Origin of the sequence: Xanthomonas hortorum (genome assembly GCF_024339125.1) — a bacterium.
GTDB classification, from domain to species: Bacteria; Pseudomonadota; Gammaproteobacteria; order Xanthomonadales; family Xanthomonadaceae; genus Xanthomonas; species Xanthomonas hortorum.
The window spans coordinates 2,568,786-2,624,666 of sequence record NZ_CP101417.1 but is presented as its reverse complement, the minus strand read 5'-3'; the positions used below and the strand labels follow the sequence as shown (position 1 = coordinate 2,624,666).

The 55,881-nt window shown below is 65.1% G+C and carries 56 protein-coding genes, 1 other RNA gene and 1 pseudogene (2 of these 58 running past the window's edge); 40 read left to right on the top strand and 18 right to left on the bottom strand.

The window, feature by feature from the left end; genetic code table 11:
• Positions 1-1,206 carry the 5' portion of a tetratricopeptide repeat protein gene (locus NMB96_RS11130; RefSeq protein WP_043888971.1) on the bottom strand. It extends 483 nt beyond the left edge of the window, so only the first 1,206 of its 1,689 coding nucleotides appear in the window; its start codon is at positions 1,204-1,206; its stop codon lies off the left edge, out of view.
• 65 nt (positions 1,207-1,271) lie between these two features.
• Between NMB96_RS11130 and hemA the strand changes: the two genes are divergently transcribed.
• From hemA to ppk2, 6 genes are all read left to right on the top strand, one after another.
• Complete coding sequence (gene hemA / locus NMB96_RS11125) at positions 1,272-2,570, top strand: glutamyl-tRNA reductase (protein ID WP_255086890.1); 1,299 nt, start codon at positions 1,272-1,274, stop codon at positions 2,568-2,570.
• Positions 2,548-3,633, top strand: coding sequence for a peptide chain release factor 1 (gene prfA / locus NMB96_RS11120; RefSeq protein ID WP_255086889.1), 1,086 nt, complete (start codon positions 2,548-2,550; stop codon positions 3,631-3,633). The genes hemA and prfA overlap by 23 nt, the downstream gene beginning before the upstream one ends.
• Positions 3,630-5,336, top strand: a complete 1,707-nt coding sequence (locus NMB96_RS11115; protein ID WP_255086888.1) for an O-linked N-acetylglucosamine transferase, SPINDLY family protein — start codon at positions 3,630-3,632, stop codon at positions 5,334-5,336. Before prfA ends, NMB96_RS11115 begins: the two co-directional genes overlap by 4 nt.
• 386 nt (positions 5,337-5,722) lie before the next feature.
• On the top strand, positions 5,723-6,703 hold the full coding sequence (locus tag NMB96_RS11110) for an IS5 family transposase (protein ID WP_183086603.1): 981 nt from the start codon (positions 5,723-5,725) through the stop codon (positions 6,701-6,703).
• 370 nt (positions 6,704-7,073) lie between these two features.
• Positions 7,074-7,592 (top strand): molybdenum cofactor biosynthesis protein B, encoded by a 519-nt coding sequence (gene moaB / locus NMB96_RS11105; RefSeq protein WP_023902806.1) that lies wholly within the window; start codon positions 7,074-7,076, stop codon positions 7,590-7,592.
• A gap of 30 nt (positions 7,593-7,622) precedes the next feature.
• Entirely contained in the window at positions 7,623-8,405 is a 783-nt protein-coding gene (ppk2, locus tag NMB96_RS11100; protein ID WP_255086887.1) for a polyphosphate kinase 2, read from the top strand.
• Here ppk2 and NMB96_RS11095 read toward each other — a convergent pair.
• The 4 genes from NMB96_RS11095 to NMB96_RS11080 form a co-directional block, all read right to left on the bottom strand.
• Positions 8,387-9,619, bottom strand: coding sequence for a hypothetical protein (locus NMB96_RS11095; protein WP_255086886.1), 1,233 nt, complete (start codon positions 9,617-9,619; stop codon positions 8,387-8,389). The genes ppk2 and NMB96_RS11095 overlap by 19 nt on opposite strands.
• A gap of 85 nt (positions 9,620-9,704) precedes the next feature.
• Positions 9,705-9,971 carry an acylphosphatase gene (locus NMB96_RS11090; protein WP_255086885.1) on the bottom strand — a complete coding sequence of 89 codons (267 nt, stop codon included), beginning with the start codon at positions 9,969-9,971 and terminating at the stop codon, positions 9,705-9,707.
• A complete protein-coding gene (locus NMB96_RS11085; RefSeq protein ID WP_255086884.1) occupies positions 9,971-10,582 on the bottom strand; it encodes a TlpA family protein disulfide reductase in 612 nt (203 codons plus the stop codon). Before NMB96_RS11085 ends, NMB96_RS11090 begins: the two co-directional genes overlap by 1 nt.
• A complete protein-coding gene (locus NMB96_RS11080; protein WP_115039888.1) occupies positions 10,579-11,856 on the bottom strand; it encodes a YihY family inner membrane protein in 1,278 nt (425 codons plus the stop codon). Before NMB96_RS11080 ends, NMB96_RS11085 begins: the two co-directional genes overlap by 4 nt.
• 109 nt (positions 11,857-11,965) lie before the next feature.
• On the opposite strand from NMB96_RS11080, the gene wrbA reads away from it, so the two are divergent.
• The 4 genes from wrbA (at position 11,966) to ybaK (ending at position 14,022) form a co-directional block, all read left to right on the top strand.
• Positions 11,966-12,562, top strand: coding sequence for an NAD(P)H:quinone oxidoreductase (gene wrbA / locus NMB96_RS11075; protein ID WP_229010124.1), 597 nt, complete (start codon positions 11,966-11,968; stop codon positions 12,560-12,562).
• On the top strand, positions 12,559-12,903 hold the full coding sequence (locus tag NMB96_RS11070) for a DUF2069 domain-containing protein (protein ID WP_255086883.1): 345 nt from the start codon (positions 12,559-12,561) through the stop codon (positions 12,901-12,903). The genes wrbA and NMB96_RS11070 overlap by 4 nt, the downstream gene beginning before the upstream one ends.
• 155 nt (positions 12,904-13,058) lie before the next feature.
• Positions 13,059-13,544 carry an asparaginase domain-containing protein gene (locus NMB96_RS11065; RefSeq protein ID WP_255086882.1) on the top strand — a complete coding sequence of 162 codons (486 nt, stop codon included), beginning with the start codon at positions 13,059-13,061 and terminating at the stop codon, positions 13,542-13,544.
• A gap of 4 nt (positions 13,545-13,548) precedes the next feature.
• Positions 13,549-14,022, top strand: coding sequence for a Cys-tRNA(Pro) deacylase (gene ybaK, locus NMB96_RS11060; RefSeq protein WP_255086881.1), 474 nt, complete (start codon positions 13,549-13,551; stop codon positions 14,020-14,022).
• Between the two features lie 200 nt (positions 14,023-14,222).
• On the opposite strand, the pseudogene NMB96_RS11055 reads toward ybaK, so the two are convergent.
• The 4 genes and pseudogenes from NMB96_RS11055 to sufT form a co-directional block, all read right to left on the bottom strand.
• Positions 14,223-15,548: pseudogene (locus NMB96_RS11055) on the bottom strand (S8 family peptidase); the annotation flags it as partial.
• Between the two features lie 117 nt (positions 15,549-15,665).
• Positions 15,666-17,369 carry a S8 family peptidase gene (locus NMB96_RS11050; RefSeq protein ID WP_255086955.1) on the bottom strand — a complete coding sequence of 568 codons (1,704 nt, stop codon included), beginning with the start codon at positions 17,367-17,369 and terminating at the stop codon, positions 15,666-15,668.
• A 355-nt stretch (positions 17,370-17,724) separates the two neighbouring features.
• The gene (locus tag NMB96_RS11045; RefSeq protein ID WP_043888970.1) at positions 17,725-18,810 is read right to left on the bottom strand and encodes a branched-chain amino acid aminotransferase; all 1,086 of its coding nucleotides are present in this window, start codon (positions 18,808-18,810) and stop codon (positions 17,725-17,727) included.
• Positions 18,811-18,874: 64 nt separating this feature from the next.
• Entirely contained in the window at positions 18,875-19,429 is a 555-nt protein-coding gene (gene sufT / locus NMB96_RS11040; RefSeq protein ID WP_255086880.1) for a putative Fe-S cluster assembly protein SufT, read from the bottom strand.
• Positions 19,430-19,624: 195 nt separating this feature from the next.
• On the opposite strand from sufT, the gene NMB96_RS11035 reads away from it, so the two are divergent.
• The 4 genes from NMB96_RS11035 (at position 19,625) to NMB96_RS11020 (ending at position 21,691) form a co-directional block, all read left to right on the top strand.
• A complete protein-coding gene (locus tag NMB96_RS11035; protein ID WP_043909879.1) occupies positions 19,625-20,044 on the top strand; it encodes a hypothetical protein in 420 nt (139 codons plus the stop codon).
• Between the two features lie 245 nt (positions 20,045-20,289).
• Complete coding sequence (locus tag NMB96_RS11030; protein WP_074058743.1) at positions 20,290-20,853, top strand: RNA polymerase sigma factor; 564 nt, start codon at positions 20,290-20,292, stop codon at positions 20,851-20,853.
• Positions 20,850-21,194 (top strand): hypothetical protein, encoded by a 345-nt coding sequence (locus NMB96_RS11025; RefSeq protein WP_006451760.1) that lies wholly within the window; start codon positions 20,850-20,852, stop codon positions 21,192-21,194. Before NMB96_RS11030 ends, NMB96_RS11025 begins: the two co-directional genes overlap by 4 nt.
• Positions 21,195-21,199: 5 nt before the next feature.
• Positions 21,200-21,691, top strand: coding sequence for a DUF3106 domain-containing protein (locus tag NMB96_RS11020; protein WP_205392313.1), 492 nt, complete (start codon positions 21,200-21,202; stop codon positions 21,689-21,691).
• 126 nt (positions 21,692-21,817) lie between these two features.
• Here the strand turns inward: NMB96_RS11020 and NMB96_RS11015 are convergent, their stop codons facing one another.
• Positions 21,818-22,417, bottom strand: a complete 600-nt coding sequence (locus NMB96_RS11015) for a TetR/AcrR family transcriptional regulator (protein WP_023902788.1) — start codon at positions 22,415-22,417, stop codon at positions 21,818-21,820.
• A gap of 130 nt (positions 22,418-22,547) precedes the next feature.
• On the opposite strand from NMB96_RS11015, the gene NMB96_RS11010 reads away from it, so the two are divergent.
• Positions 22,548-23,414, top strand: a complete 867-nt coding sequence (locus NMB96_RS11010; RefSeq protein ID WP_006451763.1) for an alpha/beta hydrolase — start codon at positions 22,548-22,550, stop codon at positions 23,412-23,414.
• A 187-nt stretch (positions 23,415-23,601) separates the two neighbouring features.
• Here the strand turns inward: NMB96_RS11010 and NMB96_RS11005 are convergent, their stop codons facing one another.
• Positions 23,602-25,965 carry a DUF1631 domain-containing protein gene (locus NMB96_RS11005; RefSeq protein ID WP_255086879.1) on the bottom strand — a complete coding sequence of 788 codons (2,364 nt, stop codon included), beginning with the start codon at positions 25,963-25,965 and terminating at the stop codon, positions 23,602-23,604.
• A 355-nt stretch (positions 25,966-26,320) separates the two neighbouring features.
• Between NMB96_RS11005 and NMB96_RS11000 the strand changes: the two genes are divergently transcribed.
• The 4 genes from NMB96_RS11000 to NMB96_RS10985 are packed head-to-tail and all read left to right on the top strand — an operon-like array spanning position 26,321 to position 29,217.
• Positions 26,321-26,896: a nitroreductase family protein gene (locus NMB96_RS11000; RefSeq protein WP_255086878.1), complete on the top strand. Its 576-nt coding sequence runs from the start codon at positions 26,321-26,323 to the stop codon at positions 26,894-26,896.
• On the top strand, positions 26,893-27,879 hold the full coding sequence (locus NMB96_RS10995; protein ID WP_255086877.1) for a 5'-3' exonuclease: 987 nt from the start codon (positions 26,893-26,895) through the stop codon (positions 27,877-27,879). Before NMB96_RS11000 ends, NMB96_RS10995 begins: the two co-directional genes overlap by 4 nt.
• Complete coding sequence (locus tag NMB96_RS10990; RefSeq protein ID WP_006451767.1) at positions 27,876-28,427, top strand: NUDIX hydrolase; 552 nt, start codon at positions 27,876-27,878, stop codon at positions 28,425-28,427. The genes NMB96_RS10995 and NMB96_RS10990 overlap by 4 nt, the downstream gene beginning before the upstream one ends.
• Positions 28,420-29,217 carry an N-formylglutamate amidohydrolase gene (locus NMB96_RS10985; RefSeq protein WP_023902781.1) on the top strand — a complete coding sequence of 266 codons (798 nt, stop codon included), beginning with the start codon at positions 28,420-28,422 and terminating at the stop codon, positions 29,215-29,217. The genes NMB96_RS10990 and NMB96_RS10985 overlap by 8 nt, the downstream gene beginning before the upstream one ends.
• A 137-nt stretch (positions 29,218-29,354) precedes the next feature.
• On the opposite strand, the gene pip is transcribed toward NMB96_RS10985, so the two are convergent.
• Positions 29,355-30,296, bottom strand: coding sequence for a prolyl aminopeptidase (gene pip, locus NMB96_RS10980; RefSeq protein WP_023902780.1), 942 nt, complete (start codon positions 30,294-30,296; stop codon positions 29,355-29,357).
• 149 nt (positions 30,297-30,445) lie between these two features.
• Between pip and NMB96_RS10975 the strand changes: the two genes are divergently transcribed.
• Positions 30,446-30,523, top strand: a non-coding RNA gene (locus NMB96_RS10975) — sX9 sRNA.
• A 4-nt stretch (positions 30,524-30,527) separates the two neighbouring features.
• Here the strand turns inward: NMB96_RS10975 and prmC are convergent.
• Entirely contained in the window at positions 30,528-31,379 is an 852-nt protein-coding gene (gene prmC / locus NMB96_RS10970) for a peptide chain release factor N(5)-glutamine methyltransferase (RefSeq protein WP_023902779.1), read from the bottom strand.
• A gap of 202 nt (positions 31,380-31,581) precedes the next feature.
• Here prmC and ahpC point away from each other — a divergent pair, with 202 nt between their 5' ends.
• From ahpC to NMB96_RS10940, 6 genes are all read left to right on the top strand, one after another.
• Complete coding sequence (gene ahpC, locus NMB96_RS10965; protein ID WP_006451401.1) at positions 31,582-32,145, top strand: alkyl hydroperoxide reductase subunit C; 564 nt, start codon at positions 31,582-31,584, stop codon at positions 32,143-32,145.
• Positions 32,146-32,363: 218 nt separating this feature from the next.
• The gene (gene ahpF / locus NMB96_RS10960) at positions 32,364-33,956 is read left to right on the top strand and encodes an alkyl hydroperoxide reductase subunit F (RefSeq protein ID WP_255086876.1); all 1,593 of its coding nucleotides are present in this window, start codon (positions 32,364-32,366) and stop codon (positions 33,954-33,956) included.
• Between the two features lie 90 nt (positions 33,957-34,046).
• On the top strand, positions 34,047-34,988 hold the full coding sequence (locus NMB96_RS10955) for a LysR substrate-binding domain-containing protein (RefSeq protein WP_023902776.1): 942 nt from the start codon (positions 34,047-34,049) through the stop codon (positions 34,986-34,988).
• Positions 34,989-35,379: 391 nt separating this feature from the next.
• Positions 35,380-35,811, top strand: coding sequence for a nucleoside diphosphate kinase regulator (gene rnk, locus NMB96_RS10950; protein WP_023902775.1), 432 nt, complete (start codon positions 35,380-35,382; stop codon positions 35,809-35,811).
• Positions 35,812-35,872: 61 nt separating this feature from the next.
• A complete protein-coding gene (gene tal / locus NMB96_RS10945; protein WP_023902774.1) occupies positions 35,873-36,841 on the top strand; it encodes a transaldolase in 969 nt (322 codons plus the stop codon).
• A 158-nt stretch (positions 36,842-36,999) separates the two neighbouring features.
• The gene (locus NMB96_RS10940) at positions 37,000-37,569 is read left to right on the top strand and encodes a type 1 glutamine amidotransferase family protein (RefSeq protein ID WP_023902773.1); all 570 of its coding nucleotides are present in this window, start codon (positions 37,000-37,002) and stop codon (positions 37,567-37,569) included.
• A gap of 260 nt (positions 37,570-37,829) precedes the next feature.
• Here NMB96_RS10940 and msrA read toward each other — a convergent pair whose 3' ends face one another.
• A complete protein-coding gene (gene msrA, locus NMB96_RS10935; RefSeq protein ID WP_023902772.1) occupies positions 37,830-38,480 on the bottom strand; it encodes a peptide-methionine (S)-S-oxide reductase MsrA in 651 nt (216 codons plus the stop codon).
• A gap of 83 nt (positions 38,481-38,563) precedes the next feature.
• The gene (locus tag NMB96_RS10930; RefSeq protein WP_104550462.1) at positions 38,564-39,079 is read right to left on the bottom strand and encodes an SgcJ/EcaC family oxidoreductase; all 516 of its coding nucleotides are present in this window, start codon (positions 39,077-39,079) and stop codon (positions 38,564-38,566) included.
• A gap of 124 nt (positions 39,080-39,203) precedes the next feature.
• Here NMB96_RS10930 and NMB96_RS10925 point away from each other — a divergent pair, with 124 nt between their 5' ends.
• From NMB96_RS10925 to NMB96_RS10915, 3 genes are read left to right on the top strand one after another with little or no spacing between them, the layout of a single operon-like run.
• Positions 39,204-39,911 carry a helix-turn-helix transcriptional regulator gene (locus NMB96_RS10925; protein ID WP_255086875.1) on the top strand — a complete coding sequence of 236 codons (708 nt, stop codon included), beginning with the start codon at positions 39,204-39,206 and terminating at the stop codon, positions 39,909-39,911.
• Positions 39,908-41,818 carry an ATP-binding protein gene (locus NMB96_RS10920; protein WP_255086874.1) on the top strand — a complete coding sequence of 637 codons (1,911 nt, stop codon included), beginning with the start codon at positions 39,908-39,910 and terminating at the stop codon, positions 41,816-41,818. Before NMB96_RS10925 ends, NMB96_RS10920 begins: the two co-directional genes overlap by 4 nt.
• The gene (locus NMB96_RS10915) at positions 41,815-42,279 is read left to right on the top strand and encodes a response regulator (RefSeq protein ID WP_006452452.1); all 465 of its coding nucleotides are present in this window, start codon (positions 41,815-41,817) and stop codon (positions 42,277-42,279) included. The genes NMB96_RS10920 and NMB96_RS10915 overlap by 4 nt, the downstream gene beginning before the upstream one ends.
• 718 nt (positions 42,280-42,997) lie before the next feature.
• On the opposite strand, the gene NMB96_RS10910 is transcribed toward NMB96_RS10915, so the two are convergent.
• Both NMB96_RS10910 and NMB96_RS10905 read right to left on the bottom strand, forming a co-directional pair.
• Positions 42,998-43,228: a putative signal transducing protein gene (locus NMB96_RS10910; protein ID WP_255086873.1), complete on the bottom strand. Its 231-nt coding sequence runs from the start codon at positions 43,226-43,228 to the stop codon at positions 42,998-43,000.
• Positions 43,229-43,230: 2 nt separating this feature from the next.
• On the bottom strand, positions 43,231-43,872 hold the full coding sequence (locus NMB96_RS10905; protein WP_023902767.1) for a glutathione S-transferase family protein: 642 nt from the start codon (positions 43,870-43,872) through the stop codon (positions 43,231-43,233).
• A gap of 247 nt (positions 43,873-44,119) precedes the next feature.
• On the opposite strand from NMB96_RS10905, the gene NMB96_RS10900 reads away from it, so the two are divergent.
• The 5 genes from NMB96_RS10900 (at position 44,120) to rlmM (ending at position 49,677) form a co-directional block, all read left to right on the top strand.
• Positions 44,120-45,859 carry a glutamine--tRNA ligase/YqeY domain fusion protein gene (locus tag NMB96_RS10900; RefSeq protein WP_255086872.1) on the top strand — a complete coding sequence of 580 codons (1,740 nt, stop codon included), beginning with the start codon at positions 44,120-44,122 and terminating at the stop codon, positions 45,857-45,859.
• A gap of 227 nt (positions 45,860-46,086) precedes the next feature.
• Positions 46,087-47,016 (top strand): DMT family transporter, encoded by a 930-nt coding sequence (locus tag NMB96_RS10895; protein ID WP_023902765.1) that lies wholly within the window; start codon positions 46,087-46,089, stop codon positions 47,014-47,016.
• 604 nt (positions 47,017-47,620) lie between these two features.
• Entirely contained in the window at positions 47,621-48,037 is a 417-nt protein-coding gene (locus NMB96_RS10890) for a hypothetical protein (protein ID WP_255086871.1), read from the top strand.
• Entirely contained in the window at positions 48,037-48,597 is a 561-nt protein-coding gene (locus NMB96_RS10885) for a nucleoside deaminase (RefSeq protein WP_023902961.1), read from the top strand. The genes NMB96_RS10890 and NMB96_RS10885 overlap by 1 nt, the downstream gene beginning before the upstream one ends.
• A gap of 36 nt (positions 48,598-48,633) precedes the next feature.
• Entirely contained in the window at positions 48,634-49,677 is a 1,044-nt protein-coding gene (rlmM, locus tag NMB96_RS10880) for a 23S rRNA (cytidine(2498)-2'-O)-methyltransferase RlmM (RefSeq protein WP_023902960.1), read from the top strand.
• A 272-nt stretch (positions 49,678-49,949) separates the two neighbouring features.
• Here the strand turns inward: rlmM and NMB96_RS10875 are convergent, their stop codons facing one another.
• Positions 49,950-51,059: a Gfo/Idh/MocA family protein gene (locus NMB96_RS10875; protein WP_023902959.1), complete on the bottom strand. Its 1,110-nt coding sequence runs from the start codon at positions 51,057-51,059 to the stop codon at positions 49,950-49,952.
• Between the two features lie 262 nt (positions 51,060-51,321).
• On the opposite strand from NMB96_RS10875, the gene NMB96_RS10870 reads away from it, so the two are divergent.
• From NMB96_RS10870 to NMB96_RS10845, 6 genes are all read left to right on the top strand, one after another.
• On the top strand, positions 51,322-52,224 hold the full coding sequence (locus NMB96_RS10870; protein WP_023902957.1) for an SMP-30/gluconolactonase/LRE family protein: 903 nt from the start codon (positions 51,322-51,324) through the stop codon (positions 52,222-52,224).
• An 82-nt stretch (positions 52,225-52,306) separates the two neighbouring features.
• Positions 52,307-53,029: a hypothetical protein gene (locus tag NMB96_RS10865; protein WP_023902956.1), complete on the top strand. Its 723-nt coding sequence runs from the start codon at positions 52,307-52,309 to the stop codon at positions 53,027-53,029.
• A 144-nt stretch (positions 53,030-53,173) separates the two neighbouring features.
• Complete coding sequence (locus tag NMB96_RS10860; RefSeq protein ID WP_183086867.1) at positions 53,174-53,572, top strand: EF-hand domain-containing protein; 399 nt, start codon at positions 53,174-53,176, stop codon at positions 53,570-53,572.
• Between the two features lie 461 nt (positions 53,573-54,033).
• The gene (locus NMB96_RS10855; protein ID WP_006449019.1) at positions 54,034-54,507 is read left to right on the top strand and encodes a MarR family winged helix-turn-helix transcriptional regulator; all 474 of its coding nucleotides are present in this window, start codon (positions 54,034-54,036) and stop codon (positions 54,505-54,507) included.
• Positions 54,508-54,541: 34 nt separating this feature from the next.
• Complete coding sequence (locus NMB96_RS10850) at positions 54,542-55,369, top strand: p-hydroxycinnamoyl CoA hydratase/lyase (RefSeq protein ID WP_006449020.1); 828 nt, start codon at positions 54,542-54,544, stop codon at positions 55,367-55,369.
• A gap of 83 nt (positions 55,370-55,452) precedes the next feature.
• Positions 55,453-55,881, top strand: partial view of an aldehyde dehydrogenase gene (locus tag NMB96_RS10845; protein ID WP_255086870.1) — the 5' portion only. 1,041 nt of this gene lie beyond the right edge of the window; the window shows 429 of its 1,470 coding nt (coding positions 1-429); it begins with the start codon at positions 55,453-55,455; its stop codon lies off the right edge, out of view.

The window sequence follows — 55,881 nt, the reverse complement described above, 5'->3', positions numbered from 1 at the left end:
ATCCAGTTCGCCCGGTGCATCGCCGGCACGTTGGTGCAGCTCGGCTTCGAGCACATAGGCGTCGCGACGTGCATCATCGTCGGCGCTGGCATCGCCCTGCAGCGCGCGGGCTTCGGCAAGCGCCTCGGGCTTGCGGCCCAATTCGTACAGTGCGCTGGCCGCGCGCAGACGCGCTTCGCTCAGCTGCGGGCCGCCGGGCACGCCGCGATACCACTCCACTGCCTCGTCGTAACGCTTGAGGAACTCGGCGATCTTGCCGAGCAGCAAGCGACGGTCCGGATCGGGCTTGGTGGCGTTGCGCTTGAGCTCGCCGTACAGCGCCTCCAGCGAGGTGCGGTCCTTTTCCTTGGCGAGCATGGAGGCACGCAGCCCGTAGGTCTGGGTGTCCTGCGGACCGGTCGAGAGCACCCGCGCAGCCGCCTCGGTCTGGCCCATGGCGTCGTAGGCGAATGCCAGCGCACCACGCAGTTCGGAGTCCTTCACCGCCTGCGGCTCGATGTTCTTCAGCAGCGCCAGCGCTTCGTCGTTCTTGCCTTCCTGCTGCAGCTGGGTGGCGTGCAACAAGGCCACGCGCGGCTCTTCGGGGAAGCGGCGCACTACTTCGTCGACGATGCGCTTGGCCAGCGCCGGGCGCTCCATGCGCAGGGCGAGGCGGCCGAATTCCTGCCAGGCTTCGATCTGATTGGGGATGGCGCCAGCCTTGACCAGGTCTTCGAGCGCGTCGGCCGAGGCTTCCGGCTCGCGCCCGCCGTTGGCCAGGGCGATCAGCGCGAAGCGCCAGCCGCGCGGGTCGGGCTCCTTGAGCAGGCCAAGCAGATCGCGGCGTGCGGTGCGCAGGTCGTTGCGGCGCAGGGCCAGCGAGGCTTCGGTGCTGCGCATGGCCATCGACGACGGCGCGCGCGCGCGCCACAGCGCCAGGGCTTCGACCGCGCGGGCATCGTCGTTGGCCAGCATGGCGATGCGGGCGGCGCGTTCGGCCAGCCCGGCGTCGCCGGCTTCGGCCTTGGCCGCGTCCAGATAGGCGCGGGCGGCATCGTCCAACTGCCCGGCCTGCAAGGCGAATTCACCGGCGAGCACGGGTTCCAGCGACGTGGTGCCGGCGCTGCTGGTCGGCGGCGTGGGCGGAGCTTTTTTGGGTGCTGCAATGGCGTTGGCAGAGACTGCTACCAGCAAAAGAACACTCAGGATGCGAATCGGTACAGGCATCGGGGGCAACCGGGCCGTAAAATGGGGCCCTGAATGGCCGCCAGCTTATCGCAAGCAACTGAACAATGACGTTGTGGGTGCTCGGACTGAATCACCAGACCGCACCTGTGGACCTGCGCGAACGCGCGGCGTTCGCAGGTGAGGCGCTGCCGCGCGCGCTCGAATCCTTGCGCGCGTTGCCGCAGGTGCGCGAGGCCGCGTTGCTGTCCACCTGCAACCGCACCGAGCTGTACGCGATGGCCGACGACCCGCACAGCCTGGTGACCTGGCTGGAGACGCATGCGCCGGGCTTGAGCGGTTATCTGTATCAGCATCAGGAAGAAGCGGCGGTGCGGCATCTGTTCCGCGTCGCCACCGGGCTGGATTCGATGGTGCTGGGCGAGCCGCAGATTCTGGGTCAGGTGAAGGACGCCTGGGCGGTGGCACGTGCGCACGGTGCGCTGGGCAGCGGGCTGGACCGTCTATTTCAGCAGACCTTCTCGGTGGCCAAGCGTGCGCGCACCGATACCCGTGTCGGCGCCAATCCGGTGTCGGTGGCCTCCACTGCGGTGCGGCTGGCGCAGGAATCCTTCGCTCGGCTCAACGAATCGACCGTGCTGCTGATCGGCGCTGGCGAAACCATTGAACTGGCCGCCAAGCATCTGAGCGAAGGCCGCGTGCGCCGCTTGCTGATCGCCAACCGCACCCTTGCACATGCGCAAACGCTGGCCAGCCAGCACGGCGGCTATGCGTTGCCGCTGACCGATCTGGACCGCCATCTGGCCGAGGCCGACGTGGTGTTTTCGGCTACTGCCGCACGCGAGCCGATCGTGACCCGGATGCAGGTGGAACAGGCGCTACGCGCGCGCAAACGCAAGCCGATGCTGTTGTTCGACCTGGCAGTGCCGCGCGATATCGAGGCCTCGGTAGCCGAGCTCGGCGACGCCTACCTGTACACGGTGGACGATCTGGAACGCGCGGTCGAAGACAACCGCCGCGGCCGCCGCGAAGCCGCCGACCAGGCCGAAGCGATCATCGATCTGCAGGTCGCGCGCTATGTCGAAACGGTGCAGGCCAACGCGCGCCAGGCGCCGCTCAAACGGCTGCGCGCGTTCGGCGACAGCACCCGCGACGAATTGCTGGCCAAGGCGCGCCAACAATTGAATAACGGCAAGCCAGCCGATGAAGTCCTGGAACAACTGGCGCATGCGCTGACCAACCGTTTGCTGCATCCGCCAACTGCCGCATTACGCGATGCGGCGCTCAACAACGACCTGGAACTGACCAGCGCGGCCGACCGGCTGTTCCCGGAAAAACCCGGTTACCAACATCCCCCTGTAGCTACCCCGATCGTGAGGACTGATGACGCCGACCCTGCGCCGTAAGCTCGAAGCGCTGGCCGAGCGCCGCGAAGAACTGCAGCACCTGCTCTCCGACCCCGAGGTGGTGAGCAACAACGACAAGTTCCGCACGCTGTCGCGCGAGCTGTCGCAGCTGGAGCCGTTGGCCGTCGCCCTGGAAGACGAAGCGCGCGCAAAAGCCGATCTGAGCGCAGCCGAAGCCATGCGCAACGACCCGGAAATGCGCGAGCTGGCCGAAGAGGAAATCGCCGCCGCTCAGGGACGCCTGGAGGAGCTGGATGCGCAGCTGGCCCTGCTGCTGGTACCGCGCGACCCGCGCGACGAAGGCAATCTGTTTCTGGAAGTGCGCGCCGGCACCGGCGGCGACGAAGCGGCGATCTTTGCCGGCGATCTGTTCCGCATGTATGCCCGCTATGCCGAGCGTCAGGGCTGGAAGGTGGAAATCGAATCCGACAGCCCCGGCGAGCACGGCGGCTACAAGGAGGTGGTGGCACGGGTGGTCGGGCGCGGTGCGTATTCGCGGTTGAAGTTCGAATCCGGCACCCACCGCGTACAACGCGTGCCGGCCACCGAATCGCAGGGCCGTATCCACACCTCGGCGGCGACGGTGGCGATCATCCCCGAAGCCGACGACGTCGAAGAGATCGTGATCAATCCGGCGGATTTGAAGGTAGATACCTTTCGCTCGTCCGGCGCAGGCGGCCAGCACGTCAACAAGACCGAATCGGCGATCCGCATCACCCATGTGCCCAGCGGCGTGGTGGTGGAATGCCAGACCGAGCGCAGCCAGCACGCCAATCGCGACAAGGCGATGAAGCGCCTGAAGGCGCAACTGGTGGAAGCGGAGCGCAGCAAGGCGGCGGCCGCCGAAGCGCAGACGCGCAAATTGCAGCTAGGTAGCGGCGACCGTAGCCAACGCATCCGCACCTATAGCTTCCCGCAGGGCCGCATCACCGACCACCGCGTGGAAGGCCTCACGCTGTACGACCTGCCCAACATCATCGAAGGCGATCTGGATGCCTTGATCGCACGGCTGCTGCATGAGCATCAGGCCGACGAACTGGCGCGGTTGAGCGACAGCCCGTGAGTGCACAGGTCCCGCGCGAGCTGTTGCAGCTGCGCGAGGCGGTGCAACACCAGCCCGGTGATTTCATCGCCTGGCTGATGCTGGCCGATGCCGAACTCGGCATGGGCGCGATCGCTGCCGGCGAAGCCGCGGTGCAACGTGCAATTGCACTGCATCCGGGCCATCCGGAAGCAGTGGCGCGGCTTGGACGGGTGCGCTGGGCGCAGCAACGGCATGCAGAAGCAGCGTCGTTGTTGCAGCAGGCATCGGACCTGGTGCCACAGCATCCTGGCATCGCATTGTGGCTTGGGCATGCATTGGAAGACGCGGGCCAGGCCGAAGCTGCGGCGGCCGCGTATACGCGTGCACATCACTTGCTGCCCGACGAGCCCTACATCACTGCGCAACTGCTCAACTGGCGCCGCCGCCTGTGCGATTGGCGCGAGCTGGATGCACTGGCTGCGCAGGTACGTGCCGCCGTGGCGCAGGGCGTTGCGGCGGTGGAACCGTTCGCCTTCCTGAGCGAGGACGCCAGCGCTGCCGAACAGCTCGCGTGTGCACGAACGCGCGCGCAGACGATTGCTTCCGTCCTGCGCCCGTTCCCACCGACTGCCGTGCGCCGCCGGGGCGCGTTGCGGGTCGGCTTCGTCTCCAATGGCTTTGGTGCACATCCCACCGGCTTGCTGACAGTGGCGTTATTCGAAGCGCTGCAGCGGCGTCAGCCGAGCTTGCACCTGCATCTGTTTGCGACCAGCCATGATGACCGCAGCGAGATTCGCGCGCGCCTGGCGCAAGCCACGACCTTGCACGATGTCACCGCGCTCGGGCATCTGGCCACTGCGCAGCACATCCGCAACCAGGGCATCGATCTGTTGTTCGATCTACGCGGCTGGGGCGGCGGCGGGCGACCGGAAGTGTTCGCGCTGCGGCCAGCGCCGGTACAACTCAACTGGCTGGCGTATCCGGGCACATCCGGCGCACCGTGGATGGACTACGTGCTGGGCGATGGGTTCGCGCTGCCGCCGGCACTAGAGCCCTTTTACAGCGAGAAGGTGTTGCGCTTGCGAGGTTCATTTCAGCCATCGGACACCTCACGCGTGGTTGCCAAGCCGCCTTCGCGTACGCAGTGCGGCTTGCCCGAGCATGGCGTGGTGCTGTGCTGCTTCAACAATAGCTACAAGCTCAATCCGCGCAGCATGGCACGCATGCTGGCGGTGCTGCGCGCGGTGCCGGATAGCGTGCTGTGGCTGTTGTCCGGGCCAGGTGAGGCGGACGCGCGCTTGCGTGCGGTGGCGCAGTCGCAGGGTGTGGATGCGCAGCGGTTGGTGTTCATGCCAAAGCTGCCGCATGCGCAGTATCTGGCGCGCTACCGGCATGCGGATTTATTTTTGGATACGCATCCTTACAACGCGCATACCACTGCGTCCGATGCGTTGTGGGCGGGTTGCCCGGTATTGACGACGCCTGGGGAGACGTTTGCGGCGCGCGTAGCCGGCAGCTTGAATCATCATCTTGGGTTGGATGAGATGAATGTGGCGGACGATGCGGCGTTTGTTGCCAAGGCGGTGGCGTTGGCGAGTGATCCGGCGGCACTGGGTGCGTTGCGTGAGCGGGTGGATGTGCTGCGGCGGGAGTCCGGGGTGTTTGAGATGGATGGGTTTGCCAATGAGCTCGCGCAGTTGGTACGTGGGGTGGCGGGGCGGCATGGTTGGCTGGTTAATTAGTGGGGGCTTCTTATTTTCAAAGTAGATAGCTGTCTTCCGCCGTACCCCCACCCCAACCCCTCTCCCAGCGGGAGAGGGGCTGTAGAGCGACTCGTCAGTAAGCTACTCAAAACTTTCTTTGCTCAACACTTTCCAAGCCACGGCAAAAACGTAAGTCACAGCAATAACGCGCTGAGGCGGCAGCGTGGCCGGGGATTGGCGGAGAGCGGCACATGGATGTGCCGCGGCGGCGAGTCAGACAGGATGTCTGACCGAGCCGAGGAGCCAGTCCCCGGCCGCGCTGCCGCCCTTACCGAAGCCGGCAACTGACACGGCGCGCCTAGGGAACCTCTGAACAACGCACCACAGATACGCGACACTACCCGCCTGATGTTGAGGAGTGATCCATGCAACTGACGTTCGGTGACGCTGAGGGCCTGGGCAAGCGCAAGCAGACCCGGCGCGAGATCTTTCTGGCCGAGATGGAGCAGGTGGTTCCGTGGCAGCAACTGCTCGGTCTGATCGCGCCGCACTATCCGGTATCGGGCCGGCCAGGTCGGCAGCCGTACGCACTGGCGACGATGTTGCGGATTCATCTGCTGCAGCAGTGGTATGCGCTGAGCGATCCGGCGATGGAAGAAGCACTGCACGAGATCCCGACCTTGCGGCGGTTTGCCCAGCTCGGTGGCTTGGACAACGTTCCGGACGAGACCACGATTCTCAACTTTCGGCGCCTGCTGGAGACCCATGGCCTTGCCGCGCGGATGCTGGAAGCGGTCAACGCGCATCTGGCGCGCAAGGGCCAGAGCCTGCGGTCGGGCACGATCGTCGATGCGACGCTGATCGCGGCGCCCAGTTCGACCAAGAATGCCGACAACGCGCGCGACCCTGAGATGCATCAGACCAAGAAGGGCAATCAGTGGTATTTCGGGATGAAGGCGCACATCGGCGTGGATGAATTTTCCGGGTTGGTGCACCACGTCCATTGCACAGCCGCCAACGTCGCCGATGTCACGGTGATGCACACGTTGCTGCATGGCAAAGAAGACAGCGTGTTCGGCGATAGCGGCTACACCGGTGCGGACAAACGCGAAGAACTGCAGGCCTGCAAGGCTGCATTCTTCATCGCCGCCAGGCCCTCGACGATGCAAGCCCTCGGCAACAAACGCGAGCGTGCTCGGGAAAGACGTTGGGAACACTTCAAGGCCAGCGTGCGCGCGAAGGTGGAGCATCCATTCCGGGTGATCAAGCGCCAGTTCGGCTACACCAAGGTCCGCTATCGCGGCCTGGCCAAGAACACCGCGCAGGTGCTGACCTTGTTTGCGCTATCGAACCTGTGGATGAAGCGAAAGCAGTTACTGCCGACGATGGGGAGCGTGCGCCTGTAACCCGGGCAACACCCTGCAAACGCGCCGGAAACGGCAAAAAAATCGAGGATCTGAGCGCCGTCAGCCTGGTCGATGTGGTTAGGCTCATCCTCCGATGCCGTTGATCAGACCATCCCTAGACGTACCCTCACCCCAACCCCTCTCCCGGAGGGAGAGGGGCGTCCAACCTTGCGGCGTGGGCGCTCGGCGGCACGCACACCAGTGGCGCGCGAGCTGTGCCTTCTCGCCCCCGGGGAGAGCGGCTTATCGATTTGCCACGAACTGTCAGTTGCTAATTGCCAGTATCAGCGGATCCTCGACTGCGACTGACTTTGTGTGGCTTCACGCCGTACTGCTGTACCCGGCCTCCCAGGCTCGCTAGGCTGGCGGCATGCCTTCCAATCTCGACTTCATTCCCTTGCACCTGTGCGTGCTGACGGTGTCCGACAGCCGCAGCCTGGCCGATGACCGCTCCGGCGATTATCTGGTCGAGGCCCTCACTCACGACGGTCACCTGCTGCACGAACGCGCGTTATGCCCGGACGACCGTTACCGCATGCGCGCGATCGTCTCGAACTGGATTGCCGATGCGCAGGTCGACGGCATCCTGATCACCGGCGGCACCGGCTTCACCGGCCGTGACAGCACGCCGGAGGCGATCACACCGTTGCTGGACAAGACCATGCCCGGGTTCGGCGAATTGTTTCGCGCCATCAGCGTGGAAGAAATCGGCACCTCGTCGCTGCAGTCGCGCGCATTCGCAGGCCTGGCCAATCACAGCTTCGTGTTCTGCCTGCCCGGCTCCACCTCGGCCTGCCGCACGGCGTGGGAAAAGATCGTGCGTGCACAACTGGATGCGCGCACCAAGCCCTGCAATCTGGCGACACTGCGTCCACGTCTGGGCGAATAGCCTGCGCGCTCCATCGCTGTTGGAACGCGCATGTCGCACCTGAAACGCAAGGCCTACAAAAAACTGCTGGCACCGCTGCAGCTTGAACTGGTCAACATGGCGCGCTGGCTGCGGCATACCAACCAGCGCGCACTGGTGCTGGTGGAAGGCCGCGACACGGCCGGCAAGGGCGGTGTGATCCAGACCATCGCCAGCCACCTCAATCCGCGCCAATGCCGGGTAGTGGCGCTGCCGACACCCAACGATCGCGAAAGCACGCAGTGGTATTTTCAGCGCTATGTGGCGCATCTGCCGGCGGCCGGCGAGTTGGTGCTGATGGATCGCAGCTGGTACAACCGCGCCGGCGTGGAACGGGTGATGGGCTACTGCACAGACGCCCAATACGAGGCGTTTCTTGAACAGGCGCCGCGCTTCGAACAACTGCTGGTCGACGACGGCATTTTGCTGTTCAAGTATTGGCTGTGCGTGGATCAGGCCGAGCAGGAACAGCGCTTCGCCGAACGCCACGAAGATCCGCTCAAGGGCTGGAAGCTGTCGCCGGTGGATCTGCAGTCACGCAGCAAGTACGACGACTACACCGTTGCGCGAGAGCGCATGCTCGAAGTGACGCATACGCCGGACGCACCGTGGACGCTGGTGGAATTCAACGACCAGAAGCTGGGCCGATTGAGCCTGATCCGTGACCTGCTGGATCGGCTGCCGGACACCGCGGTGCCCGAAGAAAAAGTGCAGCTGCCGCCGTTGGACGGCAAACCGCACAAGGAACGTTATGGCGTGCTGGAACCGATCGACGATTACGCCGGCCAGTCCTGAGAGAGTTCGTCGCTGGCAGCGGTGGTCCGCGGCAACGGATACAGGCCGGTCTGACGCTCGGCCTGCTCGGCCTGCAGCACCAACTGGCTCAGGCGCTGACTGAACAGTTGCATGAAACCACGGTGCAGCGGACGCATCGCCTCGATGTAGTCGACGTCGTCGGCCTGCGCGCCGAGCGGGCTACAGGACGACAGCAGCACTTCGTCCAGGCGCAGTGCGCTGTCGGGCAGACGCACCAGCGCGGCGCGGCGCAACCAGTCGCGCATGCCCTGGCGGTACTCGGCGGCCAGGATATAAGCCACTTCGACCTGATCCAGATCCACGTCCGGATTCCACGCCAGCACCTGGATGACCTGCGAACGCTCGTCCAGCATGCGGCTTTCGGCGACCAGACCGTGCAGTTGCTGTAGCAAACGCCACTGCACGCCAGCGGCCTCGCGCTGCGGGGTCGGCATGGTCTCGATGGCCAGTGCCAGTCGGCGTGCGAACAACGCCGGCACATCGGCCAGCACGATCGGGCCGGCGTCGGCGCCGAGCAGGAAGCGCTCGGTACGCAGCGTGGCGGTATCGGGTAGATAGCCGTCCTGCAGCGGGCGGGTGACGCCGTGATCGAGCAGCGACAGCACCACATCCAGCCAGTAGCGACGCTCCTGCTGCAGCGCGCGGTTGGCGCTGGCGTTCTGCCAGGCCGGGCGCACATCGTCCAGACGGGCGATGCAGGTCTGCGCGTCCAGGTTGTCCCAGGGCGCGCGGGTGGCGTCGTTGGGATCGAAGTTTTCCACGCTGAGCATGCCGCCGCCGAACCGGTGCCAGGCCGCGCCGCGCTGGGTATCGGCCGGGTCGGGCTTGGGCGCGGAGAGCGGCGCAGCGTTAGCCGGGCGCAGCAAGGCGGCGTAGGCGTCCGTCCACGAATCGGGCAGGCGTGCAGACATGGGATAGCTGGCCGAAGACGCCTGGCCCAGGCCGTCGCGCGCCAGCCGCAGGCTCCACAGCAGCGCGCCAATCACTATGCCGCCGAAGATCCAGGCCAGCAGCCAGCTCGTCGCCGCTTGCTCGGGTTGCAGCACGCGGGTCTGCGGTTGCAGGAACAACAACCAGCCGCTGCCCAGCAGCACGCCGAGATACAACCACGGCGCGAGCTGCGTCAGTTGACGGTTGCTGCGGTGTGCAGGCGACACGTGCCTGTCATTGCGGTCTTGAGATGGAGCGGCCATACATTCCCCCTGCACGCTGTGATCGCGTTGAGAAGGTTATCGGCGAGGCCATGCAAGTCTGTTGCCCTGCTCCAACGGCGAATGCTCAGCCAGTTACAAAGTCTTCAGTCGGCGGCATCGCGCAAGGCGTGCGTATAACGGTCGCGACCTTGGCCGCTGGCGGGCCCTGCCAGAGCCAGGTTTCCAGCGCGTTCAACGCGGCATCGGTACCGGCGGCGATCACTTCCAGGCTGCCGTCCGCCTGATTGCGCGCATGTCCGCGCACGCCCAGTGCAAGCGCTCGTTCGCGGGTGGAGGCGCGGAACCACACGCCCTGCACCACCCCGGTGACGACGAAGCGCGCCGCCTGCATCAGCCGGCCTTGCCGGTGATGCCCACGGCGGTTTCGATATCGCGCGCGGTGACCGGGCCGAGGAACTGCTTGGCGACCTTGCCATCCGGGCCGATCAAATAGGTCATCGGCAAGCCGCGCGGCGTGGCGAAGTCCTGTGGCGGCTGGTAAGGGTCGAGAATGGCCACCGGATACGACACCGGGTGATCTTTCAGAAACGCCTGCATGTCGGCGCTGGTGATGTCTTCGTAGGCCAGGCCCACCACTTCGATGCTGTCGCGCATGGTGTGCAGCGCCGACAGCTCCGGCATCTCCTTCAGGCACGGTGCGCACCAGGTGGCCCAGAAATTGACCACCACCCACTTGCCGCGATGCGCAGCCAGGTCGTAGGCCTCGCCAGTGACGGTAGGCAGCGACAACTTCGGCATCTCGGCGGTCTGCTGCACCACCGAGGTATCGGGCGCAGTTGCCGGGTCTGCGGCTGCGGCCGGTTTGTCCGGCACCTGGGGGGTCGCTGCAGGCGCAGTGCCGGTGTCGGCGGCGGGGGCGCCCTCGCCGGTGGGCTTGCAGGCGGTCATCAACAACAGCGGCAACAGCAGCGCACAGGCGCCGCGCACAAGGCGCAAGGTCATGGAAGATCTCCGGGAAGATGGGTGTAGAGGTCGCCGACCGGTTGCGCCAGCACGCTGCGCAGCGGTTGACGCAATTGTTCCAGCGCAGCGGCGGCGGCCTGGCCATAGGCATCGTCGCGACACGGCAACGGGCGGTCTTCGATCGGCACGCGCAGTTGGCAGCTTTCGTAGAGTTCGGCCAGCGGCACCACGTCCAGATCGCGCGCCAGCAACCAATGCCCACGTTCGTCGCGGCGCAGCAGGCGGATGCGTTTGAGCTCGCACAGCAGCTCCTGCATCAGCGTGTCGGTGAGCATGGGTTCCAGCGCCAGGATGCGGTCTTCGTCGAGACCGTTGCCGTGGATACGCGCCTGGCGAAAACGGCCGAGCAAACGCAACAAGCCATAGATTTCAAAGCCCGGCGGCAGGCGCATGGCTTCGGGTTGATAGCGGAACGCCGCCATCGACGAGGCCAACGACGCGCCCAGCAACACCGACACCCAGCTCAGATAGATCCACAACAGCAGGATCGGCAGCGCCGACAACGCGCCGTAGATGCGTTGATAGGTCTGGAAATTGCCCAGATAAAAACCGAAGCCCCACTTGACGATCTCCATCAGGATCACCGCCAGCAGCGCGCCCGGCAGCGCATGTCGCAGGCGCACCGCATGCTGCGGTACCACACGGTAGATCAGCACGATGCAAACGAACTCCACCGCCATCGGCGCCAGCCGCCAGGCGAATTCGGCCAGCCACTGGCCTTCGGTGGTACGGAACAGCGGCAGCGCGAACACATACGCGGCCATTGCCATCGAGGCGGCGGCCAGCATCGTGCCCAGGGTCAGCACGGTCCAATAGATCAGGAAGCGCGTCACCTTCGGTCGTGCGGCGGCCACCCGCCAGATGCTGTTGAAGGTCTGCTCGATGCTGTGCAGGGTGATCAGCAACGAGGCCACCAGCGCGACCATACCGGCCACGGTGAACTTGCCCAGATCTTCCAGCGAACGGTTGAGATAGTTCTGCACCGAGCGCGCTGCGCCGGGCACGAAGTTGTTGAAGATGAAATCGGTCAGCGCGTCCTTCCACTCGTTGAAGGCCGGAAACGCCGACAGCACCCCGAATACCACGATCGCCAACGGCACCAGCGCGAATACCGTGGTGTAGGCGAGCGACGCGGCGGCCTGGAACAGGCGGTCATCGAGAAAGCGGCGCCACAGGAAACGGCCGAAACTGACCGTCCGCGCGCGGTCGCGCAGACGTTCTTTCCATTGGTGGAGTTTGTTCACACGCGACATCGCGCAAGGGTACCCGATGCGCCGTCATCGCGGCCTTGTCGCACCTGCGGCGTGCAGCCCGACCACGCCATCGCCGATACTGCGGCAACTCACAAGCGGTAGATGCGCGATGGCGGAGATTCTGGTGCTGTATTACAGCCGTGGCGGTTCGGTGGCGCGGCTGGCGCGGCAGATCGCGCGCGGCATCGGCGAAGTGCCCGGCATGAGCGCGCGGCTGCGCACGGTACCGCCGGTGGCGGCGGTCACCCAAACCAGCGCCCCGCCGGTGCCGGACGATGGCGCGCCGTATGTGGACAAGGCCGATCTGGCCGACTGCAGCGGGCTGCTGCTGGGCAGCCCGACCCGCTTCGGCAACATGGCCGCGCCAATGAAGCATTTTCTCGACAGCCTGGGCGCCGAATGGGCCAGCGGCACCCTGGCCGGCAAACCGGCAGGCGTGTTCACCTCCACCGCCTCGATGCACGGCGGCCAGGAATCCACGCTGTTGTCGATGCAGTTGCCGCTGTTGCATCACGGCTGCCTGATCGTCGGCATTCCGTTTACCGAAGCTGCGCTGAGCCACACCACCAGCGGCGGCACGCCTTATGGCGCCAGCCATGTGTCCGGCGCCGGCGGCGACCCGCAGCCCAGTGACGACGAAGCCCTGCTGGCGCGCGCGCTCGGCCGCCGGGTCGCCGATATCGCGCGGCGGCTGGCCAGCCCATGAGCCTGCGCGCCCTGCATTGGATGCTGACCGCCGCACTGCTGGCGCTGGCGGTGGTGTTCGTGGTCTGGTTTCACGACGACCGCCATCGCACCGCGGCACTGCTGGTGTTCGCGTTGCCGCCGGCGCTGATGGCCGCGCTGGCGCTGCGCAGTGCGCGCGCGCGGTTCTGGGCGGGGGTGTTCGCGCTGGGCTGGTTCAGTCACGGCGTGATGGCGGCATGGAGCCAGCCGCAAGCGCGTGGGCTGGCGTGGCTGGAATTGCTGCTGGCCCTGCTGGTGGTGGCGCTGGTCAGCGGCCCGGGCGTGGCGGCACGGTTCGGCAAGCGGCGCGCGGCGGGCTAGCCCGGCGTCCTGCAGCGCGCGCGCCGGGGTCGTATCATGGCGACCCTCGCGCGTTTTATACCGCGCCGATGCTGCGTCGCCCGCCTGCTTCATCGCAGCATGGGACGTCTCGTTTGCATCTCACACTGCATCACCCGCTTTAAGGATTCCCAGCAATGGAAGACCTCCTGATCGTCACCACCGGTGGCACGATCGACAAGATCTACTTCGACGACAAATCGGACTACCAGATCGGCGACCCGCAGATCGGCCAGATCCTCAAGGAACTGGGCGTGACCTTCCGCTTCTCGGTGATCCCGATCATCCGCAAGGATTCGCTGCACATCAACGCTGCCGACCGCGAGCTGGTGCGCGCCACCATTGCCGCCCAGCCGACGCGCCATGTGCTGATCACCCACGGCACCGATTCGATGGTGGAAACCGGCAAGGTGCTGCAATCGATCGCCGACAAGACCATCGTGATGACCGGCGCGCTCAACCCGGCGCGCTTCCGCGGCTCGGATGCCGAATTCAATATCGGCTGCGCAGTCGGCGCCGTGCAGTCGCTGCCGGCCGGCGTGTATATCACCATGAACGGGCGGATCTGGAACCCGGAAAACGTGCGCAAGAACGTCGCTGCCAATCGCTTCGAGTCGCTCTGAAGCGATGAGCAAGGCGACCCGCGCGACCGCAGCATTGGACGCAGCCGGCGTGGCCTATGTGCTGCATCCCTACGCGTACCAGGCCGATGCCGCCGCAAAGGGATTGCAAGCGGCCAACGCGCTGGGGCTGGCGCCGCATACGGTGCTGAAAACGCTGATGGCCTGGGTCGACGACCAGGCCGTGTGCGTGGTGATCCCATGCGATCGCCGGGTGTCGTTGAAGAAATTGGCCAACGCATACGGCGGCAAGTCGGCGCGCATGATGGAGGTGGCCGATGCGCAACGTCGCACCGGTTACAAGGTCGGCGGCATCAGCCCGCTCGGGCAGCAACGCCCGGCGCCTGTGCTGATCGAAGCCACCGCGCTGGATGCACCGTCGCTGTGGATCAACGCAGGGCAACGCGGTTTATTGCTGGAATTGCCGGGCGACCAGCTGTTGCACGCACTGACTGGGCGCGCCTGTCTGCTGTGCGAGTAAGCGCATACACCACGATGCCGCGCGCACCGGTCGGTACGCGCGGCCGACACTGAGAACCCAGTGCCTACCGTGTGCATCGCAGTCGACCACTGCGACCTCTGACCGACGTCGCAGCGCACGTCCACGTGCGCTGACCAGTGCTCGCGATCCAGAGGTTTCAGCATCTGCCCGGCGCGGCAACACCATCGCGCCGGGATCGCTCAATACGCCGCAGTGACGCTGACCGCAGAAAAGCCCAGCGTCGCCTTCAAGCGCACGTAATAGATGCCCGCCGCGGGCGCGGCCAGCGTGCAGCTGTCGCCATTGCCCGGCAGCATGCTGCGGCAGCTGTAGGCAGCATCGGTGGGCAGCGCGCCCGCCCGCACGGAGAGGTCGGCATTGCCGCTGCCACCGGCAAGCGTCACTTTGAGCGAGCGCGTGCCGGCCGGCACGTTGACCTGGTAATACAACGAATCGGAGAGCGCCGCGCTCAGCCCGGTGCGTGCCACATCCCTGGTCAAGGTGGTCGAATCGATCACCGCCGTCACCGCGCCATCGGCATTCACCAGCCCTGCCCCGCAGCCCTGGGTGCAGGCGACCGGCAGTGGCCGTGCGCTGCTCTTGAGCAGAGCCTTCACCGTTGCCGGGGTCAGCGGATTCAGTGCTACCGACTGCATCAACGCCACCACGCCTGCCACATGCGGCGCCGCCATCGAGGTGCCGCTGTATACCGCGTACGCCGCGTTGCCCGGTACCGTGGTGCCGGTATTGAGCGTGGACACGATCGATTGCCCGGGCGCGGCGATATCCACGCCCTTACCGAAGTTGGAGAAGCTGGCCTTGGCGCCGGACGAGGTGGTGGCCGCCACCGCGATCACGTTCGGGCAATTGGCTGGTACGCTGGTGGAGACATCCATATTGCTGTTGCCGGCGGCCACCACCACGGTGGTGCCGCGCGAAACCGCGCCGTTGATGGCGTTCTGGTAGGTGCTGGAACACGTACCGTTGCCGCCCAGCGACATGTTGATCACTTCAGCCGGATTGGCATTGGCCGGAACGCCCGAGAACATTCCGCCGGAAGCCCAGACGATCGCATCGGCGATGTCGGAGGTGGTGCCGCCACACAGGCCCAGCGCACGGATCGGCACGATGCGCGCGTTGAACGCGGTGCCGGCCACGCCGGTGCTGTTGTTGGTGACGGCGGCAATCGTGCCGGCCACGTGGGTGCCGTGCCAGCTGGAATTGGCTGCCGGCACGCCGGTCCCGCACTGATTGGCAGCGCGCCAGTCGCCCTGGTCGGCGGCATTGTTGTCACGGCCGTTGTTGTCGCGCGCCCGCGCCGCGTCGCTGATGAAGTCGTAACCCGGCAGTACGTTCGCGTTGAGATCCGGATGGCTGGTGATGCCGGTGTCGATCACTGCGACCACCACGCCGGTGCCGGTGGCGGTGTCCCAGGCCGGACGTACGTTGATGCTCGATGCGGTGGTACCGAAGCCCCACTGCTCGGATAGACGCGTGTCGTTCGGGGTCAGCGTCGGGTACATGACATCCCCTGCGCCTGCCGATATGGCAGACGTGGGCGATACATCGCTGATGGGGTACCGCGGCTACGGGGCGGCGGGCCGGCACTGCCTGACAACGGCCAGGCAGTGCCGACGCGGGCCTCAGTAACTGGCTCTCAGGGTCACACCGGAGAACGTGCTGTAAGCCTTGACGCGCACGTAGTAGGTGCCCGAGGGCGCGCTGATGGTGCAGGTCTCGGCATTGCCGCTGCGGTACGGGCGGCAGGTGTAGGTGCTGTCGGTCGGCGCACTGCCGGCACGCACGTACAGGTCCGCATCGCCGCTGCCGCCACTGATCGCCACGGTCAGCGTGCCGCTGCCGGCCGGAACCGCGATGGTGTAGTTGAGCTCCGCGCCGGTGGAAGCGCCCAGGCCGGTGACCGGGGTGCCGTTGGTCAGCGTGTTGCCGGTTCCGCCACCGCCACCACCGTTACTGCCACTGATGGCTGCCGTCACTGCGGCATCGGCATTGACGATGCCGGCACCGCAACCGCCCGAACAAGCACCAGGCAGCGCACGTGCAGTGTTCTTCAGCAAGGTCTCCACCGCTGCCGGCGTCAACGCGGTCGGCTCAACCGACTGCACCAGCGCGACTACACCGGCCACATGCGGCGCCGCCATCGAGGTGCCGTTATAAGAGGCGTAGCTGGCACTGCCCGGGGTGGTGGTACCGCTATTGAGCGTGGACAGGATCGCCTGACCCGGCCCCGACACATCGATGCCGGTACCGAAGTTGGAGAAGCTGGCCTTGGCACCGGCCGAGGTCGTGGCAGCCACCGCGATCACATTGGCGCAGTTGGCCGGCAACGAGCCGGAGACGTTGGCCGAATCGTTGCCGGCCGCCACCACCACGGTGGTGCCGCGCGAGACCGCGCCGTTGATCGCGTTCTGCAGGGTGGACGAACAGGCGCCGCCGCCGCCGAGCGACATGTTGATGACTTCGGCCGGATTGGCGTTGGCCGGAATGCCACTGACCGTGCCGCCCGAGGCCCAGACGATGCCGTCGGAGATATCCGACAACGAGCCGCCGCACTTGGCCAGTACGCGCACCGGTACCACCTTGGCGTTGAAGGCCGTGCCGGCCACGCCGGTGCTGTTGTTGGTCACCGCAGCCACCGTGCCGGCCACATGGGTCCCGTGCCAGCTGGAATTGGAGGCCGGAATGCCGGTGCCGCATTCGTTGGCGGCATACCAGTCGCCTTCGTCCGCCGGGTTGCTGTCGCGGCCATTGCCGTCACTCGCAGCGGTCGCGTCGCTGACGAAGTCGTAGCCAGGCAGGATGTTGGCGTTGAGGTCGGCATGGGTGGTGATGCCGGTATCGATCACCGCCACCACCACGCCGGTGCCGGTGGCCTTGTCCCAGGCCGGGCGGATGTTGAGGCCGGCGTTGGTGGTGCCGAAGCCCCACTGCTCGGACAGGCGGGTGTCGTTCGGGGTCAGCGTGGCATGCAGGATCTGATCGACTTCCACGCTCTGCACGTTGGGGTCGGCGGCCAGCTGGCGCATCAGGGTTTCTGCTTCCTGACGGTCCAGCGCGCGGGTGGATTGGACCAGCTCCGGTCCCAGCGCCAGGCGGCGCACCGAGTTCAAGCCCAGTGCCTTGCCGGCCTTGGCCGGAACCGCGCGTGCAGCGTCTCGCAGCGAAGTGCTCAAGGCGGTGGGGCTGGCCAGCGCGGTGCTGCCGTCCTTGTAGGTCACGATGAATTTCTGATGCGTCTGTGCGGTGGCCAGGCCATCTAAGTAAACCTCGCCTGCAAAGGCCGGCGTTGCCAGCAGCAGCGAGGTGAGTGCCGACACACCCAGGATGCGGAGCGGAGCGCATGGTGACGCAGACGAAACGTCTCGTTTATCATTGAATTCCCTTCCAGTCAAGATAACCGCCGAAGCGGTGTTTCCGGAAACGCCGCCTTGGGCGAAGATCCGGAGTCCCGGATCACCCCTGTTATCGATCCGTTCAGCGAACCTATACCAACTAAACCGGACTGGACAATACGCAGTTGGTAATTTCATTAATCAAATTACGTTTATGTGACATTAACCACAGGTAATTCATGCTGAATTCGACCCGATTCCTGTCGAAATCCTCCCTTTTGTTGTCTCGCAAACAAAAAAAGGGCCCCCGCACTGACATGCGGGGGCCCTTTTTGACAAATGTGTCGGCTTACGACAAACGCACCAACCACCCATGGCGGTCAGGGATACGCCCGTACTGGATATCGGTGAGTTCCTGGCGCAGCGACATGGTCACCTCGCCGGCTGGCGCGGACAGATCGCCGACCGCAAAGCCATCGCCCTTCAGCTCGCCGATCGGGGTGACCACCGCCGCAGTGCCGCAGGCAAACACCTCGGTGATGTCGCCCGACGCTACGCCCTGCTTCCATTCGTCGATGGCGACCTTGCGCTCGATCACCTGCATGCCGCGGTCGCGGGCCAGTTGCAGGATGCTGTCGCGGGTGATGCCTTCCAGAATGCTGCCGGACAATTCCGGCGTCACCAACGTGCCGTCCTTGTAGACCAGGAACACGTTCATGCCACCCAGTTCTTCGATGTATTTGCCTTCCACCGGGTCCAGGAACAGCACCTGCGAGCAGCCCTGCGCATAGGCTTTCTGCTGCGGCAGCAGCGAGGCGGCGTAGTTGCCGCCGCACTTGGCCGCACCGGTGCCGCCCTTGGCCGCACGCGCGTACTCGGTGGACAACCAGATCGACACCGGCGCCACGCCCTTGGCGAAATACGGGCCGGCGGGACTTGCGATGACGTAGTACGAGGCCTTGTGCGCCGCACGCACGCCCAGGAACGCCTCGTCGGCGATCATGAACGGGCGGAAATACAGGCTGGTTTCCGGCGCCGAGGGGACCCAGCTGGCATCCACCGCCACCAGCTGGCGCAGCGATTCGACAAACAGGTCGACCGGCAGTTCCGGCAGCGCCAGCCGGCGCGCCGAGCGCTGCAGGCGTTCGCCATTGGACTGCGGACGGAAGGTCCAGATCGAGCCGTCGGCATGCCGGTAGGCCTTGATGCCTTCGAAGATTTCCTGGCCGTAATGCAGCACCGAGGCGGCCGGATCCAGCTGCAGCGGGCCATACGCGCGCACCTGCGCGTCGTGCCAACCGAGCTCGTTGGTCCAGGAAATGGCGACCATGTGGTCGGTGAAGTGCAGCCCGAAGCCGGGCGCGGCCAGGATCACGGACAGCTCGTCGGCACTGCGCGGCGACGGGGAACGGGTGGAAGCGAAGGACACGGACACCGGAAGTTTCCTGTATGGCGGGCGAAAGGACGCGGCGCCACCTCTTCGACATGGCGCCTGACGATCAGAGCATGCCGGTCTCGAGACGGGCCGCTTCGGACATCATATGCCGGCCCCACGGCGGGTCGAAGACCAGCTCGACATCGGCCTCGGCGATGGTCGGAATCATCTCGACCTTGCTGCGCACGTCGTCGACCAGGATCTCGCCCATGCCGCAACCGGGCGCGGTGAGGGTCATCTTGACGTCGACCCGGCGCTGATCGTCTTCTTCGCGATGGCTGATCACCGCCTCGTAGACCAGGCCCAGATCGACGATATTGAACGGGATTTCCGGGTCGAAGCAGGTGCGCAGCTGCTGCCACACCAGCGCTTCCACCTCTTCATCGCTGGCATTGGCGGGCAATTCCAGCCCCGGCGGGGCCTCCTTGCCGATCGCATCGCCATCCTTGCCGGCAATGCGAAACATGTTGCCTTCGACAAAGACGGTATAGCTGCCGCCCAGCGCCTGGGTGATATAGCCGTAACTGCCTGCGGGCAGGGTCACCGAATCGCCCTGCGGCACCATGACGGCATCGCAATCGCGTTCGAACTGGACGGGTTCGCTGCTACGGGAATACATGGGCTGGATATGGGGCCGCGGCGGATGCGCGCAAGTCGGCCATTCTAGCCGACCACGGCGATGCCGCTGCCGGTCGTGCCGCCGACGCTGCATTCCATCTGAAACACAGTCATCTGCAGCCATCGTGGCTCACACCGGCAGTGCAGCGCAAAACGCGCCACGCGCTCTATCATGTGCGCACTGTCAGGAGCTCCAATGCCGCCCACCACCGCGTCCGCCAGAACCGCCCACTGGCTCTGGCCCCCGCTCCTGCTGCTGGGATGCGTCACCGCCCTCATCGCCTGGATGCTCATCGCCCTTGCGCTTGGTCATCAGGCCGGCTGGATGGCGCTGCTGGTCGCGCTGGAAGTGGCCTGGATGCTGCGCCTGGGCACGTTGCGCGCCGGCAGTGTGCGCATCGGCATTACCTTGGTGGCCACGGTCCTGGTGATCGTCGGTGCCAACTGGGGCATTGCGTCCGCACAGCTTGGCGGCTCGCTGGGACTGGACCCATGGACCTCGGCGCAGAAGATGGGCGCCGGCCTGGCCTGGACCTTGTTGCAGCTGGCCAATAGCGGTTTCGACCTGGCCTGTTATCTCGCGGCGCTGGTGCTGGGGTGGTGGGCGGCGCGCTGAGCAGCTGAGATCAGTTGGTCTTGACTGCCGGATCGACGGCAGCGATCGCCAGCGGCGACGGGGCGGCCGATCTTCGCCCGTGCCGCCACCGCCGGTGAAAGACAGCACACGGCTGATCGCCTCTGCGCATCGTCTGGAGCACGGCGTGCGCACGGCCGCCCATCCGCGCGGCGACAGCGCGCAGGCGTGTCAACCGAATCCACCCCCGTCCGTTGACGTTGTATCGTCTCCGCGGAAGCTACGCTGTGCTGGTGGGAACCCCTTTCGATCCGCAGCTCTCTCCACCGGCCGTCACTGCGCCCGTGTCGCTGGATGCCTTTCTGGCCGGCATCGGTCCGCGTGCGTTCCGTTTTGCCGAGGCCGGCCTGCGTCACCGCGAAGACGCGCTGGATGCGGTGCAGGACGCCATGGTGAAGCTGCTTGGTTACCGCGAGCGCCCGGCCGCCGAATGGACGCCGCTGTTCTGGAGCATCCTGCGTAGCCGCATCATCGACCTGCAGCGGCGGCGTACCTTCCGCCTGAAATTCTGGGCGCCGGCCGAACGTTCCGACGACGAAGGCACCATCGACTGGGCCGACCCCGGCACCGGTCCGGTCGACCAACAGCAACACCAGCAGGCCTACCAGCGCCTGGTCGAGGCCCTGCGCAGCCTGCCGGCGCGCCAGCGCGAAGCGTTCACGCTGCGCGTGCTGGAAGAGCTGGACGTGGCCACCACCGCCAAGGCGATGGGCTGCTCCGAAGGCTCGGTCAAAACCCATCTGTCGCGTGCGCGCGACGCGTTGCAAAAACAGTTCGAGGATTTCCTGTGAACCGCTCCCACGATCCGGCCCGGTTCGACGCGCAACTACGTCAACTGCACACCGCCGCGCTCACCAGCCTGCCGCCGCAGACGCTTGCACGCCTGCGCCAGGCACGTCACGCAACTGCGCCCTCGCGCAACCGTCGCGGTTACTGGTTATTGGCGACCGCGTGTTCGGGGTTGCTGGCGATCGGCATCGGCCTGCAACTGCGGCCGGGCGAATCGGCACCCTCAGGCACCGCCGGGACCCAGGCGATCGCCAGCACCACCACCGATACCGACGACATGCTGACCCAGAACCCCGACCTGTACGTCTGGCTCGGGTCCGACACCGCCTTGGCCATGGAATAAGCACGATGACCCGCACCACCCGCCTGCTATTGACCCTGCTGCTGTGCGCCGGGCCCTGCGCGTCGCTGTTGGCCCAGGCACCTCCGCCGGGCCCGCCGGGGCCGCCACCCTCCGATGGCCCCGGCCCGCGTGGTCCGGGACCGCGCGAGGCGGAGACGCCGATGCCCGAGTGGGAAAAACTGACCCAACAGCAGCGCCAGGTGCTGATCGATGCGCTGCGCGAACGCTGGAACGAGGTGCCCGAAGAGCGCCCGCGCATGTATCGCCACGCACGCCGCTGGCTGGACATGACCCCCGAACAGCGCAAGCAGGCCAAGGCCGGCATGGACCGCTTCCGCAACATGAGTCCCGAGCAGCGCCGCGAAGCCAAGGCCTTGTTCGAACGCATGCGCACGCTCAACCAGCAAGAACGCAACGCGCTGCAACAACGCTGGCAGAAGATGAGCCCGGCCGAACGCAGCGCCTGGCTGCGCGAGCATCCGCCGGTAGACGATTGAGCGACAGCTGACGATTGAGTGATATCGCAGGCGATCCCGCGCGCCGTCGTGTGGGCTGATTCACGTGCCGGGCAGTCAAGCGGATCAGCGATGCGATCGGGTCATGAGAGCGCCAATCGCGCGCAATCAGGGCATCAGCACCGCTTGCAGCAGCGGCGCCAACACCTGTTCGGGCGCAAATGCGAGCAGCCCGGCGTGCTTGCGGTCGATCGCCAGCGAGGCATACCCATGCACCGTGCTCCAGGCCAGCAGCGTGCGTTGCTCAAGCACTTCCGCACTCGGGGCGCTGCCGTGCCGCGCGATCCACTGCATCCGCAGCGTCTCGCGCAGGCAGGCCATCGCCGCTTCACTGGCATGCAACAGTCTGGGCAAGCTGCGCGAGCGCAGATCCAGCCCCAGCATCAGCCGGAAGTGCTGCGGAAACGCGCTGGCGAAGCGGATATAGCCCAGCCCGCATCCCAATAGCGGATCGGCCAGTTCCTGCTGGGTCGCGAGGATCTGATCGAGCATGCGCTCGTAGCCATCGGCGGCCAGTTCCGACAGCAGCCCGTCGAGCGAGCCGAAATGATGCGCCGGCGCGGCATGCGAGACACCGGCGCGGCGCGCGCACTCGCGCAGGGTCAACCCGCGCGCACCGGCCTCGCCCAACAGTTCCCACCCTGCGCGCCGCAACGCAGCCGGCAGATCGCCATGGTGATACGCAGCAGGCACGGATGATTGCGACATGGGCAACTTCGTTTGCAGAGACCTCAGTGGAGCAGATCATCTTGACGCTGACAAGATGGACTAGGCAGACTCATGTATATCTTGTCGACGACAAGATGCATACGACGTCGCCCACTCCAAGGATCTCGCCATGTCCTCGTCCATCGCCAAATTGCGTGCGCGCCTGCTGCGCGGCGTGCTGGCCAGCGCCAGTCGGCTGGCCCCCGGCCCGACCGGTCGGTTTCTGGCTCGCCGCTTCGTGACCCCGGCAGCGGCCGGCCGCCGGCAGGCCGCCGGACTCGCCGCTCAGTTGCCCGATGCGCATCGCCAGAATCTGCGCATCGATGGCGTCGACATTGCCGTTTACCGGTGGGGCGACCCGGCGCAGCAGCCGTATGTGCTGCTGTCGCATGGCTGGGCCAGTTACGGGCTGCGCTTTGCGGCATGGGTGCCGCAGCTGCGGGCGCTCGGCTATGCGGTGGTGGCGTTCGATCAGGCCGCACATGGCTTGAGCGGCGGCAGGATCAGCAACATGCCGCATTTCGTGCGGATTTTGCGCGACATCGGCGGCCGCCACGGTCGCCCGGCCGTCTTGATCGGCCATTCCCTCGGCGCGGCAGCGGCGGTCTTTGCCGATGACCCCGCGTGGCGGCCGGCACGCTATGTCTTGATCGCCCCGCTGCTGGCACCGGCGCAGAGTGCGCAGCGCCAGTTCCGCGCATTCGGCATCGCACCCGGCACGTTCGCACCGTTTGAAAATTGGTTGCATCAGCTGACCGGGAAGCGCTTCGCCGATTTCGACGCAACGCCGCGCCTGCCGCACTTCGGTGACCGCCCGGCGCTGATCATTCACGACCGCCGCGACCGCGAAACCCCCTGGGAAGAAGGCGCACGTTTTGCGGCGCTCTGGCCGGGCGCGCAACTGGTCAGTACCGAAGGACTGGGCCACAACCGTATGGTCGACCACGCTTCGGTGATCGATCAGGCGTTGCAGTTCATCGGCCCGGCATCGCCCTGATCCAGACCGCAAGGGCACGCACATCGCGAGCGTGCCGAGCCTGTTTGAATTGGCTGAACCACCTGGCGATCGGTCGCCAGGCGGATGCGGATGGAACGCTTGGAACCGCCGCGTACGGGCGGCCTTGCCGCATCGCGTAATGGCCGCGCACACCTGGCGGCGCGCGCAGGTGCCTTGATCGCGGCTCTCAGTGCACAGTGCCGTTATGCAGCGGATCCAGGCGGTCGATTACGCCCTGCATCGCGCTGTCGAAGGCGCCGTCGTTGATATGTTCGCGTAGGCGGCCCAGCCGCACCATCACCGCCAGTTCTTCCGGCGAGGCGACGCAAAAACGCACGCCGCGGCGGTTGACGAACAGCAGGCGTTGCGAGATCGGACTCACCCAGGACAGCTTGCCGGCCTGCACCTTGCCGTCCTTGTCGACGAAGTCCAGCCAGGTGCCGATATCCATCGCGCGAAAACGCGTGGCGTCGGCGCTGTCGATGCTCTGCGCCACCGCTTCGGCGCCCAGCACCACATTGATGCTTTCGGCGGCCGGCGGCGGCAGGTTGACCTGCGGCAAGTCGGGCAGCGACTTTTCCAGCTCAGGGCGCGCTTCGGCGATCGCCTGCAAGGTGTCGTGCAGCGCACCGATCGCCACCACCACCGCATCGCCATGCAGGCCGATGCTGGCGAACACGCGATACAGCGCCGGCTGCCAGACCTGCAGCCACGGCTTGCCGACGATATGGCGACGCGCCTCGGCCAGTTCTTCCAGCACGCCATCGGCCAGCGCCAGCGCTTCGACGGTGCCGGGACCCTCGTCGCCGTCGCGCAGGATCGCCATGGTCAGATGATGCAGCCAGGGCTGGCGCAGGAAATCTTCCACCGCCTTGGGCAATGGCGCGCCGGCCAGCACGCGTTGCTCCAGTTCGAACAACGCGCGGCTGCGTGCCAGTTCGAGTTTCTCCTGGCCACGCTGGGTTTCGGTGGCACGACGCTCGGCGATCTCCACCCGGCGCCGGTGCTGCGACAGGAAGTCGCGGAATTCTTCTTCCAGGGTCTGAAAGATCGCCAGGTTCTCGTTGAATTCGGCGACCAGGCGGTCGACGATTTCCTCGACCTTGCCCATCAGCACGCGTTCGGCCGCGCTGTCGCCGTTATTGCCTTCGCAGGCCTCGGCCAGCGAGTTGAGCAGGCGCCGCGCGGGATGGGTCTTCTGCACGAACATCTTGCGATCCAGCAGCGCGACCTTGACGAACGGCACCACCAGCCGGCCGATCATCTCGCGCGAGCGATTTTCCAGATCGCGCTCGTCCAGCATCACATCGAACAGCATGCCGACCAGATCGATCGCATCTTCGTCCATCGGGTCGAGTTTTGCGGTGGCCGGGTCCACGCCCAGGCGCGTGGCGCTGGACAGCACTTCGTTCTTCAATCGCTGCGCCAGCGATTCGTTGTCATCGCCCATGGACGCGCCCAGCGTCCCGCTCGGCGTGGCCTGCAGCAGCGATAGCACCGACATCATTTCGCGCTGGCTCAGGGGGCGTTGCTGGCCCACCGCCACCGTTGCCGCAGACGCGGCGCTGTCGCGCACGCTGCGCGTCTGCTGCAGCAGTTCGTGCAGCGCTTCAAGCAGCATGCCCTGGCTACCGCCGGGATGATCGCTGTCGCCGTCCATCCCACCTGCGCTGCTGCCGTCATCGGTATGACCGCGCTGGGTGGCAGCCTGCATGCGGCCGCGGCTATGCGCCCAACGGTCCAGAAAACGGTTGGCCCAGGCCGGTGCGTATTGGTCGTTCTGATCGTCGCCGCCCATCTCGGCAGCCGCGCCCTGCCCCTGGCCATCGGGCCGCGCGCGCTCTTCGGGCGTCTCGCCGCGCGGCTGCGCGCGGGGCGGCTGACGCTTGGGTGGCGACATTTCCGGCATGACGCCGGCCTTGAGCAGGGTTTCGTCCAGGCGCGCGTACAACTTGCCGATCGGCTCGGCCAGGTCGCGCTCGCAGAGCTTGATCAGCACCAGGCGCACTTCCGGCGCCAGGTCGCAGATGGCGAAGGCTTCGTGGATGGCCACGCCCAGGTGTTCCGGGCCGATCGGGTTGGTATCGGCCACCAGTTCCAGGCCGCCGGCGATCCAGCCCAGGCGACGGTCCACCCGCGCCAGGACCTGTTTGAAGTCGCGCAGCAGCACGGTGGCCAGATTGCGCACTGCCAGCCGCGATTCCAGCACATGTTCGGGCACCAGGCTCAGCGGACCGGTGCCGATTTCGCCAGCCAGCACCACTTCGGCCGACAGCGGCATGCCCAGTACCAGCGCCTGCCAGCCGTCTTCGAGCTGTTGGCGGAAGCGGTCGGCCACGTCGTCGCGTTTGCGACGCAGCTCGCGCATGCCATCGAGAAACAGCAACTGCGAGGTGCCCGCAGATTCGGCGCGATCGAACAGCACATCGTCGAAATGTGCGACTGCAGCGGCAAATACCTGCGCAATTGCCGGCACGAACGCGGCATGCGCCTGTTCAAGCAAGCGTTGGTCACGGCCCGGGTGTCCCGACGGACTGGGCTGAAAAGTCATGCGCAAAGGCTCCCCGCCCCTGCAGGCGTGAAAATATTCAAACAAGAAAAAACGGACGCGGCCCCAAATTCCGCTATTGCATGGTAGGCGTTTCGCTCATCCATTAAATGTGATGAATCTCTCACTTTATTCGTGACCGCCCGTGGTTTGCGTGTCAAGTGAACATCGTAGCTTGCAGCGCCGCTGTGGCGCTTGCCAAGCCCTTTATACGCTGGCGAGGGTTAAGCCTTGCGCTTGGCAGGCCCGCCCACGCCGTCGGCCCTGGCCCGGTTGCAGGTGCCTGGCCGGGCACGATGCGGCGGGCGTTGGGAAGGGCCCGTCTATAATTGCCGTTTCGCTGCTTCGATCCGGAACTATGCACCCACCGTATTCGCTCCAGGCGCTGGACGCGCGCCGTTCGGTCCCCTCCAAACAGCTCGGCGAGCCCGGGCCGGATAAGGACACCCTGCTGCGCATGCTCACCTCGGCGGTGCGCGTGCCCGATCACGGCAAGCTGGTGCCGTTCCGCTTCCTGCGCATCAGCGGCGACGCGCGCCAGGCACTGGGCGATTTCCTTGCCGAACGCACCCAGGCAGCCGACCCGCTGGCATCGGCTGCGGCGATCGCGAAAGAACGCGGGCGCTTCAACGATGCGCCATTGGCGATCGTGGTGATCGCTTCGCTGCGCCCCGAACACAAGGTGCCCGAACAGGAACAATTGCTGACCGCCGGCTGCGTGTGCTTTGCACTGCTACAGGCGGCGCAGGCGCACGGTTTCGGCGCGCAGTGGCTGAGCGCGTGGGTGGCCTACGACCCGGCGGTGACCGGCTATCTGGGCCTGGAGGAAAACGAGCGGATCGCCGGCTTCATCCACATCGGCACGCCACGCATGCAGGTCCCCGAACGCGAGCGCCCGGATCCGCGTGCGTTGCTGCGCGACTGGACGCCGTGACCTCGTACACCACCACGATCGACGGCGCGCCGCCCACCAGCGCGCGCCCGACCCCGCTGTACCTGGTCGATGCCAGCCTGTACGTGTTCCGCGCCTGGCATTCCATCCCGGACGAATTCCAGGATGCGCAGGGCTGGCCGACCAATGCGGTGCATGGCTTTGCGCGCTTCCTGCTCGACCTGCTCGAACGCGAAGACCCCGCGCACATCACCATTGCTTTCGACGAAGCGCTGGACAGCTGTTTTCGCCACGCCCTGTACCCCGCTTACAAGGGCAATCGCACCCCGGCACCGGATGCGCTGCGGCGCCAGTTCGCCCATTGCAAGGCGCTATGCGCGGCATTGGGGCTGAGCGTGCTGGCCCACCGCGACTACGAGGCCGACGATCTGATCGGCAGCGCCTTGCACGGCGCGCGTGCGCAGGGCTTGCGCGGGGTGATCGTCTCGGCCGACAAGGATCTGTCGCAGCTGTTGTTCGAACACGACGAACAATGGGATTACGCACGCAATCAACGCTGGGACATGCACGGCGTCAAGGCTCGCTATGGCGTGCATGCGCACCAGATTGCCGATTATCTGGCGTTGTGCGGCGATGCCATCGACAACATTCCCGGCGTCACCGGCATCGGCGCCAAGTCCGCCGCAATATTGCTGGCGCATTTCGGCAGCCTGGATGCCTTGCTGGAGCGCGTGGACGAACTCCCATTTTTGCGCCTGCGTGGCGCCGCGCAAATGGCGGTGCGGCTGCGCGAACAGCGCGAACACGCCTTGCTGTGGCGCCAGCTCAGCACCATTGCGCTCGATGCGCCGTTGGCGCTGACCGCAACAGGTTTCACGCGTGCGCAGGCCGACGCGGACATGCTGACCGGATTGTGCGAGAGCTTGCGCTTCGGCCCGCTCACCCGGCGTCGGCTGCTGGCCGCGTGCACCGGCGCACCCGCAGCGCTTCCCACCGTTTCCCTGGAACAAGGTCTGCACCCATGAACCGACACGACACCCCGCCCACCGTGGTCTACGAAGGCAAGTACCAGCGCATGGTTGTGCGCGGCACCTGGGAATATTCAGAGCGCGTGCATGCCGGCGGCCTGGCCGCGATCATCGTGGCGGTGACGCCGGACGATGCGATGTTGTTCGTCGAACAGTTCCGCGTGCCGTTGCAGGCGCGCACCATCGAAATGCCGGCTGGCCTGGTCGGCGATGTGCATGCCGATGAATCGATCGAGCTGTCGGCGATTCGTGAACTGGAAGAAGAAACCGGCTGGACCGCCGAGCACGCCGAAGTGCTGATGATCGGCCCGACCTCGGCCGGCGCCAGTAGCGAGAAGATCGCCTTCGTGCGCGCCACCGGCCTGCGCAAGGTCGGCGAAGGCGGCGGCGATGCCAGCGAAGACATCACCGTGCACGAAATCCCGCGCGCACAGGTCGGCGCCTGGCTGGTGCAGAAGATGGCCGAGGGCTACCAGATGGATCCAAAGTTGTGGGCCGGGCTGTACCTGGTCGACCACGCACTGGACGGCACCCCGCGTGGTTGAAGCAACGACTGAAGTCACCCCTGCCCGCTTGCTGGGCGCCGACGATCCCGCAACGTTCACTGTGTTCAACGCGCAAGCGGCATCGCCGTGGTTGCTGATCGCCGATCACGCCGGTCAGCGCGTACCGGCGCGACTGGCCAATCTGGGCCTGCCGCAGCAGGAACTGGACCGCCATATCGGCTGGGATATCGGCATTGCCGAAGTCACCCGTTTGTTGGCCGATGCGCTGGATGCGTTCGCCGTTGCCCAGACCTATTCGCGGCTGGTGATCGACTGCAATCGCCCGCATGGTTCGGCAACGCTGATGCCCGAGGTCAGCGACGGCACATCGATTCCCGGCAATCTGCAGCTATCGGCCGACGCGCGGCGGCAACGCATCGACGAGATCTTCGCGCCATACCACGCGCGTATCGCTGCAGAACTCGATGCACGCCAGGCGCGCGGTCAGCCCACGCTGCTCGTGTCGATGCACAGCTTCACCCCGGCGATGGCCGGCAACGCACGGCCCTGGCATGCGGGTGTGCTGTACCACCGCGACACACGGCTGGCACACCGCTTGTTGCAAGCCTTGCGCAACGAGCCGGATCTGGTGGTCGGCGACAACCAGCCCTACGCGGTCAGCGACACCAGCGACTACGCGATTCCGGTCTACGGCGAAGGCCGCAGACTGCTGCATGTGGAACTGGAACTGCGCCAGGATTTGATCGCCGATGCGGCGGGGCAACGTGCATGGGCCGATCGATTGGCGCGCATCCTGCCGCCATTGGCGGATGCGCTGCTGCCGCGTTAAAACCGGCAATCACTGTAGGAGCGCGCTTGCGCGCGACGAGGTGTTACCGGTAACGCCTCATCGCGCGCGAGCGCGCTCCTACAGGTCATGCGCTGATTGCGTTAGGCGCATGCCTCGGCAGCGATCGACGTCGTCACTCAGGCAAACCCATCTGTCGCACGCACCAGCGCATCGACGTTTTCCGGCTCGAAGCCCGAATGGCCGGACGCCGGGCTGATCTGCAGTGTCGACTTCGGCCACACCTTGTGCAGATCCCATGCGCTTTGCAGCGGGCACACCACGTCGTAGCGGCCGTGCACGATCACGCCGGGGATGTCGGCGATACGGTGCGCGTCGCGCAGCAGCTGATCTTCGACCTCGAAGAAACCGCCATTGACGAAGTAGTGGTTCTCGATGCGCGCAAACGCCAGTGCGAAATGCGCGTCCTCATGCCCGGTGACGAAATCCTCGTCCACATGCAGGAAGCTGGTGGCGCCTTCCCACACGCTCCACGCCTTGGCTGCGGCCAGGCGCGTGGCTTCGTCGTCGCTGGTGAGGCGGCGATGAAAGGCGGACATCAGATCGGCGCGTTCCACCGGCGGAATCGCATTGACGTAATGCTCCCAGGCATCCGGAAACAGCCGGCTGGCACCTTGCTGATAGAACCATTCCAGCTCGAAACGGCGTAGCAGGAAGATGCCGCGCAGCACCAGCTCGGTGACCTGCTGCGGGTGGGTCTGCGCGTAGGCCAGTGCCAGCGTCGAGCCCCAGCTGCCACCGAACACCTGCCAGCGCGCGATGCCCAGGTGTTCGCGCAAGCGCTCGATATCGGCGACCAGATCCCAGGTGGTGTTGTCGACCAGATCGGCATGCGGGGTCGAGCGGCCGGCGCCACGCTGATCGAACAGCACGATGCGGTACTTGGCCGGGTCGTGAAAGCGCCGCATCTTGGTGTTGCAACCGCCGCCGGGGCCGCCGTGCAGCATCACCACCGGCTTGCCCTGCGGGTTGCCGCACTGCTCGAAATACAGCGTGTGGCGGTCGTCGACCTGGAGGGTGCCGTGGTCGTACGGCGTGATCTCGGGATAGAGCGTGCGCATGCGTCGGTCCTGCGGGAAACCGCTAGTGTATCGGCAGCGCCCATACGATCGACCAAGGGCTGGCGCAAGGCAATGCGCGTAGGCTCGGAGCGACCAAAAAACGCCTGCGCGCATTGCCAAGGGGGGCGCAGTCGATGCTCGGAATCGGCATGTACCACCCGAGCTCGCCGGGTCTGAGCGCCGTCCGCATCCACCTGACAACGACCGCTTGCTGGGTTTTGTCAGCCGCGCTTAGCCCGCAGCGTGCGACCAGCGCCCCAACGTCACCCGATCGCGCTGCTCCAGATCCTGATGCGTCGCCACCGCCTCGAAACCGCGCGCGCGCAGCAGGTCGGCCACCGCCGTGCCCTGGTCCCAGCCGTGTTCGAGCAGCAGCCATCCGCCCGGCAACAGATGCATGGGCGCATCGGCGACGATCAGCCGGATGTCGTCCAGGCCATCGGGGCCGGAGGCGAGCGCGCTGGCCGGCTCGTGGCGCAGATCGCCTTCACTCAGATGCGGGTCGTGCGCGGCGATATACGGCGGGTTGCTGGCGATCAGATCGAAGCACTCACCCGCCAGCGGTGCAAACCAGTGACCCAGTCGGCATTCGACGTTGCGTAGCTGATGGCGGTTGGCGTTCTGCTGGGCGACAGCAAGCGCTGCGGCACTGGCATCGGTGGCGATCACCTGGGCGTGTGGCCGTTCACTGGCGATGGCCAGTGCGATCGCGCCGCTCCCGGTGCCCAGATCGGCAGCACAGCGGCCTGGCATGTTGTCGAAGCGCTCAAGGGCGAGCTCGACCAGCGCTTCGGTATCGGCGCGCGGGATCAAGGTGGCAGTCGAGACCGCCAGATCCAGCGTCCAGAATCCACGCGTGCCAGTCAGATACGCGACCGGTTCGCCGGCCTGACGCCGCTGTACCAACGCCTCGAACGCCTGCGCGACAGCATCCGCAACCGGATCGCGGCCATGCGCAAACAACCAGGCGCGGTCGCGCCCCAGCGCATGCAGCAGCAACGGTTCGGCATCGCTGCGCTCGATCCGCTCGGCTGCCCGCCGCAGCAACTGGTCGGCAGCAAGGCCGGCTGGGTCGTCGCTCATACGGATCATTCACTCCTGCGAAACATCGGCTGACCATTATCGGAGATGGAATGGCCCCCTGCAGCGGCAGAGACAGCCTGCAAAGCCGATAGCCTCAGCCTATCTATGCAATCCCATTAATCGATTTGAGAAATCTATCGATCCTGCCTACCATGTCCGCTGTTCCATCCCCCCGCCCCCTTTCATCGCTCGAGGAAACTCAATGTCTCTCATCAACACCCAGGTCAAGCCGTTCAAGGCGAATGCGTACCACAACGGCAATTTCATCGAAGTCACCGAAGCCAGCCTGAAGGGCAAGTGGTCGGTGCTGATCTTCATGCCGGCCGCCTTCACCTTCAATTGCCCGACCGAAGTGGAAGACGCCGCCGACAACTACCCCGCGTTCCAGAAGGCCGGCGCCGAGGTGTACATCGTCACCACCGACACGCACTTCTCGCACAAGGTGTGGCACGAGACCTCGCCGGCCGTCGGCAAGTCGCAGTTCCCGCTGATCGGCGACCCGACCCACCAGCTGACCCGCGCCTTTGGCGTGCACATCGAAGAAGAAGGCCTGGCCCTGCGCGGCACCTTCATCATCAACCCGGAAGGCGTGATCAAGACGCTGGAAATCCACGACAACTCGATCGCCCGCGACGTCACCGAGACGCTGCGCAAGCTGACCGCTGCCCAGTTCGTCGCCAACAACCCTGGTCAGGTCTGCCCGGCCAAGTGGAAGGAAGGCGCCAAGACCCTGGCTCCGTCGCTGGACCTGGTCGGCAAGATCTAAGTCGACGCATCCCTTCGGCCTGTCGCCAGGCCGGAGGGACATCTCCGGCCCAGCGATGGGCCGGGGGTGAACCGGAGCCGGTGCCGGGCTGCCCGCCAGCCATCGCCAGCACGCATTCCCGAGCATTGCGCCGGCTGCGGTTCATCCCCTCCTCCCCGGCGACCTGCCTCATTGCAGCGACGCCACGCCCTCCCCTTGCCCATTCCCAGGAGTTTTCCATGTTGGATGCCAACCTCAAGACCCAGCTGACCGCCTACCTGGAACGGGTCACGCGGCCGATTCAGATCAATGCCTCGATCGACGAGAGCGCCGGTTCGCGCGACATGCTCGACCTGCTCGAAGACCTGGTGCTGCTGTCGGACAAGATCAGCCTGGACATCCACCGCGACGACAACCAGCGCAAGCCGTCGTTCGCGCTGACCACGCCCGGCCAGGACATCTCGCTGCGCTTTGCCGGCCTGCCGATGGGCCACGAGTTCACCTCGCTGGTGCTGGCGCTGCTGCAGGTCGGCGGTCACCCTTCCAAGGCCACCGCCGAGCTGATCGAGCAGGTGCAGCACCTGGATGGCGACTACCAGTTCGAAACCTATTTCTCGCTGTCGTGCCAGAACTGCCCGGACGTGGTGCAGGCGCTGAATCTTGCCGCCGTGCTCAACCCGCGCATCAAGCACGTCGCCATCGACGGCTCGCTGTTCCAGGAAGAAGTCGAAACCCGCCAGATCATGTCGGTGCCCACCGTCTACTTGAACGGCGAATTGTTCGACCAGGGCCGCATGACGCTGGAGCAGATCGTCGCCAAGCTCGACACCAACGCCGCAAAGCGCGACGCAGTCAAGATTGCGGCCAAGGACGCCTTCGACGTGCTGGTGATCGGCGGTGGCCCGGCCGGTTCGGCAGCGGCGGTGTATGCCGCACGCAAGGGCATCCGCACCGGCGTGGCCGCCGAGCGTTTCGGTGGCCAGGTGCTGGACACCATGTCGATCGAAAACTTCATCTCGGTGCCGGAAACCGAAGGCCCGAAAATGGCCGCCGCGCTCGAGCAGCACGTGCGCCAGTACGATGTGGACATCATGAATCTGCAGCGTGCCGAGCAGGTGATTCCGGCCGGTGCCGATGGCCTGATCGAGATCAAGCTGGCCAATGGCGCCTCGCTCAAGAGCAAGACCGTGATCCTGTCCACCGGCGCTCGCTGGAGGCAGATGAACGTGCCGGGCGAAGATCAGTACAAGAACAAGGGCGTGGCCTATTGCCCGCATTGCGATGGCCCGTTGTTCAAGGGCAAGCGCGTGGCGGTGATCGGTGGCGGCAATTCGGGCGTTGAGGCCGCGATCGATCTGGCCGGCATCGTTGCGCATGTCACGCTGGTGGAATACGACGACAAGCTGCGCGCCGACGAAGTGCTGCAACGCAAGCTGCGCAGCCTGCACAACGTGCGCATCATCACCAGCGCGCAGACCACCGAAGTGCTGGGCGATGAGCAGAAGGTCACCGGCCTGGTCTACAAGGACCGTACCGGCGGCGACATCCAGCATGTCGATCTGGAAGGCGTGTTCGTACAGATCGGCTTGCTGCCTAATACCGAGTTCCTCAAGGGTGCGGTGGCGTTGTCGCCGCGCGGCGAGATCATCGTCGACGACCGTGGCCAGACCAATCTCCCCGGCGTGTTCGCTGCCGGCGACGCCACCACGGTGCCGTACAAGCAGATCGTGATCGCGATGGGCGAAGGTTCCAAGGCTGCACTGAGCGCGTTCGATTACCTGATCCGCTCCAGTGCACCGGTCAGCGCCGAGGTTGTGGCTGAGGCCGCATAACCGCCCACAACACAGCGCCCGGCACCGCCGGGCGTTAAGCTCGCCAAGTGCTCACGTCGTTTCCCGTCAACGCAACAAGGGCTGCTGCACATGAATCTGCGTGACCTGAAGTATCTGGTAGCCCTGGCCGACCACAAGCATTTTGGTCGTGCTGCAACGGCGTGTTTCGTCAGTCAGCCAACCCTGTCCACCCAGATCAAGAAGCTCGAAGACGAGCTCGGCGTCTCGTTGGTGGAGCGCGCGCCGCGTAAGGTGATGTTGACGCCTGCCGGCCGCGAAGCCGCGGTGCGCGCACGCAGCATCGTGGCCGAAGTGGAACAGATGAAGGAAGCCGCACGACGTAGTCAGGACCCGGAAGCGGGTACCGTGCGGCTGGGCATTTTTCCCACGCTGGCACCGTATCTGTTGCCGCATGTGGTACCGGGCATTCGCCAGCGTTTTCCACGCCTGGAACTGCTGCTGATCGAAGAAAAAAGCGACCAGCTCATCCATCAGTTGCGCGAAGGGCGCCTGGATGCCGCGCTACTCGCGCTGCCAGTGCAGGACGATCAGCTGCACGCAGAATTCCTGTTCGAAGAACCCTTCGTGCTGGCGGTGCCGGAAGGCCATCCGCTGACGCGCCACGACAGCATGACGCTGGACGACTTGTCCGAGCAGCGCCTGTTGTTGCTGGAAGATGGCCATTGCCTGCGCGAACAGGCCCTGGACGTGTGCCATCTGGCCGGCGCGCTGGAAAAATCCGAGTTCCAGGCCACCAGCCTGGAAACCCTGCGCCAGATGGTGGCCGCCAATGTGGGCGTCACCTTGTTGCCGCTGCTGGCAGTCAAACCGCCGGTGGCACGTTCGGAAAACATCCGCCTGATCCGCTTCCGCGAAGACAAGCAGCCCAGCCGGCGTATCGCAATGGTCTGGCGCCGCAGCTCGGCGATGACTGCGTTTCTGGAGCAGCTGTCGCAGCTGTTCAAGGAATTGCCGGAAAGTCTGTTCACCCTGGACCAGCCGACCACCGGCCCCAAGGCGGTCGCTGCCTAAGGATTCGGGATTCGGGATTCGGAAATTTGTTTCACGGCTGCGGTCGCTTCGCGCGATGCTTTCTCACCTGCCACCGCACATAAGCGACGCGCGAGCGTCGTTTCTTGTTTGGCTTTTGGTTACTGCGCGAGGCATCTGAACACACACGGCGGCCTCTGCGTCATTGGCATGCGGCAGACTCCAACCCGGTTGCTTGCGACCACGGGCCGACGCATTGGCGCGCTTGCCTGACCCTTTGGCCAATGCCTGCAACCTGCAAAACCGCGTCTGCCTCACTCAGCAAGCACGATGCCTTGCGCTACCTGGCCGCGCATTGCGATCGACCAACGGCGCCCTCATCTTGTAGATGACGCTCACCGTGTTGGCGAGCCGTCGTCGTCAGGAGATTGCCATGCCTTCGCAACACCACAGCGGCTTGCCGCCGTCCATTCTTGTGTCCAGCCATGACCTCGCCCGTCTCGAGGCATTGCTCGATTCGCCCGCGTTCAACAAGCATCCCGCCGCCACTGCGCTGAGCGACGAACTGGGCCGCGCACGCGTTGTGCCAGCCGATCAGATTCCCGGCGATGTCGTCACCATGTACTCCCGCATCGACTGCGAAGATGAGCTGCATGGCGAACGACATACGCTCACCCTGGTGTATCCGCACGAGGCCGATGTACAGCACGGCCGCATTTCGGTGCTCGCGCCGGTTGGCAGTGCGCTGCTTGGCCTGTCGGTCGGCCAGAGCATCGACTGGCGCACGCCAGACGGACGCGACCTGCGCCTGCGTGTGACTGCCGTGCACGACCAACATGCACTGGCCGACGACTTACAACGCTGAGCGCGCTAACGTAACGCGCTGCGTCCTATCCCCGACCCGTCCACGATTCGAGAGAACCCGCATGACTGCATCCCCCTCCAAGCTTGCTCAACTGCGTGAGCTGTCTGTCGTTGTTGCCGACACCGGCGACTACGACGCCATCAAGCGCCTGAAGCCGGTCGACTGCACCACCAATCCCACGCTGGTCAAAAAAGCGCTGGACCTGCCGGTCTATGCGGAGTTGATCGAGCAGGAACTGGCCTGGGGCCGCGAACACGGCGGCGAAGATCGCACGGCCACCGTCAACGAAGTCGCCGACCGTCTCACCGTCGGCGTGGGCACCAAACTGTCCGAATTGGTGCCAGGCCGCGTCTCCACCGAGGTCGATGCCGACCTGGCGCACGACACCCAAGCCACCATCGCCAAGGCGCGCAAGTTCATCGCGATGTATGCCGAGCGCGGCGTGTCCAAAGACAAGATCCTGATCAAGATCGCAGCGACCTGGGAAGGCATCGAAGCGGCCCGCCAGTTGCAGCTGGAAGGCATCGACTGCAACCTCACGTTGATCTTCAACCGCTCGCAGGCGCTTGCCTGCGCAGAAGCCGGCGTGTTCCTGATTTCGCCGTTCGTTGGCCGCATCCTGGATTACTACGTCGCCCAAGGGCAGACCCCGGCCAGCATCGACGAAGATCCGGGCGTGGTGTTCGTGCGCACGGTGTACAACGAATTCAAACAGCGTGGTTCGTCCACGGTGGTGATGGGCGCTTCGTTCCGCTCCACCGCGCAGATCGAAGCGCTGGCCGGTTGCGATCGTTTGACCATCTCGCCAGAGCTGTTGGAAAAGCTCGACGCCGAACACGGCGAGTTGCCGCGCAAGCTCTCCCCTGCGCAAGCAGACAACGCACAGATCACCCCGATCGACAGCGACAGCTTCGCCACCGATCTGGCCGCCGACCCGATGGCCACCGACAAGCTGGCCAGCGGCATCGACACCTTTGCCAAGGATCTGCAGGCGCTGCGCAAGACCATCGCCGACAAACTCGCCGGCTGATTGCCTATCACGGTTGTGTGACGCCAACGCTCGCGGCTTATCAGCCTGCGGGCGTTGTCGTTTCTGGGATTTCGTTCAGCGCCATCCTCCACACAACGCTTACAACCGCCGCGCGCGCACTGCCTAGAATTCGGATTCCTCAACTGGCGTAGCGGACAATGGCAAACATTGCAGTGGTGATGGTCGACGGCGTGGCCGATTGGGAAATCGGCGTCGTACTGCCGGCGGCGCGTGAATGGTTCGGCGACCAGGTTGCCATCGCCAGTATCGACGGCCAGCCGGTGCAGTCGATTGGCGGCTTGCGCATCACACCGGACTTCGCGCTTTCCGATCTGGCACCGCTGGAGGCCGATCTCTGGATCCTGCCCGGCAGCGAACGCTGGCAGGCCGGCGAGATTCCCGGATTGAGCGGCCTGTTGGTGGAACGCGTGCAACAGCAGCGCCCGGTCGCTGCAATCTGCGGCGCCACCATCGCATTGGCCTATGCCGGTTTGCTCGACGACCGCGCGCATACCAGCAACACGTTGGCCTTTCTGCAGGAACACGTGGTGCCTTATGCAGGCGCTGCACACTATCGCCACGAAAAAGTCGTCGCTGCCGACGGCGTGATCACCGCGCCCGGCACCAGCCCGGTCGGTTTCGCGCTGGCCTGCATGCGACTGCTGCATCCGGAACGCACCGACATGCTCTCGCAGCTGCGCGGCATGTTCGCCGGTGAGTTCGTCTGACCTGGAAGATGTGAGCCGGCGGATCTGAACCGGCACAGCTGATTGTCTGCACGCATTGCATCGCTGCTCCCCGCCGCGTCGCAGACATTGCCTTGCGACCGCCGCAAAAAAAGATGGCCACGTTGTCTCCAACGTAGCCATTCAAGTTGCCTGGCATGCACTCCCATGCGCTGCCTGATCGTGATAACGCTGCCGGTCACTGTTGGCCATCGGCACGTCATCACAATGGATGACAGCGCTCAATCCGACCCGCCTTTCCGTCAGGCATCCAGCCCGATCGGGCAGCTCACTCCCGTTCCGCCAAGCCCGCAATAGCCATTGGGGTGCTTGGCGAGATATTGCTGGTGATCGTCTTCGGCGTAATAGAACGTGGGTGCCGGGAAACGGATCTCCGTGGTGATTGCGCCATACCCGGCTGCGTCCAGTTGTTGCTGGTACGCATCGCGGCTGGCCAGCGCAGCGTCGTATTGCTGCTGTGTCGTGCAATAGATCGCCGAGCGGTATTGCGTGCCGACGTCGTTGCCTTGCTGCATGCCCTGGGTGGGGTCGTGGCTTTCCCAGAAGGTGCGCAGCAATTGCGCAAACGACACCGCCTGTGCGTCATAGACCACCAGCACCGCTTCGGTGTGGCCGGTCTGTCCGGAACACACTTCGCCGTAAGTGGCATTGGGCGTTTCGCCACCGGCGTAACCCACTGCCGTGCTGTACACCCCTGGCACGTTCCAGAACTTGCGTTCTGCGCCCCAGAAGCAGCCAAGCCCGAATTGCACCTGGGCCAGGCCGGTGAACTCCCCGCGCAACGGATGGCCGTTGATCAGGTGCGTGTTGTGCAGCGGCAGCGCTTGCTCGCGCCCCGGTAGTGCTTCGCCTGGACGTGGCATGCGTTGCTTGAAGGCGCCGATTCCCAGCATGGTGCAACTCCCGCGTGTGTAAGGGTTGCCTGCTGGATGGCACCGGCCGTAGCGGCTTTCAAGCCACTACGGCCAATACGGCATTACTTCTTGGTCAACGAGGCAGTGGCGGTGTCCACTTCCGGCATCGCCGAGCTGTGGTGGTTGATGATCAGCCACTTGTCGTCGCGCTTTTCGTACACGAAGGTGTAGCGCGCCTGCACCTTGCTCTTCTTGCCGTCCTTGTCGGTCAGCGTGAAGGTATAGACACCGGCATCCACCGCGCTGTCTTCATCGAGTACGCGCACGGTGCGGTAGTTGACGACGCCCTGCGGCTTCTTGGTCAGGAACATCTCGAAGTACTTTTCGATCTGCGCCCGCGAAGCGCGCACTTCGTTGGAGACGGTCGGCAGCAGCACGCCGTCCGGTGCGTACAGATCGGCAACCTTGTGCGGGTTGCCGGTGGCCAGCGCCGCGTTCCAGGTGTCGAACAACGCCGCCACTTCGCGCTCTTCGCCATCGGCAGGCAGCTTGGCCTTGTCGGTGTAGTGCATCACGCCGCCAGCCAGCGCCGGGGTGGCAGCCAGAGCCAGAACCAGAGAGATAAAGGTGCGACGCATGGGGAATCTCCGTGTAGTTGATGGGGGTGCCTCATCGGGCAGGCTCAGTATCGAAATCGCCCGGCCTCGAAAATTCTGCCGAGTGGCATATACTCAAATATGCTGATCGGCCTAGAGGCAAGACATGGAAACCCCCACCACTGCTGGCGATTGGCGTCTTGCGCTACGACGCGACGCCTCCGATAGCGCACGTTGGCAAGCGCTCTGGGAGACCGCTGTGGCGCTGCGGCAGGCCCAGACCCCGGAGCAGGCCTGCGATGCGGTGCTGGGACGCATGTTGCTGTTGCTGGGCCTGGAACACGGCGCGGTGCTGGCGCAACGCGGTCCGCGCGCGCAGATACTCGCCAGCCGCGGCCGCGCACTGCCGCCCGGCGCCAGCGCTGCCGGCGACAGCCATGAGGCGGCCTGGTTGATGCCACCGCGCCCGGCCGATATGCGCGAAGCCAAGGTCCCGATCCATGCGCTGGGCACCACCCACGGCATGCTGTGCGTGGCCTGGAACGACAGCCGCCCCGCACCCGGCAACGACGATGTGCAGGCGCTGCAAGCGTTCGCGCTATTGCTGCCGGCAATGGTGGCCGAACCGGCCAAACCGCTCGCCACGCGCCGGCGTAAACCGGTGCAGGACGATCGCCTCAGCGCGCTGAGCAAACGCGAGAAACAGGTGCTCTCGCTGCTCCCGCGCGGGCTCACCAACGCCACGCTCGCAGCTGAACTGGGGATTTCTCCCGGCACGGTAAAAGTGCATGTGGAGCGAATCCTGCAGAAACTTGAGGTAAAAGATCGCACCCAGGCCGCGGTGTACGCGGTCCATGCCGGACTCGCGCTATGAATGCTTTGGCAGTGCGTTGGAACGATTGGCCGATCACCCGCAAGAGTCTGGCGGTGGTGACCTTGCCGCTGCTGCTGCTGGCGGTCGCACTGATGGCGATCTACAGCGTGGAACGGCAGAACATCGCCGCCGAAAACGATGTGCGGCAGACCCTTGAAGTGCTGAGCGATCTCTACGAAGCGCACGCACTCTTGGCAGAAACCGCAGCCGGCGTGCGCGGTTATCGCCTGGTGCGCCGCGATGAATTCCTCACCCCGTATCGCGATGCCGAACCGCGTTTGCAACGCGTGGCAGAGCGGCTATCGCAACGCATCACCGACCCGGGGCAAGCGCAGCGGTTTGCGCGCATCAAACCGTTATTTGCCGAAAAAATGCAGGGCTGGCGCCGTTTGCTGGCACCGGATCTGAGCCGCGAAGAAGAGATCCGCCAGCTCTGGGACGGCAAGTACAAACTCGACATCCTGCGCGCCGAATTGCGCGAACTGCGCAACTACGAAACCGCGCAGTTGCAGGTGCGCACCGCCAAGGCGCAGGGGCTGCGCCAGCGCAATCTCATCATCACCTTGAGCGCGGCGATGCTCGGTGGCCTGGGCGCGGTCTTTGCGGTGGCGTGGTTCGCATCGGCGTTGTCCGGGCGCTTGCGCACGTTGGCGGCCAATGCGGATCGGCTGGGCGAAGGCTTGCCGCTGGCACCACAGCCGCGTGCAGGCGATGAACTGGGCCAGGTCGGTCAGCGCCTGGCCCAGGCCAGCGAACTGCTCGCCGCGCGCGCGGCCGAAGCGCAATTGGCACGTCGCGAGGCCGAAACCGCCAACCGCGCAAAAACCGAATTCCTCTCGCGCAGCAGCCACGAATTGCGCACGCCGCTCAATGCGATTCTGGGCTACGCGCAGGTGCTGGAAATGGATCTGCCCGAACCTGCGCACCGACGCCATCTGCAACATATTCTCGGTGCCGGCCGGCACTTACTGGGATTGATCACCGAGCTGCTGGATATCGCGCGTATCGAAGCCGATCAGCTGGATCTGAGCCCGGAACCGATCTCGGTGCGTGCCGCCGTGCACGAAGCCTTGGGCCTGATCGCCCCGGACGCGGACAAGTACGGCATCGCGCTGCAACCGGCCGCCATCGACGGGCCGTGGACAGTGCGCGCCGATGCGCAGCGGCTGCGTCAGGTGCTGCTCAATCTGCTGTCGAACGCGGTCAAGTTCAATCGCACCGGCGGCCAGGTGCAGGTGAGCGCGCAGCCGGATGGCGAGCAGGTGCGCATCACCGTTGCAGACCAGGGCGCGGGGCTCACGCCAGCGCAGATCGAACGGCTGTTCACGCCGTTCGAGCGGCTGGGTGCAGAGCGTTCGGCGGTGGAAGGCACCGGTCTGGGGCTGGCGTTGAGCAAGCGCCTGATCGAGGCAATGGGCGGTCGCATCGGCGTGGACAGCAGCCGCGATGGCGCTCGCTTCTGGATTGCGTTGCCGCAGGGCGACCCGCAACGCAGCGAGCCGGCGCGCATAATCCTGCCGCCGAGCAACGCCGGCAGCGGTGTGTGTCGGTTGCTGAGCATCGAAGACAATCCGTCCAACCAGGCCTTGATCCGCACCCTCAGCGAGCGTCGCCCGCAGTGGCAACTGCTCGAAGCGGCCAGCCTGGCGCAGGCGCGCGAGCTGCTGCAGCAAGGCCTGCCGGATCTGATCCTGCTGGATCTGCATTTGAGCGATGGCAATGGCGAAGAATTGCTGCGCGAGTTGCAAAGCCAGCCGGCCACTGCGGAGGTGCCGGTGGTGGTGATCAGCGCCGATGCCACCACTGCCACATTGGCACGTGTGGGCAATCAGGGCGTACGCGCGTATCTGACCAAACCGCTCGATGTGGCGGAATTCTTCACTGTGATCGACGGGCTGCTGGCATGACACGCGACGAAATCCTGGGTTCCCGCATCCTCATCGTCGACGACGAGCCGGCCAATGTGCGGTTGCTCGAAGACCTGCTGCAGCGCGAAGGCTTCCAGCAGGTGATCGCCACCACCGACCCATTGCGGGTGATGGGGCTGGTGTCTGCATTTGCGCCGGACCTGATTTTGCTGGATCTGAAAATGCCCGAGCTGGATGGCTATGCGCTGCTGGAACAACTGGCGCGGCTGTCCGACCCCGGCCACTTTTTGCCGGTGATCGTGCTCACCGCCGACCCCAGCCGCAGCGCACGCCATCGCGCGTTAGGCCTCGGCGCGAAGGATTTTTTGACCAAGCCCCTGGACACCTTCGAGGTCGCGCTGCGGGTCTGGAACGTGGCCGAAACCACGGTGCTGTTCAAGCGTCTGCGCGCCCTCGCTGCGCCTGATGCTGCGCCGCCGGGGTGGCGTCAGCAGAGTTAAGTTTTTAGAGCCGATGGTCTGCGGCTTGGTTGTGGGGCCCTTGCCCGCCGACCGTCGCGGGACACGCCGCAAGTACGTCCTTGTAGTAGCGTCTGCGCGCCCTCGCCGCGTCGGATGCTGCGCCGCCGGGGGGCATCAGCAGAGTTAAGTTTTTAGGGCGGATGATCTGCGGCTTGGCTGTGGGGCCCTTGCATGCCCACCCTCGCGGGACACGCTGCAAGTACGTTCTTTCAGCGTCTGCGCGCCCTCGCCGCGCAGGATGCTGCGCCGCCGGGGGGCGTCAGCAGAGTTAAGTTTTAGAGCGGATGATCTGCGGCTTGGCTGCAGGGCCCTTGCCCGCCCACCGTCGCGGGACACGCCGCAAGTACGTCCATGTAGGCTCTTACGCGGCATCCATGCCGCGTAAGGTCCCGCGACGGTGAGCGGGCAAGGACCAGTCGAGATGGTCGGTGTGCATGGTTTTCAATAAAACAGCCGGCAAACTTTCTGGCGCGGTGTCCTCACCGCTTGCGGGACCGTGTGGCGGCATGGATGCCGCCACCGAGCCCCCAGGGACGGGTTCACGGCGTGTCCCGCAAGCGGTGAGGGCACCGCGCCCTCGACCACCCAGGCTCTTGACCTAGACATTTGACTGCACCAAGCCACACCACGACTCGAAAGAGTAGCTAACGAAACGACTACTCAACCGCTCGCTACGTGCCGATTGCCGCCATGAATATCACACCGCCCGCGTGACCTCCTCGCACAACCCGATCTGAGCCAGCACCGCCTGCGCCTGACTCAGATGCAGGTCGGCCACGCAGACCTGCAGTACGCCGAATGCGGGTAGTTCGCCGGCGCCGCCCAATAGCGACTCGCCGAACACAAACGCGGTGATGCCCGCATCTTCCAGCGCGTGCTTGGCCAGATGCGCGCCGATGATGTGGCTGGCGCGATACGCGATCTGCATGGTCAATGACGCCCCAGGCGTTCGCGCTCGGCGCCCTGCTTCCACTCGCGCAGTGCCGGCAAGGCATCGAGTGCGGCCAGATAGTCGCCAGCGGCTTCGAACAGCGGAACGCCGTAGCTGGCAAAGCGCAGTGCGACCGGGGCGAACATGGCATCGACAATGCCGAACTCACCACACAGGTACTGGCCTGCGTGCCCATGCTCGGCGCGCAGGCTTGCCCACAGCGCCTGGATGCGGGTGATGTCACGCTCAGCGGCCGCGTCCCAGTGCGCGGGGCCGGGCGCGCGGGCCAGATCCATCGGCAGTTGGGTACGCAGGGCGGCGAAGCCCGAATGCATTTCCGCGGCGGCGGCGCGCGCCTGCGCCCGCACGGCCAGGTCGGCCGGCCAGCCGCGCCCGGCGAGCCAGCGCTCGTTGATGTATTCGCAGATCGCCAGCGAATCCCAGACATGCAGGGTGTCGTCCCACAGCACCGGCACCTGCCGGGTCGGCGAATAGCCGGCGATGCGGGCCTGGAACTCGGGCGTCTCCAGCGGCAGCGCAATCTCCTCGAACGGCACCTGGAAGTGCCGCAGCAGCAGCCACGGGCGCAGCGACCATGAGGACAGGGTCTTGTCGCCGATCACCAGGCGGGGCAATGGCATGCGTGGGGCACTCCGAAGGATCGGCGCAGCGTACGCGTCGGCGGCGATGACGGCCAGCCTGGTTATCGCTCGCCGATGCAGCTGGTCCTGCCTGAGGTCGACCACACGGAGCCCTTGCCAGCCCGGTGCTTGCCCGCAGGTAGCGAAGGCGCGCGATCGCCGCCAACTGCCCGGCTACCCACACGCGTCCTACCCCTAAACCGGTGCCACCGCCTAAACTTGTGGTTTACCTATTGCTGATGCGCGCATGTCCGAGACCCTAGCCACCGACGCCACCGCCCCGGCGGAGAAGAAAGACTTCATCCGCCAGATCGTCCGCGAGGATCTGGCCAGCGGCAAGCACACGGTCATCCGCACCCGCTTCCCGCCCGAGCCCAACGGCTACCTGCACATCGGCCATGCCAAGGCGATCTGCCTGGATTTCGGCCTGGCTTCCGAGTTCGGCGGGTTGTGCAACCTGCGCCTGGACGACACCAATCCGGCCAAGGAAGACCCCGAGTTCGTGGTCGCCATCCAGGACGACGTGCGCTGGCTGGGCTTCGAATGGGCGCAGCTGCGCCATGCCTCGGACTACTTCGAGGTGTATTACCTGGCGGCGGAAAAATTGATCCGCGATGGCCATGCCTTCGTCTGCGATCTGTCCGCCGAGCAGGTGCGCGAGTACCGCGGCACGCTGACCGAGCCCGGCCGCAACTCGCCGTTCCGCGAGCGCAGTGCCGATGAAAATCTGGACCTGTTTCGGCGCATGCGCGCCGGCGAATTCCCTGATGGAGCACGCACGCTGCGTGCCAAGATCGACATGGGCAGCGGCAACATCAACCTGCGCGACCCGGCGCTGTACCGCATCAAGCATGTCGAGCATCAGAACACCGGCAACGCCTGGCCGATCTACCCGATGTACGACTTCGCGCATTCGCTGGGCGATGCGGTGGAAGGCATCACCCATTCGCTGTGCACGCTGGAATTCGAAGACCACCGCCCGTTGTACGACTGGTGCGTTGACAAGGTGGATCTGGCCGCGCATCCGGAGTTGCTGCAGCCGCTGCTGGACAAGGGCCTGCCGCGCGAGGCGGCCAAACCGCGCCAGATCGAGTTCTCGCGCCTCAACATCAACTACACGGTGATGAGCAAGCGCAAACTCACCGCGCTGGTGGAAGAACAGTTGGTGGACGGCTGGGACGACCCGCGCATGTACACGCTGCAGGGCCTGCGTCGACGCGGCTACACGCCGGCGGCGATGCGCCTGTTTGTGGATCGGGTCGGCATCAGCAAGCAGAATTCGCTGATCGATTTCTCGGTGCTGGAGGGCTGCCTGCGCGAGGATCTGGATACGGCCGCCGCGCGCCGCATGGCGGTGATCGACCCGATCAAGCTGGTGCTGAGCAATCTGCCGGAAGGCCACACCGAGACGCTGACTTTTTCCAATCACCCCAAGGACGAGAGCTTCGGCACGCGCGAGGTGCCGTTCTCGCGTGAGCTGTGGATCGAGCGCGAAGATTTTGCCGAAGTGCCGCCCAAGGGTTGGAAGCGTCTGGTGCCGGGCGGCGAAGTACGCCTGCGCGGTGCCGGCATTGCGCGCGTGGACGAGGTGATCAAGGACGCTGCTGGCGAGATCGTCGAGCTGCGTGGCTGGCTGGATCCGGAATCGCGTCCGGGCATGGAAGGCGCCAATCGCAAGATCAAGGGCACCATCCACTGGGTCAGCGCCGCGCATGCGGTGGAAGCGGAAATCCGTCTGTACGATCGTCTGTTCTCGGTCGAAAAGCCCGACGACGAATCCGAAGGCAAGACCTACCGCGACTATCTCAACCCCGAGTCCAAGCGCAGCGTGCACGGCTATGTGGAGCCAAGCGCCGCGCAGGCTGCGCCCGAGCAGTCGTTCCAGTTCGAGCGTACCGGCTACTTCGTTGCCGATCGCCGCGACCACAGTGCCGCCACGCCGGTGTTCAATCGTAGCGTGACCCTGCGCGACACCTGGGCCAAGTGAATCAACTCCGCACCGGATGGCTACCATTCGGTGCGGATCGGCAGTGACAGCTGCAGCGACGCGTGGCATCCGGTTAGCGGCGCGCTGCTGGCTGCCACGCGCGTCACGCACCCCACGTGACGCCACCTCAGAGCGTTGTCTTCTGAGCTAATGAACAATTGAACAAGCGCAATGGAGCCTGCGTGCCGCACTTCATTGCATGCTGCACGGCATAAAGGAGCAGCACGATGCGTGAGCGCTTGATGGTGGGTGTCGCCTGCGGGATCGGTGCAGGCGCGTTGTGGGGATTGGTGTTCCTGGCGCCGCAATTGCTGGCGGCATTTACGCCGTTGCAATTGGCCGTGGCACGCTATCTGTCGTACGGCGCGGTGGCGGCCTTGGTGCTGGCGCCGCGCGCGCGCCAGACCGCTGCGCGGATGGGGCGTGCCGAATGGTGGGCGCTGGTGCGTCTGAGCTTGTTGGGCAATCTGATCTATTACGTGCTGCTCGGCAGCGCAGTGCAATGGGCCGGCAGTGCAGCCACCGCGCTGATCATTGGCCTGCTGCCGGTGGTGGTCACCGTGATCGGCACGCGTGCCGCCGGCGCAGTGCAATTGCGGCGCCTGGCTGCGCCGTGCCTGTTGTGCGTCATTGGCGTGGCGCTGGTCGCCCTGGATACCTTGCAACACGATTCTGGCCAGCACGCCAGCGATCGTGCCACGCGCATTGCGGGACTGCTATGCGCGTTCGGTGCGTTGGCATCGTGGTCGGCCTATTCGATCGTCAATGCACGCTGGCTGCGGCGGCGCCCGGACCTGTCCGGCGGCGACTGGTCGCTGCTGACCGGCGTGGTCACCGGTGCACTGGCGCTGGTGCTGGCACCGGCCGCGCTGATCGGCAGCGCGACGCACGTGCCGATCGAATGGGCAGGTTTCTGGGGCATTTCGCTGTTGCTGGGCATCCTGGCCTCGGTGATCGGCAACGCCTTGTGGAACCGGGCCAGCCGCGTGTTGCCACTGACCCTGGTCGGCCAGATGATCGTGTTCGAAACGATCTTTGCGCTGCTGTACGGCTTTGCATGGGAAATGCGCCTGCCCACGCCGCTGGAGCTGGCCGCTATTACCTGTTTATTGGTCGGCGTGTTGTGGTGCGCGGCGCTGCATGCGGAAGCGAAATGACACAGTCGGCTTGCAATGCGTGATAAACCGCAATGGACTCTACTGAGACGGATTACCCGGCCTCATTGTCTGCACAAGATCAGCTGGTGATAAATCGCTACTACGGACACGACCAAACCGCCGTAAGGCCTGAAGCATGCACGAGTGTGCGGTGCCCTCGCCGCTGGCGGGACACGCCGCAAGTACGTCCGTGTAAGCTCGGTGGCGGCATCCATGCCGCCACACGGTCCCGCAATCGGCGAGGACACCGCACCAGAAATTTTGCCGGCTGTTTTATTGAAAACTCTGCACACCGACCATCTCGACTGGTCCTTGCCCGCCCACCGTCGCGGGACCTTACGCGGCATGGATGCCGCGTAAGAGCCTACACGGACGTACTTGCGGCGTGTCCCGCGACGGTGGGCGGGCAAGGGTCCCACAGCCAAGCTACAGACCAGCCGCTCTACAACTGAGTTATCCCCACTGACCAACCACTTCATCAACAACTACATGGTCTAGAACGTGGAGATCCAAACCAGGCAGCGGTGACTGACCCACGTCTTGCCACACTCCGCACATCAGGGGCTTACCATGGCAGCTCACATGTCCTGATCGGAGCGGCCGCATGTCCCGTCTTTTGTCCCGGTGTCTGAGCAGCTTTGTGTTGCTGGCGTGCCTTGTCTCGATCGGCTGCGTGGCCGCACCACCAACCGATGCAACCACGCCGCCTCCGGCCACCGGCTCGGCAAGCGGGCCGGCAACCGGCAAGCCGATCACCGTCACCACCACCTGTCGCACCGATGCCGATTGCACCGTGAAGAACGTCGGCAACTGCTGTGGCGCATTTCCCGCCTGCGTCAACGTCGACAGCGCCACCGACCCCAAAGGCGTGATGGCGCAGTGCCAGGCCAGCGGCATGATGAGCGTGTGCGGCTTCCGCGAGATCAGCGCCTGCCAGTGCGTGGCCGGGCAATGTGCCGCAAAGGACGCCCAGGCCGATACACTGCGCCCCGCTCCCCCCTCTACCGAAACGGTCCACTGATGCTTTACGCGCAAGTCCACCTCACGCTGCCAGACTGGATCCACGCGCATGTCGACGACAGCCGCGCCTATCCCAGCGACGCCGACAAGGTGGCGCTGGCGATCGAGCTGTCGCGGATGAACGTGCAGGAACGCAGCGGCGGCCCGTTCGGCGCGGTCGTGTTCGGCCCGGATCACCGCATCATCGCTGCGGCAGTGAACCGCGTGGTGCCGCAGACCACCTCGCTGGCGCATGCCGAGAATATGGCCTACATGCTCGCGCAGCAGCGCCTGCAGACCCCGCGCCTGAACGACGTGCTCTCACCGGTGACGCTGGCCACCTCTGCGCAGCCGTGCTGTCAGTGCTACGGCGCCACGGTGTGGGCCGGCATCGACCGTCTGTTGATCGGCGCACGCGCCGAAGACGTGATGGCATTGACCGAATTCGACGAAGGCCCGCTGCCCGCCGATTGGGTGGGCGAACTCACCCGCCGCGGCATCGAGGTGGTGCGCGACGTGCATCGCGACCAGGCCTGCGCCGTGCTGCGTAACTATGGCGAGGGCGGCGGTGACCATTATTGATCTCGCACGCCTCGATCAAGCACGCCAGGCACTGCGATGAGCGGCCTGCTGTGTTATTGCCGCCAAGGCTTCGAGCCGGAGCTGGCCGCCGAGTTGAGCGCACGCGCCGCATTCGTCGGCATCGCCGGCTATGCGCGCACGCAACGCAACGATGGCTATGTGTTGTTCGTCTGCGATGAGGCCGCACAGCTGGCCGCCAAGCTGCACTGGCGCGAGTTGATCTTCGCGCGGCAGAAGCTGGTGGTGATTGCCGAGCTGAAAGGCATCGACCCCAAGGACCGCATCACGCCGATCCTGGCCGCACTGGAAGGGCAGCAGCGCTTCGGCGATCTATGGGTGGAACACCCGGATTCGGACGCGGGCAAGCCGCTGGCAGGGCTGGCACGCAGCTTCGGCAATGCGCTGCGTCCGGCCTTGCGCAAGGCCGGCCTGCTCACCGACAAACCGCAGCCGCGCCAGGCACGCCTGCACATCTGCTTTCTCGATGGCGACCACGCCCTGCTGGCGGTGGCCGACAGCGCCGACAGTGCGCCGTGGCCTCTGGGCATTCCACGTTTGAAACTGTTGCCGGAGGCGCCATCGCGCTCGGCGCTCAAACTCGACGAAGCACTGCTCACCCTGCTCACACCCGAAGAACGCGAAGCGCTGGTCAAGCCAGGCATGCGCGCGGCCGATCTGGGCGCCGCGCCTGGCGGCTGGACCTGGGTGCTCACGCGTCAGCACGTGCATGTCACCAGCGTCGACAACGGCCCGGTACGCGAGCATGTCCTGGAAACCGGTCTGGTCGAGCATCTGCGCGCCGACGGGTTTCATTGGAAGCCTGCGCAGCCGCTGGACTGGATGGTCTGCGACATGGTCGAGCAACCGCGTCGCGTCGCCGAACGCATGGCCACCTGGATCCGCGAAGGCTGGTGCCGCAATACCATCTTCAATCTCAAGCTGCCGATGAAAAAGCGCTGGGACGAAACCCGCCTGTGTCTGGATCTGTTTGAGCAACAGTCCGAGAAATCGCTGATCGTGCGTGCCAAGCAGCTGTATCACGATCGTGAGGAGATCACGGTGCTGGCGATGCGGGGTTAGGAGCTGGGATTCGGGAATCGGGATTGGGGAATCGTAAAAGCGCGGATTGGTGGCGTTGTTATTGCGGTGGGTGCTGGCGGGTGTCGCGTGAGTTGGTGTGGTGATTCACCTGCGCCAGTCGCGCTGATGGCAGTCCGGTGTAATTGCTGGGCAGCCGCTTTCGGTGATGGACTGCACGGCCCTTGGGGACTTCATCGTGGCAGGCTGGTGCGCGCCAGCCTGATCGTTTCGCTTCGGCGGGCAGCTCCGTCGATTGACGGAGCTGGGCGCGATCAGAGCACGATTCGCTTGCTGCCCTCGCGGGCCGAGCGGTAGATCGCATCGACGATGCGGATGTCGCGCAGGCCTTCTTCGCCCGGCGCACGCAGCGGAGTGCCGTTGATGATCGCCAGTGCGTCTTCGTCCATTTGCAACGCCTGCTGGTGCGGCACCTTGGCGTCAAACACGCGCCCGTCGCTGGCCTTGCCGGTCACGCCCTGATAGCTCTGGAACGGCGACAGCTCGTACCAGCCGCGCTCGCACTCGGCGCGCAGCACATTCATGTTTTTGCCGAAGCTGGTCTTGCACTCGGCGCGCACCGCATTGGGGAATTCCAGGGTGAAGTCCATATGCTCGTCGACTTCGTCGAACAGGTCGGGACGATCGGTCCAGCGCTTGGCCGTCACCGCAAGTGGTTCGGTGCCCACCGTGTAGCGCGCGGCATTGAGCGGATACACACCCATGTCGTACATCGCACCGCCGCCGAATTGCGAACGCAACCGCCACGGACGATCGGCCTTGGTCGCATCGTGATAACCGTTGTAACCGGCCTCGGCACGCACACGCTGCATCGCGCCGAACGGCTTTTCGCTGGCCATCGCAATCAGGCGACGCGTATTGGGCTCGTGCTGCATGCGGTAGCCGATCGTCAATGCCACCTTGTTACGTTTGCAGGCCTTGATCATGGCCTCGCATTCGCCGGCGTGCATCGCCATCGGCTTTTCGCACCACACATGCTTGCCGGCCGCCGCCGCGCGCAGGGTCAGCGGCGCATGCAGATGGGTTGGCGTGACGATGTACACCACGTCGATCTCGTCGTTGTCGGCGATGCGATCGAAGTTCTCGTAGTTATAGACGTTGCGATCGGCGATGCCGTACTTGGCCTGCCACTGCGGAATCTTCGAGGGAGTGCCGGTGACGATACCGGCCAGTTTGCAATGTTTGGTCAATGCCAGACCCGGCGCGAGTTGTTCGCTGGCATAACTGCCCAGGCCGGCCAACGCCACATTCAGCGGTTTTCCAGGCTTTTTCTTCGGCAATGCCCAGCCGGGCGCAGCAAGCAGAATGCCTGCACCGCCGAAGGCAGCGAGCAAGCGGCGACGTGTGATCGATTCCACGGACATGCAAACCTCCTTCGCAAGATGAGAGCGGCTGACACAGCCAGCGCGCGCAATCGTCATTTGACGACGACGCACTCAACCGGAGTGCCAGCGGATACATGCCGCACCGCGTCCCAATCGCGCCGCCCGAAGGTGGGCGCCATCGTGAAACTGGTCGCCGTCGGCCAATGCTGCCCCGGCACCTTACTTGATCGTGCGTGATCACAGCCATGGTCGCGGCGCACGTTCTGGCACACTGCTAACGATCCCATCTGGAGCATGCCGCATGATCGCTGTCGCACGCCGTCGTTTCCTTCCCTTGGCGTTGCTGTTGTCCAGCTCGCTCGCGGTTGCCGCCGATGCGCCCTTCGTTGCGCGCGACCTGATCGGCGATGGCGCCTTCACGCATAACGCCGAGGGTCCAGCAGCCGGGCCAGATGGCGCGCTCTATGCGGTGAATCTGGGCAAGGATGGCACCATCGCACGCATCGTCTTGCACGCCGATGGCAGCGCAAAAGCGGAGGTCTTTGTGACCTTGCCCGAAGGCAGCACCGGCAACGGCATCCGCTTCCGCGACGGCGCGATGTATGTGGCCGATTACACCGGCCACAAGATTCTGCAAGTGAACATGCAAACGCGCGCAGTGAGCACCTTCGCCGCGCTGCCCGATGCCGATGGCCCCAACGATCTGGCACTCGCACCCGATGGCAGCTTCTATGCAAGCGACCCGAACTGGAAGGACAACAGCGGGCGCCTGTGGCAGATCAGTCGCGAGGGCGTCGTGCAATTGCTGGAAGCCGGCATGACCACGCCCAACGGGCTGGACGTCAGCCCCGACGGCAAGCATCTCTACGTCAACGAAAGCATATCGCGCAAGGTGTGGGTGTACGACCGCGTCGACGGCGCATTGCGCAACAAACGCCTGCTGATCCAATTCCCCGACTTCGGCATGGACGGCATGCGCTGCGATGCCGACGGCAATCTCTACATCGGCCGCTACGACGCCGGGCAGATTGCGATTGTCTCGCCACAGGGCAAGTTGCTGCGTACGGTCGCACTGAAAGGCCGCAAGGCCAGCAATGTCGCGTTCGGCGGCACCGATGGCAAACAGGTGTTCGTCACCTTGCAGGATCGCGGCGCAGTTGAAACGTTCAGATCCGATCGCCCGGGGCGCGAAACCGGACGCTGAAACTGCTGCCCGCGTCGCATTGGTTCTCAGGTCGCGCAACAGCGTCCTGGCATCCTGCAGATCACCTGTAGAGGACTCCCCCATGCAACCGATCGAACTCAAGGACGCAGCCGCCTTCGGCAACGAATTCCTGCGCCTGACCCTGCTGCAGGGCTTCCAGTCGCTGACCAAGCGCGATCTGGAATTGCTGATCTTCGTGCTGCTAGAACGCGACGGCGCCATCTCGCGCAACAGCTCCAACGCGATGGTAGCGCTGCACCTGCGGGTGACCTCGGCCAAGGTCAAGGCCTTGCGCCGCGACGGCTATGCGCGCTGGCGCTCGCTGGTGCCCGAAGAGGGCGATGCGGCGATGCAGCGCATCGTCGCCAACGTGCTCACCGAAGACAATCTGCGCTCCGGTGCCAAGCACGTCAGCGAACGCAGCCGCAAGGAAGGATTTCTGGCCGTGCGTATCGAACACCCGGACGATGCGCAGCAATTCGAGCAGGCCATTCTCGATGTCGGCGCCCTGCCGGTGTACGAGCGTAATCGCGAAGTGGTTGCGGTGCGTTTCGACACGCTGCTGAAGATCGCCGAACGCTGGGGCTATCTGCAACCGGATCCGCAGGCCACCGTGCGTGAACTGCAAAAGCTCACGCCCACCGCTGAAGAAGTGGGGGATCTGTTGAAGAAGGACATTGCGCAACTACGGTGGGAAGACGTGCGGCGCGCACTCAACAGTCTCGGTGCCAAGGCCGTGGCCAGCACCGCCGAGGGCGGCTTGAAGGGATTGTTGAAGATCGTGTTTCCGTTCATTCCTGGCTGAGTAGGACGCACAGTGGCGTGTCACCCGGTGGCGTGCGATCACCGTGGCGACACGCCATGCATCATGGCTCATCACCAACGCAGATCCTCGCAAGGGACGCCACACGTTCTAGACTTGCGGGCTGTTCCACATCAGGGGGATCTGATGACCATCACCACCCGCATCACCGTAACGACCATCTTGCTGCTTTTGGGCAGCAACGCTTTCGCGCAACAGACGCCCGCACCCGCCAGCAGCATACCGCTGGTCGACGTTCCCAACGTCATTCGCACCCAGTCGCTGTCCAGCGGCGACGTCACCCACCAGACTCAGTTGGAGCGCCCACGCGGCGAATCCAGCGTGATCGTGCGTTCGATCCAACCCAGCAGCGTGGTCGGCAGCTACCGCATCGACTTTCAGGCGATGGATACCGATGGCGACGGCCGCATCAGCCGCGCCGAAGCGCAGGCCAACCCCGCGCTGGCCGACGAATTCGATGCGCTAGACACGCGCCATAGCGGCCACCTGACCCGCGAACAGCTCGCCGGCTGGTTGATCCAGTAACCAAGAGCGACCAACAAAACCTGCCAAACGCCGTAGCGATAGCGGCAAGTGTTTGCCACACGCGCCTTCGTTGACAACTGGTGTGATGTCAAAAATGGAAGTGACACTCTTCGGATCGAAAAGGACCGATCAGACCGCACCTCATCGAACGGCCGCAAAACGCACACTGCTCGCAACCAAGCTCACCGACCACCTCCACTGGTCCTTGCCCGCCCACCGTCGCGGGACCTTACGCGGCATGGATGCCGCGTAAGAGCCTACACGGACGTACTTGCGGCGTGTCCCGCGACGGTGGGCGGGCAAGGACCCTGCAGCCAGCCTGCAGATCAGTCGCTCACACGAGCCAACACACCGCCGCTACGCCATCGCGCACCGCGCTTCGTTTGTCGTCGCATCTGCCTCTTGCAGCGCCCGCTTTGGTCGGCTAGATTGTATTTAACGGATACAATTTGGATGGATCGATGACCGCTCGCCTGGCACTTGCCGCTGACCTTGGCTACCAACTGCAACTGGCCGCATTGGCGTCCAGCCATGCCGCGCGCCAGGAGCTGGCCGAGCTGCAGCTCACCCCGGCGCGCGTCACCGCGTTGATCCATATCCGCGACCAGCCCGGCTGCGACCAGACCGAACTCGGTAACCGCCTGCTGGTCAATCGCGCCGCCGGCATGAAGATCGCCAACCTCCTGGCCGAGCAAGGCCTGATCGAACGCCTGGCCGGTCGCGATCGGCGCAGCAAGGGCCTGTACCTCACGCCATCGGGCGAACGCACGCTTGCCATGGCGCAGGCCTGCCTGGCCCGCGCGGTCGAGCGCACCTGCAGCGATCTGCAGGCCTCCGAGCGACAAACACTGCTGCGCCTGCTGTGCAAATTAAACGCCAGCGCCGCACTGGAACGGGCCGGCGTGGCAGACACCGCGCTGACCGAAGAACTCTGATCCCCGCACCATTACGACTCCAAGGAGACGCCGCTTGAACGAGCATGACGTGGTATCGGTCCGCATCGAAAACCGCATTGCCTGGGTGAAGTTTGCACGCCCCGACAAGCGCAATGCGATGAGCCCGGCGCTCAATCGCCGCATGATGGATGTGCTGGACGAGCTGGAATTCGACGACAACGTCGGCGTACTGGTGCTCGGTGGCGAAGGCACCGCCTGGTCGGCCGGCATGGATCTGAAAGAGTATTTCCGCGAAACCGAAGCCCAGGGCCTGCGTGGCGTACGCCGCTCGCAGCGCGAATCCTACGGCTGGTTTCGCCGCCTGCGCTGGTACCAGAAGCCGACCATCGCCATGGTCAACGGTTGGTGTTTCGGTGGTGGCTTTGGCCCGTTGTTCGCCTGCGATCTGGCGATTGCCGCCGATGAAGCGCAGTTTGGCCTGTCGGAAATCAACTGGGGCATCCTGCCCGGCGGCGGCGTCACCAAGGTCGCGGTGGAACTGTTGTCCATGCGCGATGCGATGTGGATGACGCTGACCGGCGAAATGGTGGACGGCAAGAAAGCTGCCGAATGGCGCCTGGTCAACGAAAGCGTGCCACTGGAACGGTTGGAAACGCGCACCCGCGAAGTGGCCGAGTTGCTGCTCAAGAAAAACCCGGTCGCACTGAAATACGCAAAAGATGCAGTGCGCCGCGTCGGCACCATGACCTACGACGAAGCCGAAGATTATCTGGTGCGCATGCAGGAAGCGGCCAATTCGTTCGACAACAACGCCCGCAAGGAAGGCATCCGTCAGTTCATCGACGAGAAGAGCTACAAGCCCGGCCTGGGCGAATACGACCTCACTAAAAACAGCGCCTGAGTAACGCCTACGGCGTCTGACGCGATGCGTGCAGCACACGCATCGCTGGCGCTGCCAGTGGTTTTTCGCACCGAGGAGGCAGTATGGAAGCCTTGTCCGCAACCCTGCGCGGGATCGCCGCGCGTGGGCCGTTGGGTCTGTTCATCGATGGTCAGTGGCGCGCCAGCACCGGCGATCGCCATGTCGATGTGATCGCGCCGCACACCGAAGAGCGCCTGCTGCGTTACACCGAACCCTCCTCTGCCGATACCGATGCGGCAGTCGCTGCTGCGCGTGCCGCGTTCGACACCGGCCCCTGGCCGCAACTGTCGCCGCCCGAACGTGGCGTGGTGCTCAAGCGCATTGCCGAACACCTGCGTGCACGCATGCCGGAACTGGCCGAGGCCTGGACCGGCCAGGTCGGCGCCACCATCGGCTTCAGCCGCCGCGCCTCGCAGCAAGCGCCCGGCCTGTTCGATTACTACGGCGACCTGATCGCCACCCATCCGTTCGTGGAGCCGCGTACACGCGCC

Coding starts and splice junctions, on each gene's coding strand:
- hemA (WP_255086890.1), top strand. CDS start 1,272: ATGACGTTGTGGGTGCTCGGACTGAATCACCAGACCGCACCTGTGGAC.
- prfA (WP_255086889.1), top strand. CDS start 2,548: ATGACGCCGACCCTGCGCCGTAAGCTCGAAGCGCTGGCCGAGCGCCGC.
- NMB96_RS11110 (WP_183086603.1), top strand. CDS start 5,723: ATGCAACTGACGTTCGGTGACGCTGAGGGCCTGGGCAAGCGCAAGCAG.
- moaB (WP_023902806.1), top strand. CDS start 7,074: ATGCCTTCCAATCTCGACTTCATTCCCTTGCACCTGTGCGTGCTGACG.
- ppk2 (WP_255086887.1), top strand. CDS start 7,623: ATGTCGCACCTGAAACGCAAGGCCTACAAAAAACTGCTGGCACCGCTG.
- NMB96_RS11095 (WP_255086886.1), bottom strand. CDS start 9,619: ATGGCCGCTCCATCTCAAGACCGCAATGACAGGCACGTGTCGCCTGCA.
- NMB96_RS11090 (WP_255086885.1), bottom strand. CDS start 9,971: ATGCAGGCGGCGCGCTTCGTCGTCACCGGGGTGGTGCAGGGCGTGTGG.
- NMB96_RS11085 (WP_255086884.1), bottom strand. CDS start 10,582: ATGACCTTGCGCCTTGTGCGCGGCGCCTGTGCGCTGCTGTTGCCGCTG.
- NMB96_RS11080 (WP_115039888.1), bottom strand. CDS start 11,856: ATGTCGCGTGTGAACAAACTCCACCAATGGAAAGAACGTCTGCGCGAC.
- wrbA (WP_229010124.1), top strand. CDS start 11,966: ATGGCGGAGATTCTGGTGCTGTATTACAGCCGTGGCGGTTCGGTGGCG.
- NMB96_RS11070 (WP_255086883.1), top strand. CDS start 12,559: ATGAGCCTGCGCGCCCTGCATTGGATGCTGACCGCCGCACTGCTGGCG.
- NMB96_RS11065 (WP_255086882.1), top strand. CDS start 13,059: ATGGAAGACCTCCTGATCGTCACCACCGGTGGCACGATCGACAAGATC.
- ybaK (WP_255086881.1), top strand. CDS start 13,549: ATGAGCAAGGCGACCCGCGCGACCGCAGCATTGGACGCAGCCGGCGTG.
- sufT (WP_255086880.1), bottom strand. CDS start 19,429: ATGTATTCCCGTAGCAGCGAACCCGTCCAGTTCGAACGCGATTGCGAT.
- NMB96_RS11035 (WP_043909879.1), top strand. CDS start 19,625: ATGCCGCCCACCACCGCGTCCGCCAGAACCGCCCACTGGCTCTGGCCC.
- NMB96_RS11020 (WP_205392313.1), top strand. CDS start 21,200: ATGACCCGCACCACCCGCCTGCTATTGACCCTGCTGCTGTGCGCCGGG.
- NMB96_RS11015 (WP_023902788.1), bottom strand. CDS start 22,417: ATGTCGCAATCATCCGTGCCTGCTGCGTATCACCATGGCGATCTGCCG.
- NMB96_RS11010 (WP_006451763.1), top strand. CDS start 22,548: ATGTCCTCGTCCATCGCCAAATTGCGTGCGCGCCTGCTGCGCGGCGTG.
- NMB96_RS11005 (WP_255086879.1), bottom strand. CDS start 25,965: ATGACTTTTCAGCCCAGTCCGTCGGGACACCCGGGCCGTGACCAACGC.
- NMB96_RS11000 (WP_255086878.1), top strand. CDS start 26,321: ATGCACCCACCGTATTCGCTCCAGGCGCTGGACGCGCGCCGTTCGGTC.
- NMB96_RS10990 (WP_006451767.1), top strand. CDS start 27,876: ATGAACCGACACGACACCCCGCCCACCGTGGTCTACGAAGGCAAGTAC.
- pip (WP_023902780.1), bottom strand. CDS start 30,296: ATGCGCACGCTCTATCCCGAGATCACGCCGTACGACCACGGCACCCTC.
- prmC (WP_023902779.1), bottom strand. CDS start 31,379: ATGAGCGACGACCCAGCCGGCCTTGCTGCCGACCAGTTGCTGCGGCGG.
- ahpC (WP_006451401.1), top strand. CDS start 31,582: ATGTCTCTCATCAACACCCAGGTCAAGCCGTTCAAGGCGAATGCGTAC.
- ahpF (WP_255086876.1), top strand. CDS start 32,364: ATGTTGGATGCCAACCTCAAGACCCAGCTGACCGCCTACCTGGAACGG.
- NMB96_RS10955 (WP_023902776.1), top strand. CDS start 34,047: ATGAATCTGCGTGACCTGAAGTATCTGGTAGCCCTGGCCGACCACAAG.
- rnk (WP_023902775.1), top strand. CDS start 35,380: ATGCCTTCGCAACACCACAGCGGCTTGCCGCCGTCCATTCTTGTGTCC.
- tal (WP_023902774.1), top strand. CDS start 35,873: ATGACTGCATCCCCCTCCAAGCTTGCTCAACTGCGTGAGCTGTCTGTC.
- NMB96_RS10940 (WP_023902773.1), top strand. CDS start 37,000: ATGGCAAACATTGCAGTGGTGATGGTCGACGGCGTGGCCGATTGGGAA.
- msrA (WP_023902772.1), bottom strand. CDS start 38,480: ATGCTGGGAATCGGCGCCTTCAAGCAACGCATGCCACGTCCAGGCGAA.
- NMB96_RS10930 (WP_104550462.1), bottom strand. CDS start 39,079: ATGCGTCGCACCTTTATCTCTCTGGTTCTGGCTCTGGCTGCCACCCCG.
- NMB96_RS10925 (WP_255086875.1), top strand. CDS start 39,204: ATGGAAACCCCCACCACTGCTGGCGATTGGCGTCTTGCGCTACGACGC.
- NMB96_RS10920 (WP_255086874.1), top strand. CDS start 39,908: ATGAATGCTTTGGCAGTGCGTTGGAACGATTGGCCGATCACCCGCAAG.
- NMB96_RS10915 (WP_006452452.1), top strand. CDS start 41,815: ATGACACGCGACGAAATCCTGGGTTCCCGCATCCTCATCGTCGACGAC.
- NMB96_RS10910 (WP_255086873.1), bottom strand. CDS start 43,228: ATGCAGATCGCGTATCGCGCCAGCCACATCATCGGCGCGCATCTGGCC.
- NMB96_RS10905 (WP_023902767.1), bottom strand. CDS start 43,872: ATGCCATTGCCCCGCCTGGTGATCGGCGACAAGACCCTGTCCTCATGG.
- NMB96_RS10900 (WP_255086872.1), top strand. CDS start 44,120: ATGTCCGAGACCCTAGCCACCGACGCCACCGCCCCGGCGGAGAAGAAA.
- NMB96_RS10895 (WP_023902765.1), top strand. CDS start 46,087: ATGCGTGAGCGCTTGATGGTGGGTGTCGCCTGCGGGATCGGTGCAGGC.
- NMB96_RS10890 (WP_255086871.1), top strand. CDS start 47,621: ATGTCCCGTCTTTTGTCCCGGTGTCTGAGCAGCTTTGTGTTGCTGGCG.
- NMB96_RS10885 (WP_023902961.1), top strand. CDS start 48,037: ATGCTTTACGCGCAAGTCCACCTCACGCTGCCAGACTGGATCCACGCG.
- rlmM (WP_023902960.1), top strand. CDS start 48,634: ATGAGCGGCCTGCTGTGTTATTGCCGCCAAGGCTTCGAGCCGGAGCTG.
- NMB96_RS10875 (WP_023902959.1), bottom strand. CDS start 51,059: ATGTCCGTGGAATCGATCACACGTCGCCGCTTGCTCGCTGCCTTCGGC.
- NMB96_RS10870 (WP_023902957.1), top strand. CDS start 51,322: ATGATCGCTGTCGCACGCCGTCGTTTCCTTCCCTTGGCGTTGCTGTTG.
- NMB96_RS10865 (WP_023902956.1), top strand. CDS start 52,307: ATGCAACCGATCGAACTCAAGGACGCAGCCGCCTTCGGCAACGAATTC.
- NMB96_RS10860 (WP_183086867.1), top strand. CDS start 53,174: ATGACCATCACCACCCGCATCACCGTAACGACCATCTTGCTGCTTTTG.
- NMB96_RS10855 (WP_006449019.1), top strand. CDS start 54,034: ATGACCGCTCGCCTGGCACTTGCCGCTGACCTTGGCTACCAACTGCAA.